General features: G+C 59.2%; 46 protein-coding genes and 2 pseudogenes. 27 read left to right on the plus strand and 21 right to left on the minus strand.

The features are described from left to right. Nucleotides 1-191: pseudogene (locus ACVW0R_RS09085) on the minus strand (RNA-guided endonuclease TnpB family protein); the annotation flags it as partial. Nucleotides 192-286: 95 nt separating this feature from the next. Here ACVW0R_RS09085 and ACVW0R_RS09090 point away from each other — a divergent pair. Both ACVW0R_RS09090 and ACVW0R_RS09095 read left to right on the plus strand, forming a co-directional pair. After that, nucleotides 287-484: a hypothetical protein gene (locus ACVW0R_RS09090; RefSeq protein ID WP_143597040.1), complete on the plus strand. Its 198-nt coding sequence runs from the start codon at nt 287-289 to the stop codon at nt 482-484. A gap of 294 nt (nt 485-778) precedes the next feature. After that, nucleotides 779-1,042 carry a sulfiredoxin gene (locus ACVW0R_RS09095; RefSeq protein WP_011429811.1) on the plus strand — a complete coding sequence of 88 codons (264 nt, stop codon included), beginning with the start codon at nt 779-781 and terminating at the stop codon, nt 1,040-1,042. Nucleotides 1,043-1,063: 21 nt separating this feature from the next. Here the strand turns inward: ACVW0R_RS09095 and ACVW0R_RS09100 are convergent, their stop codons facing one another. From ACVW0R_RS09100 to ACVW0R_RS09115, 4 genes are all read right to left on the minus strand, one after another. Next, nucleotides 1,064-1,735 carry a response regulator transcription factor gene (locus ACVW0R_RS09100; protein ID WP_011429812.1) on the minus strand — a complete coding sequence of 224 codons (672 nt, stop codon included), beginning with the start codon at nt 1,733-1,735 and terminating at the stop codon, nt 1,064-1,066. Between the two features lie 183 nt (nt 1,736-1,918). After that, nucleotides 1,919-2,707, minus strand: a complete 789-nt coding sequence (locus ACVW0R_RS09105; protein WP_011429813.1) for an ABC transporter permease — start codon at nt 2,705-2,707, stop codon at nt 1,919-1,921. Further along, entirely contained in the window at nt 2,704-3,462 is a 759-nt protein-coding gene (gene cobA / locus ACVW0R_RS09110; RefSeq protein WP_099812301.1) for a uroporphyrinogen-III C-methyltransferase, read from the minus strand. The genes ACVW0R_RS09105 and cobA overlap by 4 nt, the downstream gene beginning before the upstream one ends. 67 nt (nt 3,463-3,529) lie before the next feature. Further along, nucleotides 3,530-4,285: a sirohydrochlorin chelatase gene (locus tag ACVW0R_RS09115; RefSeq protein WP_041438185.1), complete on the minus strand. Its 756-nt coding sequence runs from the start codon at nt 4,283-4,285 to the stop codon at nt 3,530-3,532. A gap of 142 nt (nt 4,286-4,427) precedes the next feature. Here ACVW0R_RS09115 and ACVW0R_RS09120 point away from each other — a divergent pair, with 142 nt between their 5' ends. The 4 genes from ACVW0R_RS09120 (at nt 4,428) to ACVW0R_RS09135 (ending at nt 8,425) form a co-directional block, all read left to right on the plus strand. Next, a complete protein-coding gene (locus ACVW0R_RS09120) occupies nt 4,428-5,381 on the plus strand; it encodes an asparaginase (protein WP_457391110.1) in 954 nt (317 codons plus the stop codon). Between the two features lie 574 nt (nt 5,382-5,955). Continuing rightward, complete coding sequence (locus ACVW0R_RS09125; RefSeq protein ID WP_238376915.1) at nt 5,956-6,225, plus strand: hypothetical protein; 270 nt, start codon at nt 5,956-5,958, stop codon at nt 6,223-6,225. Next, nucleotides 6,222-7,172, plus strand: coding sequence for a hypothetical protein (locus tag ACVW0R_RS09130; protein WP_457391112.1), 951 nt, complete (start codon nt 6,222-6,224; stop codon nt 7,170-7,172). Before ACVW0R_RS09125 ends, ACVW0R_RS09130 begins: the two co-directional genes overlap by 4 nt. Continuing rightward, nucleotides 7,145-8,425 carry a BREX system ATP-binding domain-containing protein gene (locus ACVW0R_RS09135; RefSeq protein WP_457391114.1) on the plus strand — a complete coding sequence of 427 codons (1,281 nt, stop codon included), beginning with the start codon at nt 7,145-7,147 and terminating at the stop codon, nt 8,423-8,425. The genes ACVW0R_RS09130 and ACVW0R_RS09135 overlap by 28 nt, the downstream gene beginning before the upstream one ends. Nucleotides 8,426-8,458: 33 nt before the next feature. Here the strand turns inward: ACVW0R_RS09135 and ACVW0R_RS09140 are convergent, their stop codons facing one another. Together ACVW0R_RS09140 and ACVW0R_RS09145 are read right to left on the minus strand one after the other, a co-directional pair. Further along, on the minus strand, nt 8,459-9,139 hold the full coding sequence (locus ACVW0R_RS09140) for a DUF3318 domain-containing protein (RefSeq protein ID WP_457501948.1): 681 nt from the start codon (nt 9,137-9,139) through the stop codon (nt 8,459-8,461). Between the two features lie 175 nt (nt 9,140-9,314). Next, nucleotides 9,315-9,806 carry a YajQ family cyclic di-GMP-binding protein gene (locus ACVW0R_RS09145; protein WP_099884135.1) on the minus strand — a complete coding sequence of 164 codons (492 nt, stop codon included), beginning with the start codon at nt 9,804-9,806 and terminating at the stop codon, nt 9,315-9,317. A gap of 118 nt (nt 9,807-9,924) precedes the next feature. On the opposite strand from ACVW0R_RS09145, the gene ACVW0R_RS09150 reads away from it, so the two are divergent. Then, nucleotides 9,925-10,767, plus strand: coding sequence for an SDR family oxidoreductase (locus ACVW0R_RS09150; protein ID WP_011429821.1), 843 nt, complete (start codon nt 9,925-9,927; stop codon nt 10,765-10,767). Between the two features lie 112 nt (nt 10,768-10,879). After that, on the plus strand, nt 10,880-11,242 hold the full coding sequence (locus tag ACVW0R_RS09155) for an FHA domain-containing protein (RefSeq protein WP_011429822.1): 363 nt from the start codon (nt 10,880-10,882) through the stop codon (nt 11,240-11,242). On the opposite strand, the gene ACVW0R_RS09160 is transcribed toward ACVW0R_RS09155, so the two are convergent. Continuing rightward, the gene (locus ACVW0R_RS09160; protein ID WP_457501949.1) at nt 11,239-12,504 is read right to left on the minus strand and encodes a lipopolysaccharide biosynthesis protein; all 1,266 of its coding nucleotides are present in this window, start codon (nt 12,502-12,504) and stop codon (nt 11,239-11,241) included. The genes ACVW0R_RS09155 and ACVW0R_RS09160 overlap by 4 nt on opposite strands. A 121-nt stretch (nt 12,505-12,625) precedes the next feature. Between ACVW0R_RS09160 and mrdA the strand changes: the two genes are divergently transcribed. The 5 genes from mrdA (at nt 12,626) to ACVW0R_RS09185 (ending at nt 18,209) form a co-directional block, all read left to right on the plus strand. Beyond that, a complete protein-coding gene (gene mrdA, locus ACVW0R_RS09165) occupies nt 12,626-14,506 on the plus strand; it encodes a penicillin-binding protein 2 (protein ID WP_414401344.1) in 1,881 nt (626 codons plus the stop codon). A 332-nt stretch (nt 14,507-14,838) separates the two neighbouring features. Next, the gene (locus ACVW0R_RS09170) at nt 14,839-15,156 is read left to right on the plus strand and encodes an HU family DNA-binding protein (protein ID WP_011429825.1); all 318 of its coding nucleotides are present in this window, start codon (nt 14,839-14,841) and stop codon (nt 15,154-15,156) included. A gap of 70 nt (nt 15,157-15,226) precedes the next feature. Next, nucleotides 15,227-16,372 (plus strand): pyridoxal phosphate-dependent aminotransferase, encoded by a 1,146-nt coding sequence (locus tag ACVW0R_RS09175; protein ID WP_011429826.1) that lies wholly within the window; start codon nt 15,227-15,229, stop codon nt 16,370-16,372. Between the two features lie 26 nt (nt 16,373-16,398). Then, a complete protein-coding gene (locus ACVW0R_RS09180) occupies nt 16,399-17,064 on the plus strand; it encodes an RNA polymerase sigma factor (protein WP_011429827.1) in 666 nt (221 codons plus the stop codon). Nucleotides 17,065-17,444: 380 nt separating this feature from the next. Beyond that, entirely contained in the window at nt 17,445-18,209 is a 765-nt protein-coding gene (locus tag ACVW0R_RS09185; protein WP_240527877.1) for an ECF transporter S component family protein, read from the plus strand. Between the two features lie 200 nt (nt 18,210-18,409). Here ACVW0R_RS09185 and ACVW0R_RS09190 read toward each other — a convergent pair whose 3' ends face one another. After that, on the minus strand, nt 18,410-19,486 hold the full coding sequence (locus ACVW0R_RS09190) for an ABC transporter substrate-binding protein (RefSeq protein WP_414402383.1): 1,077 nt from the start codon (nt 19,484-19,486) through the stop codon (nt 18,410-18,412). 18 nt (nt 19,487-19,504) lie between these two features. On the opposite strand from ACVW0R_RS09190, the gene nadC reads away from it, so the two are divergent. The 3 genes from nadC to ACVW0R_RS09205 all read left to right on the plus strand — a co-directional run bounded on the left by nadC (nt 19,505) and on the right by ACVW0R_RS09205 (nt 22,994). After that, nucleotides 19,505-20,347 (plus strand): carboxylating nicotinate-nucleotide diphosphorylase, encoded by an 843-nt coding sequence (nadC, locus tag ACVW0R_RS09195; RefSeq protein ID WP_011429830.1) that lies wholly within the window; start codon nt 19,505-19,507, stop codon nt 20,345-20,347. Nucleotides 20,348-20,503: 156 nt separating this feature from the next. Beyond that, complete coding sequence (nadA, locus tag ACVW0R_RS09200) at nt 20,504-21,436, plus strand: quinolinate synthase NadA (protein WP_457501950.1); 933 nt, start codon at nt 20,504-20,506, stop codon at nt 21,434-21,436. Nucleotides 21,437-21,473: 37 nt separating this feature from the next. Further along, nucleotides 21,474-22,994 (plus strand): L-aspartate oxidase, encoded by a 1,521-nt coding sequence (locus ACVW0R_RS09205; RefSeq protein ID WP_099884131.1) that lies wholly within the window; start codon nt 21,474-21,476, stop codon nt 22,992-22,994. Here ACVW0R_RS09205 and gndA read toward each other — a convergent pair. From gndA to tnpA, 3 genes and pseudogenes are all read right to left on the minus strand, one after another. After that, nucleotides 22,991-24,400 carry an NADP-dependent phosphogluconate dehydrogenase gene (gene gndA, locus ACVW0R_RS09210; protein ID WP_457501951.1) on the minus strand — a complete coding sequence of 470 codons (1,410 nt, stop codon included), beginning with the start codon at nt 24,398-24,400 and terminating at the stop codon, nt 22,991-22,993. The genes ACVW0R_RS09205 and gndA overlap by 4 nt on opposite strands. Nucleotides 24,401-24,492: 92 nt before the next feature. Further along, a complete protein-coding gene (locus ACVW0R_RS09215; protein WP_011429834.1) occupies nt 24,493-24,990 on the minus strand; it encodes a pentapeptide repeat-containing protein in 498 nt (165 codons plus the stop codon). Between the two features lie 94 nt (nt 24,991-25,084). After that, nucleotides 25,085-25,479: pseudogene (gene tnpA, locus ACVW0R_RS09220) on the minus strand (IS200/IS605 family transposase). A gap of 35 nt (nt 25,480-25,514) precedes the next feature. On the opposite strand from tnpA, the gene ACVW0R_RS09225 reads away from it, so the two are divergent. The 5 genes from ACVW0R_RS09225 (at nt 25,515) to ACVW0R_RS09245 (ending at nt 32,897) form a co-directional block, all read left to right on the plus strand. After that, on the plus strand, nt 25,515-26,618 hold the full coding sequence (locus tag ACVW0R_RS09225; protein WP_457501952.1) for an RNA-guided endonuclease InsQ/TnpB family protein: 1,104 nt from the start codon (nt 25,515-25,517) through the stop codon (nt 26,616-26,618). Between the two features lie 76 nt (nt 26,619-26,694). Then, nucleotides 26,695-27,888 (plus strand): nickel pincer cofactor biosynthesis protein LarC, encoded by a 1,194-nt coding sequence (gene larC / locus ACVW0R_RS09230; protein ID WP_457501953.1) that lies wholly within the window; start codon nt 26,695-26,697, stop codon nt 27,886-27,888. Nucleotides 27,889-28,099: 211 nt separating this feature from the next. Then, nucleotides 28,100-30,094 (plus strand): ABC transporter ATP-binding protein/permease, encoded by a 1,995-nt coding sequence (locus ACVW0R_RS09235; protein ID WP_457501954.1) that lies wholly within the window; start codon nt 28,100-28,102, stop codon nt 30,092-30,094. Nucleotides 30,095-30,211: 117 nt separating this feature from the next. After that, a complete protein-coding gene (locus tag ACVW0R_RS09240) occupies nt 30,212-31,990 on the plus strand; it encodes an NADPH-dependent assimilatory sulfite reductase hemoprotein subunit (RefSeq protein WP_457501955.1) in 1,779 nt (592 codons plus the stop codon). 115 nt (nt 31,991-32,105) lie between these two features. Continuing rightward, a complete protein-coding gene (locus ACVW0R_RS09245) occupies nt 32,106-32,897 on the plus strand; it encodes a tetratricopeptide repeat protein (protein ID WP_457501956.1) in 792 nt (263 codons plus the stop codon). Between the two features lie 67 nt (nt 32,898-32,964). Here ACVW0R_RS09245 and ACVW0R_RS09250 read toward each other — a convergent pair whose 3' ends face one another. After that, nucleotides 32,965-33,309, minus strand: coding sequence for an STAS domain-containing protein (locus ACVW0R_RS09250; RefSeq protein WP_457501957.1), 345 nt, complete (start codon nt 33,307-33,309; stop codon nt 32,965-32,967). A 107-nt stretch (nt 33,310-33,416) separates the two neighbouring features. Between ACVW0R_RS09250 and ACVW0R_RS09255 the strand changes: the two genes are divergently transcribed. Beyond that, a complete protein-coding gene (locus tag ACVW0R_RS09255) occupies nt 33,417-34,604 on the plus strand; it encodes a glycosyltransferase family 2 protein (protein ID WP_457501958.1) in 1,188 nt (395 codons plus the stop codon). Between the two features lie 9 nt (nt 34,605-34,613). Here ACVW0R_RS09255 and ACVW0R_RS09260 read toward each other — a convergent pair whose 3' ends face one another. Further along, a complete protein-coding gene (locus tag ACVW0R_RS09260; protein ID WP_011429841.1) occupies nt 34,614-35,564 on the minus strand; it encodes a DNA adenine methylase in 951 nt (316 codons plus the stop codon). Between the two features lie 73 nt (nt 35,565-35,637). Continuing rightward, entirely contained in the window at nt 35,638-35,841 is a 204-nt protein-coding gene (locus ACVW0R_RS09265) for a PD-(D/E)XK nuclease superfamily protein (RefSeq protein WP_346426103.1), read from the minus strand. Nucleotides 35,842-37,122: 1,281 nt separating this feature from the next. Here ACVW0R_RS09265 and ACVW0R_RS09270 point away from each other — a divergent pair. The 3 genes from ACVW0R_RS09270 (at nt 37,123) to ACVW0R_RS09280 (ending at nt 40,373) form a co-directional block, all read left to right on the plus strand. After that, nucleotides 37,123-37,818 carry a type 1 glutamine amidotransferase gene (locus ACVW0R_RS09270; protein ID WP_099813223.1) on the plus strand — a complete coding sequence of 232 codons (696 nt, stop codon included), beginning with the start codon at nt 37,123-37,125 and terminating at the stop codon, nt 37,816-37,818. A gap of 76 nt (nt 37,819-37,894) precedes the next feature. Beyond that, nucleotides 37,895-39,304, plus strand: coding sequence for a UDP-N-acetylmuramoyl-L-alanine--D-glutamate ligase (murD, locus tag ACVW0R_RS09275; protein ID WP_457501959.1), 1,410 nt, complete (start codon nt 37,895-37,897; stop codon nt 39,302-39,304). Continuing rightward, nucleotides 39,249-40,373 carry an FtsW/RodA/SpoVE family cell cycle protein gene (locus ACVW0R_RS09280; protein WP_049749724.1) on the plus strand — a complete coding sequence of 375 codons (1,125 nt, stop codon included), beginning with the start codon at nt 39,249-39,251 and terminating at the stop codon, nt 40,371-40,373. Before murD ends, ACVW0R_RS09280 begins: the two co-directional genes overlap by 56 nt. 14 nt (nt 40,374-40,387) lie before the next feature. On the opposite strand, the gene ACVW0R_RS09285 is transcribed toward ACVW0R_RS09280, so the two are convergent. Both ACVW0R_RS09285 and ACVW0R_RS09290 read right to left on the minus strand, forming a co-directional pair. Further along, nucleotides 40,388-40,591, minus strand: a complete 204-nt coding sequence (locus ACVW0R_RS09285) for a hypothetical protein (protein WP_414402391.1) — start codon at nt 40,589-40,591, stop codon at nt 40,388-40,390. Between the two features lie 287 nt (nt 40,592-40,878). After that, the gene (locus ACVW0R_RS09290) at nt 40,879-41,961 is read right to left on the minus strand and encodes a dynamin family protein (RefSeq protein WP_457501960.1); all 1,083 of its coding nucleotides are present in this window, start codon (nt 41,959-41,961) and stop codon (nt 40,879-40,881) included. 336 nt (nt 41,962-42,297) lie between these two features. On the opposite strand from ACVW0R_RS09290, the gene ACVW0R_RS09295 reads away from it, so the two are divergent. After that, nucleotides 42,298-42,897, plus strand: coding sequence for a Ycf51 family protein (locus tag ACVW0R_RS09295; protein WP_457501965.1), 600 nt, complete (start codon nt 42,298-42,300; stop codon nt 42,895-42,897). Here ACVW0R_RS09295 and ACVW0R_RS09300 read toward each other — a convergent pair. Both ACVW0R_RS09300 and ACVW0R_RS09305 read right to left on the minus strand, forming a co-directional pair. Further along, complete coding sequence (locus ACVW0R_RS09300) at nt 42,837-43,706, minus strand: alpha/beta fold hydrolase (protein WP_457501961.1); 870 nt, start codon at nt 43,704-43,706, stop codon at nt 42,837-42,839. The two genes, ACVW0R_RS09295 and ACVW0R_RS09300, sit on opposite strands and share 61 nt — an antisense overlap. A 3-nt stretch (nt 43,707-43,709) precedes the next feature. Then, nucleotides 43,710-44,375 carry a Crp/Fnr family transcriptional regulator gene (locus tag ACVW0R_RS09305; protein ID WP_457501962.1) on the minus strand — a complete coding sequence of 222 codons (666 nt, stop codon included), beginning with the start codon at nt 44,373-44,375 and terminating at the stop codon, nt 43,710-43,712. Between the two features lie 323 nt (nt 44,376-44,698). Between ACVW0R_RS09305 and surE the strand changes: the two genes are divergently transcribed. After that, complete coding sequence (gene surE / locus ACVW0R_RS09310) at nt 44,699-45,478, plus strand: 5'/3'-nucleotidase SurE (RefSeq protein ID WP_457501963.1); 780 nt, start codon at nt 44,699-44,701, stop codon at nt 45,476-45,478. A 56-nt stretch (nt 45,479-45,534) separates the two neighbouring features. Here the strand turns inward: surE and ACVW0R_RS09315 are convergent, their stop codons facing one another. Continuing rightward, nucleotides 45,535-45,996, minus strand: coding sequence for an EVE domain-containing protein (locus ACVW0R_RS09315; protein WP_414347111.1), 462 nt, complete (start codon nt 45,994-45,996; stop codon nt 45,535-45,537). Nucleotides 45,997-46,002: 6 nt separating this feature from the next. After that, entirely contained in the window at nt 46,003-46,653 is a 651-nt protein-coding gene (hisH, locus tag ACVW0R_RS09320; protein WP_457501964.1) for an imidazole glycerol phosphate synthase subunit HisH, read from the minus strand. Nucleotides 46,654-46,900: the final 247 nt, after the last annotated feature.

The raw sequence follows: 46,900 nt of genomic DNA on the forward strand, positions 1-46,900 counted from the left end.
AGTTGCTGGACAGCCCAAACCGTGCATGGATTTCGCGGTCGCTCAGAGACTGAAGCTGAAGAGCGTTGGTTATCTTCTCTGGCGTGTTTTGGTTGACAGGCCTGGGCAAAGGCATCCAAAGTTGCATCCAGCTTTGTGGCTTGCGAGGCAGATACCTTGAGCTTGCAGAAGACAGTCAGGACTTGGGTCATGCAGGTTATATTAGGCGCTATCCCTCCCCACCGTATAGACGATGGGGAATCCCGCGCGTTTTCTTGAAATAGAACTGACCGCGCGGCCACTGTCGGTGGCGGAAGCAATGCGGGAAATCCGGGATCCTGTATCGGCCATGGCCCAGAAGCTGCCGATGCTTTTGGCCGTAGAGGTGCCCAGGGGAGATTCTACTGTCTCAGAGTCGGGGGATTTCTCCTGGGAAGCGATCAACACCGCCGCTTCCCCACCCTGCCGGGCTACCGCTGGAGTGGAAGGTTCCAGCGTGGGCTGAGAGGCTTCTGCTGGGCAGGTGAAAGATGACTGCGGCGGCCTCTTGCCAGGGGAGGTTTGTGGGGCCTTGCCTGTCCTGACGGCAGGGGGTACGGGAGGAGCCTTGCCGGCGATCTTTCCCCATAAAGCCTGGAGGAGTTGCCACATGGCTAAGTTGGCTCCTGAGCGAAAGGGCAGCGAGGGATGGTGCTATCCTGCCATGCTCTGACCTGAGAATCCACCCCCTCTGCAAGCCTTGCTAGAGCAAAGTCATAACGAGTATGATTAAGGAGCTTACCTAGGGAGAGAATTCACCATGGCGCAAATTCGCGAGATTCCCTTGGCCCAAATTCGTCGCCCCTTGCCGCGGCAGACGGATCCGGAGAAGGTGCGGGCACTGATGGCTTCCATCGAAGCAATCGGGCTGCAGGAGCCGATCGAGGTTTTGGAAGTGGAGGGAGAGTACTACGGGTTCTCGGGCTGCCACCGCTACGAGGCATTTGTCCGCTTGGGTAGGGAGCGGATTCCTTGCCGGGTGCGCAAGGCAACGCCTGCCGTCTTAAGACTCCACCTAGCCTAGAAGGGATCCCTCTCTCCCAACCTATTTTTTGTCGCTCGACTCTTCCCGGGGGATGTAGCCCCGTTCGTAGGCAAAGCGCACCAGTTGGGAGCGATTTTCCAGAGAGAGCTTGCTGAGAATGTTGGTCAAGTGGGTCTGCACGGTACGCGGACTGATGAACAGCTTCTCGCCAATTTGCTTGTTGGTGAGGCCGCGGATCACTTCCCGGAACACCCGCTCTTCGGCAGGGGTGAGGGGGAGATCTGCCAAGGTGGGACGGGGGGCAGCTTCAGCTTTGGCCTGGGTCTGCTGCTGGATTAGGCGCAGAATCTCCAACTGGGTGCGGCGGGCTCGTTCGATTTGCGCCTCGATCTTGGCCACCAGCTCCAGCGGCTCGAAGGGCTTGATGATGTAGTCGTCGGCTCCCCACTCGTAGCCCTGAACGCGGTCATCCAGCTCGCTGCGAGAGGAGAGGAAGATGAAAGGAACGAGTTCGCCGCCCCGCTGTTGGCGCAGTTGGCGGCAAAACTCGAAGCCATCCATTTCCGGCATCACCACATCCGATACCACCACATCCGGCTGCTCTTGGGCAAACAGGCGCAACCCTTCTACACCCGAAGCGCCTGTACAAACCCGATAGCCGTGCTGGGTGAGGTGGCGGCTCAGCACCTTTAAGGAGAGGGGATCGTCATCTACGACCAATACGCGCTTCATGATGACCGGGGAGAGGCTGTTGAGGAATGGTTGAGGCGTAACAGAGGGATGACTTGAGGGCAGTGTTCAACCCTTGCCGCAAGATTGAAGTTTAGACAGGGATACTGGCAGTCAACTATAGATAGATCCTTGCCCCATGATAGTTTCGGAAGCGGTCTGGCTGCCGGCTCAGGCGGACTGGGCCTAAGCTCCCATCCCGGAGTAGTGTTGCAAACCCTTGCGCCACAGCCAGCGGTTGACCAGCCAAAACAGAACCAGCCAGGCCAGGCCCATGGCAAAACCGCGCGGGATATCTTGCGGGATCCCCACCCAGAGGCTGGCGGGAAAATGCACCAAGTAGGGAAAGGGCGTCCAGGCCAAGGCCTGACGCACCGCCGGCGGAAACACCTCCAGAGGGGCGATCACCCCTGAGAGAAATAGGTACACCAAAAAGTGGAATTGCTCCAAGGCCGATATTCGCTCCACCCAAAAGGCCAGCAGCGCCAGGGTGTACTGCATGAGAAAGCGCAGGGCAAACGCCAACAAAATGGCCAGGGATCCCAGCGCCACTTGTTGCCAAGACGGGATCCAAAAAGCGCGGGGGTAGAGCAGGAAAAAGAGGGCAATCAAAGCCACGGTAAAGGGGAGGCGGGCCAGGCGTTCCATCAGGTGGCTGGCCACATGGTGCCAAGCGGGATCCAGAGGCTGCAACAGAAGGGGCGAGAGTCTTCCCTCCACCACCTCCCGCTCAAAGTCCCAGATTACCCAGATGATGCTGAACTGGCGCACCAGGAACACGGCCAGGAAATAGCGGATGAACTCTAGGGAAGACAGCGAGAAATCTCCTGAACGGGCCGCCTCGCTCCAGAGCCCCATCATGATCAAGGGCAGGGATCCGGCCAAGGCCCACAGGAGCAGCTCCGCCCGGTACTCCAGCATGTAGGCGTAGTAGGCGGCAAAGAGCGCGCTCAGCTTGCGAAAAAAGGCGTTCATTGAGGTTCTGAAGGGGCAAGGGGGTACAAGGTGGGCAACAGGCTGGCCAAATTGACCACCGCCCCCACCACGACAATGGCGGGCGGCGCCGCAGGCGAGGGCTGACCGGCCAGAGACTCCAAACGGAGCAGATGAATCTCTTGCTCCGGGGTGGTGCCCCAGCGGATCAAGGCGACTGGGGTAGCGGGATCTTTTCCTCCCGCTAACAATTCGGCAGCGATGTAGCCGAGGTTGTGCATGCCCATGTAGATCACCAAGGTTTCTACGGCCTCGGCTAGGGCACGCCAATTGACCTGGGGGCGGTATTTGCCTGCCGCCTCGTGGCCAGTAACAAAAGCAACCGAGGAGCTGAGGTCGCGATGGGTGAGGGGGATCCCGGCATAGGCGCTGGCGGCCATGCCCGCTGTAATTCCCGGCACCACCTCCACCGGGATCCCGGCCTGCACCAGGGCCAGCATCTCCTCTCCCCCCCGCCCAAACATGAAGGGATCCCCGCCCTTGAGGCGCACCACCACGGCTGCCGTCTGGGCTTTCTCGATCAGCAAGGCGGTGATCTGTTCCTGAGGAAGGGTGTGGGCGCCGCAGTGTTTGCCGGCGTAGATCCGCTCTGCTGTGGGCGGGATCAAATCCAAAATGGGGGATCCCACCAGGGCATCGTAGATGACCACGTCCGCATGGGCGAGCAGGGCCTTGCCCTTCACCGTCAGCAGTCCCGGATCCCCAGGTCCTGCCCCCACCAGATACACTTTGCCCATCTCGAGTCCCAATGGTTTTCCGGAGATATCTATTCTGCTGGAACAGGACAGTTTTGACCAACCAACTCTACTTCCAGGTCAGACAGGCCGTCTGCAGGGTCTCCTGAATGGCCTGCACCAGTTGGGGATCCCGCCAGAGGGGCGGCTCCACCGTGATCTGCAACAAGGGCCATTCTCGCTGCAGCCGCTGAGCCTGTTCCTGTAAAGCGCGCAGCAGACCGCCCGGAAAGAGAAAAAACGGCAGCACCCGCAGGCGATACTGGCCGAGGCGCAGGCAATGGATTACGGCCGCTTCCAGTGTGGGGGGCTGGGCGGCAAAAGCCACATGCAAGCGGATTCCGGGCAAGCGCTGTTCCAGAGCTTGGATCCCGGCCTGGAGCTGGGCGGCAAATCCCGGCAGGCGGCTGCCATGGCCAAACAGGATCCAGCCGTGGGTCAGTTCCCCCAACCGCTGCGCCGCTGCCACCCGCGCTGCCACCAGATCAAGCAGGGCTGGATGCTGGCCAATCGGCGGTGTCAACAGCAGCTTCAGGTGCGGCCAGCGAGCTTGAACCTGCTCCAGGGCAGCCGGCAAGTCCTCCTCCACATGGGATCCCCCGCCCATAAACAGCGACAGCAGCACCACCGGCCCCTCCAGGCGGGCTGTCAGGTGTCTGTGAATCTGCTCCGCCAGGCTCAGAGGCTGACCTTCCAACTGGGCCAGCTCCACCGGTTGAGGAGCCAGCCGCTGCCGCACCCGGGCCAGCAAATCCGCCGCCGCTTGCTGGTATTCGGGATCCCGGCTGCCGTGACAAACCAAAAACACCAGCGGGGCTGAGGACATGGCAGCAGTCAGGGATCCAGACGCAACTGTTCTATTTTGCTACTTGGAAAGGTTCCGGCAACGTCTCGCGCCGCATCTGCGCGTATGATTTGATAAAGTACACACCTCCTTTTCAGACTCGTCGGCCCTTTCCCAGGATTTCATGTCATTTGAGAATCGTTCTACCACCCCCGAACTGTTGATCCATGTCTTGCGGGAGGGGTTGACCGAATCCATCCATCATTGCCAAGCGGTCGTGGCCGATAGCCGCGGGCGATCCCTGGCCATGGCCGGCAAGAGCACCACCCCTGTTTTTGCCCGTTCTGCGCTCAAACCCTTCCAAGCGCTGGCCATGCTCTCCACCGGCATCCGCGAGCGCTATCGCCTCAGCGAGAAAGACATCGCCATTATGTGCGCCTCCCATCAGGGCACCACGGCCCATGCGCGGCAGGTGTTCAGCATGCTCTGGCGGGCCGATCTGTCTCCCGATTTGCTGGTCTGCCCCACCCCACCCGGCAAGCCCAGCCCCCTCTGCCACAACTGCTCCGGCAAACATGCCGGCATGCTCCTGGCCAGCCGCGCTCAGAACTGGACTCTGCAGGACTACGCCCAGCGGCAACACCCCGTCCAGGCCCTGGTGCGGGCCAAGTTGGCCGACTTGTTGCAAATGCCCTCAGAAGAGTTTTTGTTTGCTCGTGACGACTGTGGCGTGCCCACCTACCAGCTACAACTCAACCACCTGGCTTCCCTATATGCCCAACTGACCGCCGGCGAGCGGCCGGACTTGGAGGCCATCGCCCGCGCCATGACCCACCACCCCGAAATGGTGGCTGGTGAGGGATGTTTCGACACCGAATTGATGCGGGCCACCCAGGGAGAGTTGGTCAGCAAGTCCGGCGCCGAAGGGATCCAGTGCATCGGGCGCGTCGGAGAGGGGATGGGCCTGGCCATCAAGGTACAAGACGGGGCCGCGCGGGCCAAATATGCCCTGGCCCTGCACCTGCTGCAGCGTATGGGCTGGATTCAGCCTGCTGCTGCCGAAATGTTAGGGGAGCGCTTCCTCTCCATTGGCCCTTACACCCGCCTTGAGGTGGAAGGGGAACTGCGTATGCCTTGAAGAGCCGGAGGTGGGAAGGCCTTGCACCCAAACTCTTGGTGATGCTAGTTTTCTAGAAGAAAAGGCCCAAAAACTAATGATTGAAGCCCTCTTCAAGACTCTTGACGACGAGCTAGGCAAGCTATTTGCCCTGACTAAGAAAGCAAAGGAGACCGCAGGGAAAGCCCAAGTCGCTTGTAAAGGAGGGCAAGTTCCAGCCCTGAGCCGCCAGCTACAAGGCTGTAGCTCTGTCCTCAGCGAGGCTCTTTCCCAGGTGGAGACGGTAAGACAAGCCCTTGAACAAACCCAGCAGGTTTTGGAGAGAACTTCTCTTGAAGAACTTGCTAGCGAGGTAGGAGAACGAGTCGGCCAGCCTTGGCTGCCTACGGAAAGCCCCCATGTCTTTGTAGCTTTCCCCGCCTTAGTGCGCTTTTCCAGGGAGGGAGTGCGCATAGATCGCAAGCTTCTACGCTCTCAACGGCCCAGTGCCATTGCAGAGAAGATTCTCCGAGCAAGAATGACCAAAGGGAAAGAAACTAATCCAGAGGTAGTTCTTGAACGCATCTGGAAAGCGGCAAAAATTGCAGCGGGTTACTTGAGAAAGTCAAGCGCAGAGCTGCCTCGTTCTCTTCAAGTACCTGCTCGCGATGTCTTCGAGGTGCTCCACCTCAACAACCCAGACTACACCGAAGTGGAGTTTACGCGGCATCTTTACCTCTTGGATCGAAATGGCACCAACCATGTGGAGGGCTACCGCTTGATCTTCTCCGCGTCTACAGGCACGCGCTCGGGTCGCTACTACCGCATTCGAGACGAAGCTGGGGTGGAGCACGCCTACTATCTTTTGGAGTTTGAGAAGCTATGAGCGAAGAGGGCCAGGGTCGGCTAGAGCCTGATTTGTGGCTGCGCTGTCTGGAAGAAGACTACTTGCGTTCTTTTATCCCTGAAGGTGGTGCCACTGTCAAGCTGGCCGTTGTTCCGAAAGATTCCTACTCTTGGGTGCGGAAAGCGCTGCTGGAAAAGCTTAACCAGTATTCCTTTCATATTTTTGATTTGACAGAGGAGTGCTTAAAGCTGCATTCAGTCGAACAGCTTTGGTTTGCCCTTGCTCAGAGAGTAGATTGGGAGACTTTTGCCAAAGATCTGCGCTTCAACATTCTCCAAAAAATTGGATACCCTCCCAGGCTAGATCTGCAGGACTGCACTTTAGAGCAGTTGGCCGAATTCTATCAGATTGAAGCCCGTGAGATCAAACTAGAGTTTCATCGGGAAATTAAGAGAGGTAGTTTTCTGGATTACTCACTAGCCCTTGACTTTCGCAAAGCCATAGTCCGACTTGTCTACGAACCCCTTCAAAGCCCAGGCACTCTGGAAGGTCTATGCTCTGCAATTCAAGAGTGGCTTAAAGGTACGCTGAGCTCTATCAGCCGGGTGCGTGAAGCGGCTATTTTTCGAAAGATTGACAGGACAAATGCTCGAGAGATTCTACTTTCTTTCTTAAGACTATTTACACGACGATCCGGCTTAGTAGCAGTCCTTGTCAGCTTGCTTCACTACTACGAGCGGACCCCCAGTGGACGCCCTAACTTTACCAGTCGACAAATCCTTGAGCTCTACGAGACTTTGCGTGAGTTTATCGATGCGGAGAGTGAACTAGAAAAAACTGTGTTAATTTTCTTAGCTCCTCCAGAGTTTATTGAATCTGAGCGTCTGTCTTATCATAGATATCGAGCTTTGCAAACTCGAATTGAGAATGAGGTTTCTTCTCTTCAAAAGCCTAATCCATGCACAGCTATGGTGCAGCTTCTATGAATGTAGCGATTGCAGCTAGGCGGGCCATTGAAGCCCTACGAAATGGCGTTCCTAACCGGTTCGCAGTTGCAGAACTTGGCTCTTGGCAGTGTCAGATTGAGGAGCGTTTTCAAGAGCTGTGCAAGGGTGCTAGTTCAGGCCCTGCAGGAATGCTGATAAAGGGGGATTTTGGGACAGGCAAGTCCCATCTTCTACTAACCCTGCAGGAGCGAGCAAGGAAGAATAATTTTGCCACCTCCCTAGTTGTCGTCTCCAAAGAGTTGCCCCTCGGTAACCCCAATCGCCTGATTCCCCGCCTCCTTGCCCAGGTCGAGCTCCCTGACATGGTTGAGCGTGGGATCCAAGGCATGGCAGCCCGGCTACAGTACTCCTCGCCTTCTTTACAGTACTCCTCGCCTTCTTTCCAGAAGTTCCAGCTTTGGGTTAACCAGTGGCAGTTTGGGTCAGGCTGGTGGCCGGCCACCTTGGCTCTGTACCAAAGGTTAGGAGGCGATGACGAGAAGCTAGACGCCATTGTCCGCTTTTGGGCTGGTGAGCCCACTCTGAAGTCCTCAGAGGTAAGGCGAAGCCTACGGGATCACGGCTTGGCAGGTGCTTATCCCATTGGCAAGCTACCCCCTGCAGAAAGCCTACACTGGCAGCGCCTGGCCTTCTGTGCCCAGCTATGTCGGGCCATAGGGTTTGGGGGCTTGGTGGTTTTGGTGGATGAGATTGAGCTTATTGCCCAGTACAGTCTTCTTCAGCGGGTCAAGTCGTACCGCGTTCTTGGGCACTTGTTTGGTACAACAACCCTGCCTGAAGAAATAAAGAAAGCTCCGCTGGTTTTCGTAGGAGCAGTAACCCGCGATTTCGAGAGGGTCATTCTACAAGAAAAAGGAGATTGGGAGAAAGCACCTAAGATAGCTCTCCAGAAGCATATGTCTGAGGAAGTCGTAAAGGCCGGCATGGAGGCTATTAGCCAAGCTACCCCTCTCAGTTCCTGCTTAGAAGCCCGCGAGGCCATTCAATCCATGTGGCATAGGGTAGCGGATCTCTACCAGAAAGCTTATCCCGATTGGGTACGCCCATCGCTGCCACAGCTTCCTGAGCTCTACAGCACAACCACTGTGCGGTCAATTATTCGCCGCTGGATTACGGAGTGGGATGTGCGTCGGTATTACAGCCCCGATACAGAAATTGTGATTGTAGAAGATGAGGCGATCAAGTCTACCCCAACTGAGGAGCTTCCAGAGTTGGAAGAGGACGAAGAATAAGCCCAGTCAATCCCTAACTAGCTTTGAGAGGCCTCAGCGCTGGAAAGGGTTTTGGAAAGGATTCGGGCTGGAGCTCTGGCCTTTGTTGCGGTACTTGGGGTTGATGGTTAGAGTGCCGGATCCCAGGCCTCGCTGCGCCAAAAACTCCAGGTTGCGGTGGCGCATGGTGGTGTCGTAGTCAGTTTTAACGCGATCTTCGAGGATGGCCACCTGCTGCAGCGCACTTAGCAAAATGGCAGCCGCCTGTTCGGAGGTGTAGCCATTTTGGGAGGCGTAGCGCACGGCAAACTCGTCGGCTGCCACCTGGGCCTTCTGGCCTTTCTCTGCTTTGCGCAAAAGAAACACCGCCGACGCCGCCAAGCCGGCTGCCAAGCCCACGCCCAGGTTATCCCCCATCTGCAACTCCACCAAAATGCCCATGCTGCCGGCCCCGATCAGCGCGGGATACAGCAACAGGGCCGACCAGTTATCCCCCAAGGCCAGCTCGGTGGCCATCACCGCTTCCCGCAAAAAGTAGATCTTTTGTTGGTCAGGGCTCAGCTTCTGCCAGCGGCTGAGGTCAATGGCGAAGCGGGTGTACTTCTGCCAGGGGAAGCGCCAGAGCGGCTGCACAACCCGAGATTGGTCAGGGGTGCCGATCTCGATCTGCACCTCGGGGCGGATCTCCACCGGGAGAAACTGGATCAGGCGATCGAACTCAGAGATAGTGTACATACTGGCACGGCAGAGTCGCGGCTGGAGATGGAGATCATCCCCATAGTAAGGGATCCTAGCTTTTTCTGCAGACTGGTTCCAAGAGAGGCTGTGGCGATGGGATGGCGAGAGCCGGGATCGCTCTGCACCAATCCTTATCATCAACCAGGGATCCCCCCGACTTTGTATCGGCTCTCTATCGGTAATTGACAAATTGGAGCGCCACCGGGTAATCCTGCTGCTTGAGCATTTGAATGACCGCCTGCAGCTCATCTTTGTCTTTGCCGGAAACCCGCACCAGATCCCCTTGAATGGAGGGCTGCACTTTTTTGAAGTTGTCGCGGATTTGTTTGGCAATCTGCTTGGCCAGCGCCGCATCGATGCCCTTTTTCAGCCGAACCACCTGGCGCACCCGGTTGCCGCCGGCACTCTCCGGAGGTTGAAAGTCGAAGATCTTTAGGGAGAGGCCCCGCTTGGCCGCCTTGGTGAGGAGGAGATCGCGAATGGAGTTGAGAGCCATCTCGCTGGCGGTGGTGATGGTCAGGGATCCCTCCTCCAGCTCGATTTCTGTCTGAGTATCCTTGAGGTCATAGCGCTGTTTGATCTCCCGCCGGGCTTGATCCACGGCATTCACCAGTTCCTGCCGGTCGAAGTCGCTGACGATATCGAATGAGTAGGTAGAGGCCATAAACTGTATCTTCGCTACCGCTCCGTATCTTAAGCCCTCAGGCCAAGCAGGGATCCCCAACCCCCAAAGAAGCTACAACAGGTAAAGGGATCCCAGTCCAGATTTGCGGAGAAGCAGGATGGCCGATGTTGTTTTAATTACAGGCGCTTCCGAAGGCATCGGCAGGGCCACGGCCTTTACCTTTGCCCGTGGCGGCTACCGCTTGGCGCTGGCTGCCCGTACCGCCGAAACCCTGAGACAAACCGCCATCGAGCTGGAGCAAAGCCTAAACGCCGAGGTCTTGGCCGTTCCCACCGATGTCACGCAGCCAGAACAGGTGCAAAACCTGGTGGAGAGAACCCTAGAACGCTATGGCCGCATCGATTGCCTGATCAACAACGCCGGCATCTGCCTGAAGGGCCCTTTTTTGCAAACCACCCTGGAACACTGGCAGGCGCTGATGGCGGTCAATTTTTGGGGCTACCTGTACACCATCCGGGCCGTGCTCCCCGATATGCTGAAGCGCAAAAAAGGTCAGATCATCAACGTGGGATCGGTCGGCGGCAAGATGCCCCTGCCCCAAATGAGCGCCTATTGTGCCAGCAAGTACGCGGTCAGTGGGCTGACGGAGGCGCTGCGGCTGGAACTGCAACCCCACGGGATCCAGGTGATCGGCGTCCATCCGGGCATTGTCAGCAGCAATTTTCTCAAGCGAGCCATTTTTTTGGATGAGGGGGGGCCGGAGTCCTCTCCCGATGGCCAATCGCAAGCCTCAGGTGGGAAAGCCCGCGAGCAAATGCAACAGGCGCTGGAGAGTTTTTGGGCCAGCCGGCCAGAAGAAGTGGCCGCAGCCATTTGGGACGCCGCTCGCCAGTCCAAGTCGGAGGTGGTGGTGGGCATGGCCCAATGGGCAGTAGGAGCCTATGCCCTTTTCCCAGAGCTGGTGGGCCCGCTGCTGCAAAGGGCCGCTGGCCGACCTTGAGATTTGGCAGGTCATCTTAGGCGATTCTGCAGCTCTGCCAATTCTGGAGTCGAGCTTCTATTCTATAGTATGGTGCTAAGGTTAGATTCGGGCAGTTGCAGCGGAAGGGATTATGGTTGATTCTGCGCCTTCTCCTCCGAGTGCTCAGCAGCACATCTTGGTCGTGGAGGATCGAGATGGCCGCCGCAGCCAGGTGCTGACCTCTGCGAAATACTTCATTGGTCGCGACCTGGCCAACGACATCTGCCTTAACTCCCAGTACGCCTCCCGCTACCACGCCATGCTGCTGCGCGTTCCTGCTGAGAAGGAGGGAGAGTACTACTACCGCATTCTCGATGGCGATCTGGAGGGTAGGCCCAGCACCAACGGCCTGCTGATCAACGGCCAGAAAATTTCTACCCACCAACTTAAGTCGGGGGATGTCATCAGCTTTGGTCCGGACGCCAAGGCCACCTACATCGTCAAGACCTCCTAGTTCGAGCTGGGTTGGCCTCCCTCTGGAAAGCGCAATTGCTGTCGAATTAGCAGCAGCAAGGCCAGCACCAGCGCCACTTCTGAGAGCAAGGTGGCCGAAGCCGCCCCTCGCCAACCCCACCTCGGGATCCAAACCGCATTCAAAAGCCCGTTGAGCCCCAGAGCCAGCAGTTGCAGGCGGCTGCGGGGCTTTTGCAACCCTGACCCGGTGAGCAGGTGAGACAGCAGCAGGTGGATCCCCTCCAGCAAGATCACCGGGCTAAGCCAGCGCAGGATGAGGGCCGTCTCTTGGTAAGCCGACCCCAGCACCCAAGGGATCCCGTAAGAGCCCAATGCCACCCCCAAGGCGGCCAAACTGCCGTAGCCCGCCACCCAAGGGGAAAGGTGCCAGGCGTAGCGGCAGCCCTGCGGCAGGCTTTTCTGTCCTTGGCGGCACAGCTCGGCAAAGTGGCTGGTGAGCAGAGCGATCATCGGCGTTTGCGAAAAGTTGATCACCCGGTAGGCAGCGCTGTAGAGCCCCCCCGCTGCTGCCGAGGCCAGGCGGGGCAAAAGCAGCTTGTCCAGGTCGGTGAAGGTTTTGGCCGCCGCCAGCCCCACGGCAAAGTCCCAGCCCGCCACCAGCCGTTCCCCCAGATCTCTCCAGGCCAGGGGGGGAGAAGGCTTGCTCCACCGTCCCATCCCCCGCGCCATCAGCAGCAGCACCGCCAGCACCATCAGCCCGTAGAGAATGGCCCATTGGGTTAGGGATCCCCAGCCCAAGGCCACCGCCAGCAGCACAGCCCCCAATCGCCCCAGCGCCATGCCGGTGTCGATGAGGGCCACGCCGGCAACTTGCTCTTGCCCAATCAGGATCCCTCGGTACACCTCAGGAATGGCGATAAACAGCAGGTCGCTGGCCAGCAGGATCCCTACCAGCAGGGGAGAAGTCTCCGCCAGCCAGAGGCTCAGGAGGGGCGCCAACAGCAGCGCCATCCCGCCGCAGCCCAGTCCGGCCAGCCACAGGCTGGGACTGATCTCCGGGGCAGCCGCGGCAGATCTCCGGTTGCTTAGGCGCTGGATCAGCAATTCCGATTGGCCCCAGTAGCCAAAGGGGGCAGCTAGGTTGCTGCAGGCCAAAATCGCGGAGAACACTCCAAAAGCTTCCGGCCCCAACAGCCGCGCCAGCAGGATGAAATAGGCCCCGGACAACCCCAGGCGCAGGCCATTGCCCACCATCAGCCAGGCAGCCTGGCGCAGCCGTTGTCGTTGCCCTGCCCTATTCACGCGGCCCTCCTGGACGAAGCTTGCCGCAGCCGGGGATACTGGAGGGAGGCCGAGACGGCCCGCCCAGACGTGTGACGTTGTGCGCTGGGTGGATGAGTTGCAACTTTTGCAGCAATTCTTCATGGCCAAACTTTACCCTGTTGGCGGCCCCGCCTCATCGGCGGGACGGGATCCGAAGACCCTGTTTTCTCTCCACTCCAGGCCCCCCGACCCGCGCCGCGTCCTTCCCCCGCCGCCCAGGAGCCCTCGCTGGCTGGGATCCCCGCCAGCCAAAGCGGTGGGCCAGGGCTACCGAGCTGTTGTCTTGCTCCTGCTGGCCAGCGTGTTGCTGTTTGGAGGGCTGGGATCCCGCCTGGCCTACCTGCAACTGGTGCGCACCCAGTATTACCGCCAGTTGGCCGATACCAACCGCATTCGTCTCTTGCCCCAGCCGCCGGAACGGGGGCGCATTGTGGATCGCAACGGCGTGTTGTTGGCGGGCAGCCAGCTCTCCCACTCGGTCTTCCTGTGGCCGCTGGTGCAATCGCGGCAGGGCTGGCAGGAGACGATCCCCAAGCTGGCCCGGTCCTTGAACATGGCTCCCGAAGAGATTGCCCAAAAACTGGAGCAGGCGGGCTATCGCTCCCCGTTTCCGGTGCGCATCCTGCGCAACGCCAGCCCCCAGGTGGTCACTCAACTGGAAGAGATGAGCCGCGAGCTGCCGGGGGTGATGGTGGAGGCAGAGACGGTGCGGTTTTATCCCCATGGCGACCTGGCCGCCCACCTGCTGGGCTATACCGGCGAGATCTCGCAGGAACAACTGCGGGCCGATCCCAGCTATCGCCTGGGGGATATCGTCGGCCTGATGGGCGTGGAGGAATTGTTCGAGAGCCATCTGCGCGGCCAATGGGGCGGGCGCCAGGTGGAGGTAGACGCCATGGGAGAAGTGCTGCGGGTGCTGGGAGAGCAAGCGCCTCGACCGGGCAACACCCTGCAGCTGACTTTGGATGTACGCCTGCAGCAGGCAGCGGAGCAGGCCCTGGGCCAGCAGAAAGGAGCAGTGGTCGCCATGGATCCCCGCGACGGCTCGATCCTGGCCATGGCCAGCTATCCCACCTTTGATCCCAACCTCTTTTCCAGCCGCATCACCCAAGCCCAGTGGGAGAGCCTGCAACAGCGGGACTTCCCCTTCCTCAACCGCGCCCTGCGGCCCTATCCCCCCGCCAGCACCTACAAAATCATCACCACCGCCGCCGGGATCGAGTCGGGAGCCTTTCCCCCGGATACGGTGCTGCAGACCGGCCCCTACATCCAGGTGGGCGGGTGGAGGTTCTGGGACTGGAACCGGGCCGGTTTCGGGCGGCTGAACTACCGCCAGGCGATGGCCTACAGCAGCGACACCTTCTTCTACCAAATTGCCCTGGGCACCAAGGCCGCCCCCCTGCAAGAATGGTCGCGCCGCTTCGGGCTGGGGCAATTGACCGGGATCGGCCTCAAAGGGGAAGCTGCTGGGCTGGTGCCCGACGCCGAGTGGAAACAGCGCCACTGGCGCGAGCCCTGGTACGTGGGCGATACGGTCAACATGTCCATCGGCCAGGGATTTATCACCGCCACGCCGCTGCAGATGGCGGTGGTAACAGCAGCGGTGGCCAACGGCGGCTGGCGGGTTCGCCCCTTGCTCTCGCAGCAGGTGATCCCGGAAAGCCCCGTGCCCCTGCGGCAGAAGGTGGGTCTTTCCCCCGCCACGCTGGAGATCCTGCAGCAGGGGTTGCGGGATGTGGTGGTCTACGGCACCGGCGGCAACGCCAACCTGGGGCCGGGCTTTCCCCCCACCGCCGGCAAAACCGGCACCGCCGAGGATCCGCCGCGGCGCTCCCACGCCTGGTTTGTCGGCTATGCCCCCTACGACCGGCCCGAATTGGTAGTCGTGGTCTTTCTGGAAAACAGTGGCGGCGGGGGTGGATCCCGGGCCGCCCCGATCTTCCGCGAGGTGATGCGGGCCTACTTCCAACGTGACTCGTGAGGCCCTGGGCGCGACTTGCCCCGGCATTCGAGGGGAGTGGATATTAGGATTATCGGTTGATCTCTCTTTGTTCCCAAAAAATTCCACTCAGCCCCCCTAAAATCCCTTCTCCAACCGGCTTCTGCCCTAACTTGGCTGTAGAATATGTCAGTGATTTGGAGCCAAACTGCCACAATCCTGCCATTCGCGCCAGCGGCGCCTTGGCGCAGTGCAGGGCAAGCCCCGCTCCTAAAAACTGAGAACACTCTGGGCCGTGGTTGCTTCGCAGCACCTCGCAAGTACGCGGCCAGAGTCTGTTTTAACCCTATTGCCTAACTCACGAGGAGATCAGGATGAACAAGGCAGAGCTTGTGGATGCCGTCGCTCATCGCGCCAACGTAACCAAAAAAGAAGCTGAAGCTGTCCTGACGGCGGCGCTGGAGATCATTGTCGAAGAGGTCGCATCCCGCGATGAAAACGGTGAACCCAAAGGAAAGGTGACCCTGGTGGGCTTCGGCTCCTTTGAGGCCCGCAAGCGCAAACAACGGGAAGGTCGCAACCCGAAGACCAACGAGAAGATGGTGATCCCAGCCAGCATTGTCCCGACTTTCACTGCAGGCAAAACTTTCCGCGATGCGGTGGCAGGTGGCCACAAGTCTTCGGGAGTTTGACGGGATCCCAGCCGTTCGCGCTCCTCAGGCGGAGTTCTCTCAGCGAACCTGGGCTTTGGGATGGACAGGCGTGCAACGGCCTCAGCATGGTGGCAATCGCGCTTGGGGGGCAGCCATTGCCGGCTGCCCTGCCGAGGCTATTTTGGATTTTTCGGCCAGCCTCAACCCCCTGGGTCCGCCGCAGTCGGTTTTGCAAGCTCTGGCTCGGGCCCTGTCGGCGTCGGATCCAGTTGCGATTAGCCGCTATCCGGATCCCGACTACCGCGAGCTGCGGGCCTGTTTGGCGCAGCGCTGGGCGGTCGATCCGGAGTGGATCTTCGTGGGCAACGGGGCGGCGGAATTGCTCACCTGGGCGGCCCGCGATGCCCAGGGACGGGAGGTTTGGCTGCCCCGGCCGGCTTTTGGGGACTATGAGCGGGCCCTGCGGGCGGCGGGTGTAACCCTCAGGGGTTTGGATCTTTTGCCCTCTCAGGGATCCCCCCCCTTGGCCTTGCTGCAGAAAGAGATCCGGGCGGACAAGACAGGCCGGGTGCTCTGGCTAAACAATCCTCACAACCCGACGGGCCGGCTTTTCCTCCGGCAAGACATCTTGCCCCTTCTGCCCCAGTTCGAGCAGGTGGTGGTGGATGAGGCTTTTATGGACTTTTTGCCAGGAGACGCCCCGCAGGAGCTGCCCCCTCTGGACGCCAGCTCAGAGGTGGGAGAGCTGCCCCGCAGCCAGACTTTGATCCCTCACCTGGAGGCCCACCCCAACACCATCGTCATCCGTTCGCTGACCAAGTTCTTTACCTTGCCCGGCTTGCGCATCGGCTTTGCTGTGGGGCATCCGGATCACTGGCGGCGCTGGCGGCAGTGGCGGGATCCCTGGAGCGTCAACGGATTGGCGGCGGTGGCGGCGGCGGCGGCTCTGGCAGATGAAGACTTTCGCCGGCGCACCCTGGCCTGGCTGCCTACGGCGCGGGAGCATTTGCTGAGAGGTCTACAGGGGCTACCCGGCTGGGATCCCTGGCCCGGCCAAGCCAACTTTGTGCTGGTGCGCTGCCCTGGCTCCGCTACGCAGATTCAAGAAAAGCTGTTGCGGCAGCACCGCATCCTGGTGCGGGATTGCCTGAGCTTTCCAGAGCTGGGGGATCGCTATCTGCGCATTGGCCTAAGAACCCTGCCGGAGCAGGAGCAGTTGCTATCGGCCTGTCGAGAGATCTTGGAAAATAGCTAGAGAGCTTCTTTCTGGCGAGAGGGATTATGGTTGAGGTGGTGACTCCCCTTTGGCGGGAGTGCGAGGCCTCTATCGTGAAGGGGGTGGCCCACCACAGCGATCTGGAACTGCTGCGAGCCTTTCAACGGCAGCCGCAGGCGGCGCGCTACTTCATCGCCCTGTTTTGCCGCTACTGCGCCTGGGTGGATGGGATCCTGGCCGAGCATCTGCCCCCGGAGCAGCGGGCTGCTTGGCGAGAGGAGGTTTGGCTGCGCCTGTATGCGCGCCTTCAGCATCTCGATGTCCGCACGCTCCAGAGCGAGGGGGGCGGGGATCCGGTGCTGGCACCCTGGCTGGCGGCGCAAATCCGCGAGCTGATCTGGCCTTTTGCGGGGCGGTCTGACGGCGCTGCTGAGGGTGAGGCTGCCCCTCCTCAAACTGCGAGCGCTGGTGCAGCGAAGCCCCCTCTTTCGCCGGCATTGGCCTGTTACCTGAGCGCGGCTCTGGACAACTTGCCGGGAGATATGCGCTTTATTCTGCTGCTACGGGATCGGTTTGGTTGGTCGCCGGAGCGCATCGCTGCCCAGCTCAAAGCTGACAGGTACTACCTCGCCCCAGAGGAGGTGGATGCCATTGTTGCCTCCGCTCGCCAGCTCCTGCTTCAGCATCTGCCGGCAGATGTGCGCGCCCTCTATCTTGCGGCCAATCCCTAGAAGAAGGCCTTCGGCTTGTGGCATGGTAGTGATGGCTTGCCTTTGTCCCTGGGGGTGGCTCTGTGGTTAAGCGGTTCTCGGGTTCAGCACCGGATCGGTTCTGCTGGCTTCCTAGCTCTTAGTCTAGCGAGGGTGAGTTGCCTATGAGTTTTTCTCCACTTCCCTCAGATGCTACTCGACCCCTACCGAGGGCCCCGCAAGCCCAGCCGACTCCTCAACTGACGCTTCAGGAAGCGCTGAGCTGCTTGCATCTGGATGAGCTCAAGGAATTGGAGCGATTTCGCCTCTGGCAACGTTTGCAGCGCAGGCCATCTGTCCCCTTGCCGTGGGCAGATCCCCTTGGAAGCGATATCCCCGTGGAGCGCTCTTCACCTGTGCTGATGCAAGAAGTCGTGGAAGACTTGGAGGAGGAAGAAACGCCACGGCCGGCGGGGGTGCTCTCCCCTCTTTGGGTCTTGCTGGTGTGGGCCCTCTCCTGCGCGGGGATCGGCTTTGGGGTGCGCTGGCTGATCTGGCCGGAAGAGCTGTCGCTTCCCCAAACCGCTGTCCTGGCCCACAAGACGGAAAAAGGGATCCCTGCCCAGGTGGATTTGGCCCGGTTGCCCTTGCTTCCCCTGGAGCCGCTGCCAGGACAGGTAGGGGAAGAGTTCTATTCAGGTGGGCTGGATCCCAGTCAGTTGGCGCTAGGGTTGGCCAACACTCCCAATCTGGAGGAGCTGCGGGTCGATCCCCTTCAGGATGTCGCCAACTTGTTGGACAGCCTACAAACCAACTTGGCCGCGGCTGCACAGAAACCTGCTCCTTCCCGCCCGAAAACAGTGGAGAAAGTGGCAGCCAGCCTGGAGCGCCCCTCTCAGCCCAAAGTGGCCACTGTTTCAGAATCTTTGCTCACGGTGCCCCTGCACAGCAACGATCTCGATTCCTTGGGGCCTAACCGCGGCGAAGGAACTTTTTTGGTGCTGACCACCTACTCCGGAGAGGAAAGCTTGGCGCGAGCTCGGCAAGTTGCCAATGACGCTTTTGTAAGAGATGTGAACGGCCAGAAGTTCGTGCAGTTGGCAGCATTTGAACAACTGGAATATGCCCGCTACCACGCTGAAACTTTGAAGAACAAGGGCTTCAACGTCACCATTGCCGAGCAGTAGCTTTGGCCAGCGGTCGGCAGGATACCCGAAGGTTAGCTACAGCCATTCATTGACAAGTAGCAGTGGAGCAGTGAGATGCCTAGTCCCCCTCTCCCAAAGGGAGAGGGTCTGGGGGTGAGGGCCTTTGGCAGAGCGGAACGGTCGGCAGCCCCCTCCAAACCGATGCAATCCCCTCCCCCTTCCCTTTTTCGCAACCTGACCTAGCTTTTGTAATAGGCAGTGCCTTTATTGACAAAGTCCAACGTGTAGGCGGCTTGGTAGTTAATGGTTGGCTCAAAGACACCCGCCACTGTCATGCTCTCGAAGAAGCTTTGCCAACGCTCGTGGGTCATGGCGCCAATGCCCTTTTCCAGGGCATCGCCAGACAAAATGATGCCGTACTCCTTCAGCTTCTCAAAGCTGTAGGCCAACTGCTCATCAGTCATCTCCGGGTTATCCTGCTTGATGAGGCGGTAGGCGGGGCGGGGATCCTCCAAAAAGCTGTACCAGCCCTTGATAGAAGCATCCACAAACCGCTGCACCAAGTCAGGCTTGCTTTCCACCAGTTGGCGCCGCGTCTCGATGGTGGTGGCATAGGGGTTGTAGCCGTAGTCGGCCAGGAGGAAGACCACTGGCTTAAAGCCTCCTTGTTTTTCAATGGCAAAAGGCTCAGAGGTGAGGTACCCCTGCTGGGCAGAGCTGGGATCGGCCAAGAAGGGGCCAGGGTTGAAGTTGTAGGGGCGGGTTTGGTCGTCAGTAAAGCCGTACTTGGCTTTCAGGAAGGGCCAGTAGGTGGTAAAGGCCCCCTTGGACACGAAAATGGGTCGGCCCTTGAGCTCCTCCAGGCGCTTGGTGCCGGGATGGGCCAGGAGAACCTGCGGGTCTTTTTGGAAAATAGCCGCCACGCAGATAAGCGGGATCCCTTCCCGCACAGCGTTGATGACCCCTGCGCTTCCCCCCATGGCAAAGTCGGCGGCTCGGCCAGCCAAAATCTGGGTGATGTTGACGCCAGGGCCACCCATTTTGATGGTGACGTCTAGCCCATACTCGCGGTAAATGCCTGTGGCCACCGCCTGATAAAAGCCGCCATGCTCGGCCTGGGCATACCAGTTGGTAGCATAGGAAACTCGCTCGAGCTTGGATCTCTGGGCCACTATCAGAGTGGGGGAAGCCCGTCGTTGAGCCTGAGCCCCTGCTGCGGCCAGCCAACTGCCTCCAAGAGCGGCAGCTCCTGCTTTGAGCAGCTGACGACGGCTGAAGGTGCCGCCCTTGGGTCTAGAGGATCCAACCGAGGCCATAGGTAACTAAAGCGAAAGATGACGCAAGCATTATACATCCCGGAGGAGACCCTGTGTGCCTGGCTACAAGAAGATCTCGGCCACGGCGATCTCACCAGCGAGCTGACCCTGCCCCCCAGCGTTGAGGGGGAGGCGGTGATCCTGGCCAAGGAGCCAGGGATCCTAGCTGGCCTGGAAATTGCCAGGCGGGTTTTCCGGCTGGTGGATCCCCAGCTAGCGTTCGCCTCCCAGGTAGAGGAGGGAGCCTCTGTTGTCGCTGGCCAGGAGGTAGTCCAGATCAAGGGATCCCTGCGGGGCATTCTGGCGGCAGAACGGCTGGCGCTGAACCTTCTCCAAAGGCTTTCCGGCATTGCCACCCTCACCCGCACCTACGTAGAGGCGCTGCGGGGAACCTCAACCCAGCTTCTGGACACCCGCAAAACTACCCCCGGCTTGCGCGCCCTGGAGAAATACGCCGTGCGGGTAGGGGGCGGCAAAAACCACCGCTTTGGCCTCTTCGACGGCATCTTGATTAAGGAAAACCACATTCGCGGTGCCGGCGGCATCTTGGCAGCCGTCCAGCGGGCCAAAGCAGGTGCCCCCCACCACCTCAAGGTCGAGGTTGAGGTGCGCAACCTCCAGGAGCTGGAGGAGGCTTTGGCGGCAGGCGCCGATCTCATCCTTCTCGATAACTTCCCCTTGGAGCAGATCCGGGCTGCCGTTCAACGGGTAGGGGGGAAAGTTCCCCTAGAAGCCAGCGGCAACATGAACCTAGAGCGCGCCCGGAAAGCGGCGGAGGCAGGCGTTGACTACATCAGTGTGGGGGCCCTGACTCACTCGGCCAAGGCCCTGGATCTCTCCTTGCTCGTGGTGCGGCCCTGAGGTTTGCCCCAGGGAGCGCTGTTTCTAATGCTAGGCTAGGTAACGATCCCGCCTAAAGCAGGAAGGCCAGTTGCTGCCTGCTGGCAACTTCTCCTTAGCCCCGCACCAGTCCAGCTCTGCACCCGTGGCCGGCCCAGCCAAAACAGAAGGTTCACCATGACCCAAGAAACCCTTGTCCAGGAAATTGCTCGACTCAAGCAGGAAAGGCAGGCCGTTATCCTAGCCCACTCCTACCAACTCCCCGAGGTGCAGGAAGTGGCGGACTTTGTGGGAGACTCGCTGAGCCTGGCCCGTGAGGCGCAGAAGACGAACGCCCAGGTCATCGTCTTTGCGGGCGTCCACTTCATGGCCGAAACGGCAGCCATCCTCAACCCGGAAAAGACGGTGCTGCTGCCGGATCTGGAGGCTGGCTGCTCCCTAGCTGACAGCATCCGCCCGGAGGATGTGCAGCGCTGGAAAGAGGCCAACCCAGAAGGCCTGGTGGTTGCCTACGTCAACACCGCTGCCGAGATCAAGGCCCTAGCCGATGTCTGCGTAACCAGCGCCAACGCGGTTCAAGTGGTGGCTAGCCTGCCGCCGGATCGCCCTATCTTTTTTGTGCCGGATATGTTCCTGGGGGCCTATGTAGCCCAGACAACGGGGAGGGAGTTGGATCTGTTCCCCGGCGAGTGCCACGTCCATGTGGGCATTCGCGAGGAGCACCTCAAGGCAATGGCAGAGAAGCACCCGGAGGCGGAGTTCCTCATCCACCCCGAGTGCAGTTGCGGCTCCAGTTGTCTATTTCTCAAGCCGGACGCCAAGCTCCTTTCTACCGAGGGGATGGTGCGTTATGCCAGAACTTCGGCCAGCCGCGAGTTTGTGGTCGCCACCGAAGTGGGCATTCTCCACCGGCTGCAAAAAGAGGCCCCCGATAAGACCTTTATCCCCGTCAAGGCGGACGCCGTCTGCGAGTATATGAAAAAAATTACCCTGGAGAAGATCTACCGCTCCCTAGTGGAGATGCGCTACGTGATCCAGGTGCCGGAGGCGGTGGCCGAAAAAGCCCGCAAGTCCATCCTGGCCATGCTGTCAGTGCCTGCTGGAGCCTAGAGGGAGCACCCTTGGCGAGGGTCTGTTTTGTCCAGTGTTGTCTACGTCTTTCCTAGCGGAAACAGACCTCTTGATCCTGGGAGCAGGGGTGGCAGGGATCTATGCAGCCCTGTGGGCGGAAGCAGAGGGAGCCAGAACCCTGGTGGTAAGCAAGGATCCCTTGCCTTCTGGATCCACTCCTTGGGCGCAGGGGGGGATAGCTTTTCCACTGGATGCAGCAGATGTGGAAGCCCACCTCCAGGACACCCTGCAAGCAGGCCGTGGCTTGGTAGAAGCAGAGGTGGCTCGCTCCATCTTGCAGGAAGCGCCCTTTCACCTGGAGAAGCTCTTGTCCTGGGGGCTCCCCTTCCATCCGGAGCCGGTGCGGGAAGGGGGACACTCGCGGGCGCGGATACGCCACCTGGGAGGGGATCGGAGCGGGCTGTGGCTCCTCAAGGGCTTGCTGGCCCGCCTGAGCAAGCCGCCTTTGCAGGGGTACACGGCCCTCAGTCTTTTGATGACCGAGGGGAGAGTGGCAGGGGTCTTGCTCCTGGGTCCTGAGGGACTGGTGCAGGTGAGGGCGGGGGCGGTTCTCCTGGCTACAGGCGGGTTTGGCAGCCTCTTCCCCCTCTCTACGGCGCCGCCGGGAGCTAGCGGCGATGGCATGGCCTTGGCCTGGCGGGCAGGGGCCATCCTAAGGGATCTGGAGTTTGTGCAGTTTCACCCCACCGTCCTGCCCAATGGAGCCCTGGTCAGTGAAGCTGCCCGAGGGGCAGGGGCCGTGCTCCTCAATGCCTGGGGGGAGCGCTTTATGCCTCGTTATGCGGAGCTGGAAGAGCTGGCGCCGCGGGATGTGGTGGCCCAGGCGGTGTTCTGGGAGCGGCAGCGGACGGGGGGAGTTTACCTTGACCTCCGGGCTGTGCCCCATCTGGAAGAGCGCTTTCCCACCGTGGTTGCTTCTGCCCGCGCTTTGAGGCTGGATCCCGGCAAGGATCCCCTACCGGTTGCTCCTGCTGCTCACTACGTCATGGGGGGGGTGCGAACGGATGCTTTTGGCCGCACTGGCCTGCCGGGCCTCTATGCTGCCGGGGAGGTGGCCTCCACAGGGTTGCACGGGGCAAACCGTTTGGCTTCCAACAGCCTTTTGGAAGGGCTGGTCATGGGCAAGCGAGCTGCTCTGGCTGCCCTGCGGGACCTCCAGGAGCCCCCCCTTCAGGTGCAGGCTCTACCTGTGCTGACAGCGCCGCCCTCTCTACTTCCCCAGCTCAGGCAGCAAGCAGAAGAAGCCCTGGGGGTGGTGCGGGAGGGAGAGCGGCTGCGGGCTTTTCTGGCTTTTGCGGAAGCCCTGCCCCTGGAGGAGAAGCCGTGGGCCAGTCGGGAAGAGGTCGAGGCCGGGAGTTTGCTGTTGCTGGCTCGCTGGGTAGCCCAGGGGGCTTTGCTGCGGGAGGAAAGCCGGGGATGCCATTTCCGCAGGGATTTCCCCCAAGAAAGGGAGCCTTTCCACACCGAAGTGTGGGGCTCTACGTTTAAGCAAGCGCCGCTGGATCTGGCGGCTGCCCCAGGGCGGGGCCCTGCCTAGGCGTTCCAGGCGTGGTGGAAAACCCCCGGCCTGTCGATGCGCTCAAAGGTGTGGGCGCCGAAGAAATCCCGCTGGGCCTGGGTGAGGTTCTGGGGCAGCTCGGCGGTGCGGTAGCTGTCGTAGTAGGCCAGGGAGGCGCTGATGGCCGGGATCGGGATCCCCAAGGCTGCTGCAGTGGCCACCACTCGCCGCCAGGATCCCTGCCGTTCCTGGATGGCCCGCTTAAACTCCTCATCCAAAAGGAGGTTGACCAGCTCCGGATCCCGCTGGTAGGCTGCCTGGATTTTGCCCAGGAGGCGGGCGCGGATGATACAGCCCCCCTTCCAAATGCGAGGGATCTCGCTGAAGGTGTACACATAGCCGTGGGCAACGGTGGCTTGCCTGAGCAGGGCCATCCCCTGGGCATAGGAGCAGATCTTGGAACAGTAGAGGGCGGCGCGCAGATCCTGAAGGAAGCTGTCGGGATCCCCTTCCAAGGTTGTTCCTGGCCCTGGCAACTGCTGGGAGGCGGCCACCCGTTCCTCTTTCATCGACGAGAGGATGCGAGCCTGCACTGCCGCCTCAATGGTGGGCACCGGCACCCCAAGATCCAGGGCGTCCTTGACCGTCCACAGGCCCGTGCCCTTCTGCCCCGCCTTGTCCAAAATGAGATCCACCAGCGGCTTGCCCGTCTCCGGATCCAGCGTCCCCAAGATCTTGGCGGTAATCTCAATCAAAAACGACTCCAGCTCCGTCTCGTTCCAGGCCTGGAAGATCTCCTGCATCTGGGGGGCTGACAGCTTCAGCCCCCTGCGCATGAGGTCGTAGGCCTCGGCAATCAGTTGCATGTCGCCGTATTCGATGCCGTTGTGCACCATCTTCACGTAGTGCCCACCCCCTTTAGGCCCCAGGTAGGTGACACAGGGCCCGTCTGGCCCTTGGGCGGCAATTTTGGTGAGGATGGGCTCCAGTAAGTGGTAGGCTTCCAAGCTGCCGCCGGGCATGAGGCTGGGGCCGTTGAGGGCACCTTCTTCCCCGCCGCTCACCCCCATGCCGACAAAGTGGATCCCGCTGGCTTCTAGGACCTCGGCGCGCCGGTCGGTGTCGCTGTAGAGGGAGTTGCCGCCATCGATGAGGATGTCGCCTGGCTCCAGCAGGGGCTTAAGCTCGTCGATGATGGCATCCACCGGCGGGCCTGCCTTAACCATGATCAAGATTTTGCGGGGCCGCTCCATCAGTTGCACCAATTCCGGCAAGCTGTAGGCGGGGGTAATCTGCTTGCCTTGGGCCCTCCCTTGGATAAACTGCTCGGTTTTGGCGCGAGTTCGGTTGTAGACGACAACCGGAAAGCCATTGCGCTCGACGTTGAGGGCCAGGTTTTCCCCCATTACCGCTAGGCCAATGACCGCGAAGCTGGGCTTGCTCATGGTGGGGCAGGGTAACACCTCCCCCAATCTAAGGGGCGATCCGGCCAAGAGGGTTCAGGGATCCTGTTTTCTTCACCTTTTTTTGCCGGCTTTCAAGGACAGCCCAGACTCGCGCGGGTGGAAACCCCGGTTATGGGATGGGATCCCTCTGCTCGCTGGCACAGTTGCCGCAGGGCTGCCCGATCCACGTAGGCGTCGCTAAAGTCGGCGCCGGCAATCTGCGCCCCATCCCAAACGGCCCGCGCGGCGATTGCCCCCCTGAGGTTGGCCCCCCTGAGATCGGCGCCCGCTAGGTTGGCCAGATCCAGCAGGCTGTTGCTGAGATCTGCCCCCGCCAGGTTGGCTCCTGCCAGGTTGGCCTTGGTGAAGGCCACGCCGGCCAGGTTGGCCCCCTGCAAGTCGGCGCCCTGCAGGTTGGCGCTGACAAAGCTACTGCCCCGCCAGTCCTGACCCGACAGATCCTGCCCCTGCAGATCGGCGTTGCTGAAGTTGAGACGGGTCTGGCCACCCGCCGGGGATCCCCACAGGCCCCACAGCAGCAGCGTTGCCCCCAGCAGGATCCCTAGAAGGATGCAAAGTGTTGACGGCATCTGGGATCCCCCCTTTAGTACCTCAGGACGCTTCAAAGGGCTCAACTCCTTCCGCAAGTTCTTATCAGAAAATCTAGGTCTAAAACCCTGCCCTCTAGGGCAGCTTTTCTTGGTTTTGGATGTAGGCCACTAAGAGTTGCAGAGGAGCACCCCCAACACTAGAAGCCAAGTAGCTGGGACTCCACAAGGCATTCTTGCCGCAAGGTTTAGGTAGTTTAGCTTGCCCGTACTTGCGACTCGAAACTCCCTTAAGCACATTCACCATTTGAGAGATAGACCACTTGGGCGGGTAGGCAATTAGAAGGCGGACGTGGTCTGCCTCGCCGTTAAACTCCAAGACCTCAAAGTCCATCTTTCGGGCAACACTCTTAAACGCCTCTGCAATCAAGTTCAAACTCTCTTGAGTGAATATCTTTCGCCTGGATTTGTGACAAACACCAAATGGGCCTGCAGGCTAGAAACACTGTTGCGGTCTCTCCTTAATTTCATGTGCTATCTTGGAAATGCCAACTTGACTCTAGCCCATGAAAGCTCGATACAGGTATAGGTTCTACCCCACAGACCAACAGCGGCAGAAGCTTGCCAAGTTGTTTGGCTGTGTCAGGTACGTCTGGAATGAAGCCTTAGCCCACTGCCAAGCCGTTGGGAAGTATCCAGGGTACAACGCTTTGGCCAAGCGCCTAACCGAGCTCAAGCAATCGATTCCGTGGTTGGGCGAAGTTTCAAGTGTTGCTTTACAGCAATCTCTCAGACATTTGGACAAAGCTTACCAGCGTTTCTTTGCCCAGGAAGGAGGTGCGCCGCAGCTCAAAAAGAAAGCAGCCAAGCAGTCAGCAACGCTAACTAGGGGAGCTTTTTCTATCAACGGTAAGCGGGTTTACTTGGCCAAGGTGGGAGCCATTAAGCCTATTTGGAGCCGACCTTTGCCGAGTACCCCTAGTTCCGTCACTGTAATTAAAGACACTGCCGAGCGTTACTTTGTCAGCTTTGTGGTGGAGACGGAACCTGTTAGCATCCCTGCTCGCTCACCCAGTATTGGAGTGGATTTGGGGATTAAGACCTTCGCCGCCACAAGCGATGGGGCCAAGTTCCCCAGTCCCAACTATAGGCCTCTGTACAACCGTATTGCCCAGCTGCAAAAGCAGCTTGCCAGGCGGGTGAAGGGAGCCCGGCGGTGGGAGCGAACCCGGCTGAGGATTGCCAAGCTGCACAACCGCATTGCCGACATGCGGCTCGACTTCCTGCACAAGTTGTCAACCCAGCTCACGGTCGAAAACCAAGTCGTGTGCTTGGAAGACCTCAACGTTAGCGGGATGTTGAAAAACCGTCGGTTGTCCAAGGCGATTAGTCAGCAGGGGTGGCATACCTTTCGGGCTCTCTGTGAGGGCAAAGGTGAGAAGTACCAGAGGGAAGTGCGCCTAATCGACCGGTGGGAGGCTACAAGCCAGTACTGTTCGGCTTGTGGCTGGCACTGGGGCAAGTTGGATTTGGCTACCCGTGTGGTGGTCTGTGACGGTTGCGGGGCAGTGCATGACAGGGATGTGAATGCCGCCAACAACCTAAAGCAAGTCGGGATGGGGCATCGCCCGACTCTAAAACGGACGTGGAGACTGCGTAAGACTGGCTAGCCAGCAGCAGTCTGTGAAGCGTCAAGAATCTCTCGCCTTTAGGCGAGGGGAGTATGTCAAGTCAACATGCTTTGGTATGAAAGTAGCTTACTTTGACTGCGCAGCAGGCATTGCCGGCGACATGTGCCTGGGGGCGCTGCTGGATTGCGGGCTGCCCCTAGAGTATCTCAACCAGCAGCTCCAGGCCTTGGGCCTCGAAGGAGAATACAGCCTACAAGTATGCCGGGTGCAGCGGTGCGGCCAGCCGGCTCTGCAAGGGGTGGTGGAGGTGTTGGACGAGTCCCCGCCCGCCCGCCCCTGGAGGGAGATCCAGGCTTTGATTGCCGGATCCCGGCTGGCCCCCGCAGTCAAGGCCCGCAGCCTCAAGGTCTTTGAGAAGCTGGCCCAGGCGGAGGCAAAGGTTCACCAGGTGCCCCTGGAAACAGTGCATTTCCACGAGGTGGGGGCCGTCGATGCCCTGGTGGATATCGTCGGCACCTGTGTTGGCCTGGAGTGGCTACAGGTGGAGCGGGTGATCTCCTCTCCCCACCCCATTGGCGGCGGCTGGGTGGACACTGAGCACGGCAAGCTGGCCGTGCCGGTGCCGGCGGTGATTGAGCTGTGGGAAATGGGACGGGTGCCAGTGTTCAGCAATGGCGTAGAAGCCGAGCTGGTCACCCCCACCGGCGCGGCCTTGGCGGTGGCGCTGGCAGAAGCGTTTGGGCCCTGTCCGCCGCTGCGGTTGGAAAAAGTGGGGCGTGGGGCCGGCAGCCGCGAGCTGCCCATTCCCAACATCTTTCGTCTCTGGATTGGCCAGTCCCAGGGGGAAGAGCCGACCGAGATCGTCTCGGTGTTGCAAACTCAGATTGACGACCTCAACCCTCAAGTGATTGCCTATACCTGCGAGCAGTTGCTGGCCCTAGGTGCCTGGGACGTGTTTACCCAGCCCATCACCATGAAGCAAGGGCGGCCGGGAGTGTTACTGACGGTGATCTGCCCGCCGGAGCGGGTGCCGGAGTGCCAAGATCTCATCTTCCGGGAAACCACCACCCTGGGCATCCGCCACTCCCAGCAGCAGCGCACCGTCCTGGAGCGAAGGATCGAGCGGGTGGAAACCCCCTACGGCCTGGTGGACATCAAGGTGGCCTGCCGCCACGGCCACATCGTCAACGCCCAGCCGGAGTTTCGCGACTGTGTGGCCCGCGCCCAAGAGTTCCGCGTGCCGGTCCAGACGGTGTGGCTGGCAGCCCAAGCGGCCTGGCAAAAGCGGCTGCAGGGGGATCCCGCCTAAGAAGGTTGGGCCTTGGACAAGCGCATGCTCGTGCATAAGATCTGGCTGGATATAAGGATTTATGGAGCCAGATCGGAAATGTTCCAGAGTAGGCAACGGGGCTCTTCCTCAGATTCCCGATGGATTGGCTCCTGTTGGACAGAGATGCGGATCCCTGACCTGCTAGCCTGAAAAATATCAATACCCCGCGCTCTTGCCGACAACCGCAACCATGGAATCCCAAGCCGCCCAATTTAACTTCGACCGCCAACTCTGGGATCGCTTTATCAGCGTAGCGCAACCCTACTTCTACCCGCGGGTGCGCTACGGGGGCTGGATCTTCTTCGGCTTGCTAGCAGCATCCATGGTGTTTGTGGTTGCCCTCATGTTTTTTGTCGAGATTGGGGTAACCCTGGTTGGACAGGCTCTTTTTCCAGAGTTCTTCCGCACCCTAGCAGCAGGCTTGGTCGAGCAAACAGAGAGGAATTTAGCCTCGCCGGTGCTATGGGTGGCCGCAGCCAGTTTGGCCCTGAGCAGCCTGGCCTTTGGGCTGGTGTGGCGCCAGATTTGCCGCCGTTGGCTGCAATGGGTGCTGCTGACCTTTTTGCTGTTCCTGTCGCTAACGGTAAACCGGCTGAACGTGATGATCAGCTTTATCTTCCGGTTTATCGACACGGCTCTGCAGCAAAAAGAAGAGAGCACCTTCTGGCAATTTTTGATCATCTATGGCGTGCTGATCATCTCCGCCATCCCCATTTTGGTTATTTACCGATATACACGGCTAAAGCTGGCCCTGTTTTGGCGGGAATGGCTGACCGACTACTTTCTGGATCGCTACTTTGATCGGCGGGCCTACTACGAGCTGGATTCCAACGCCGCTAACACAGAGATCGATAACCCTGACCAGCGCATCTCGGAAGATGTACGCTCCTTTACCGGCACCACTCTTTCTTTTTTGTTGGATATTCTTGACTCCATCCTCACCCTCTACGCCTTTACTGGGATTCTCTACAGCATTTCCCGCCCCCTAGCGGTGGGGCTGGTTATCTATGCTACCATCGGCACCGGGATCGCCATTTTGGCCGGCCGCAAGCTGATTAAAATTAACTTCGATCAACTGCGCTACGAGGCCGACTTCCGCTACAGCCTAGTCCACGTGCGGGACAACGCCGAGTCCATTGCTTTTTACCAAGGGGAAGACCTGGAGCTGAGACAGATCTTGAACCGCTTTGCTGCCGCCTTGCGCAACTTTAATTTGCTGATCATCTGGCAGGCCATTATCGACATTTTTCAGTATGCCTATAACTATTTCACTCGCATTGTGCCCTACGTAATTGTGGCCCCCCTTTACTTTAGCGGCGTGCGCGATTTCGGCACCATTACCCAGGCTACCATCGCCTTTAGCCAGGTGCTGAGCGCCCTTTCGATTGTGGCCAACCAGATCCAGAGCATCTCCAGCTTTGCCGCCGGGATCAACCGCCTGGGATCCTTCTACGAAGCTTTGGAGGATCCGGCCCTGCGCCAGCTGCGTCCTCGAGAAAGCGCCATCCAAACCCGCATTGCCCCCCACCTGGCGCTGCAGCATCTAACCTTGCTCACCCCCAACTCGGAACGAACCTTGGTTCGGGACCTGTCCCTAAGTCTAGAGGCAGGCCAACGGCTATTGATTGTGGGGGTCAGCGGCAGCGGCAAAAGCTCCCTGCTGCGAGCCATTGCTGGCCTGTGGAGCAACGGCCAGGGATCCATCGCCCGTCCCGACACCGGCGAGATGCTCTTCCTGCCCCAGAAGCCCTACATGCTCCTGGGATCCCTGCGGGATCAACTCCTCTATCCAGGCCGTCGCCGGGATCTGACCGACGAGGAGCTCCTGCAGATCTTGGCCCAAGTTAACCTCGCTGATTTGCCGGAGCGGGTGGGCGGCTTCGACGTGGAGAAAGATTGGGCCAGCACTCTCTCTTTGGGCGAACAGCAGCGCCTGGCCTTTGCCCGCATCTTAATTACACGGCCCCGCTACGCCATTTTGGACGAGGCCACCAGCGCCCTGGATGTGGCCAACGAAAAACTGCTCTACCTGCAACTGCAACGCCTCAACACCACCTACGTCAGTGTCGGCCACCGCCCCACCCTCCTGGCCTACCACGACCTTGTCTTGGAGCTGCAGGGCAACTCTGCCTGGAAACTCTGGTCGGCGGCAGACTACAGCGCCCGCTTGGGGCTGGCTGGCTAGAGCTTTGGGGCCGGCTGTAAGCGCTACGGCAGGCTGTGGAGAAGCCAAACTGGACGTTGCTGGCAAGAGGTGATACCCTGTTTCACAGGTATTCCGACCGGATTACTGGGGAATTAGATGACCTCCTCTGCCACCTCCGAAGCCAAGCGCTCCAAAGTAGAGCACATCAAGGCTGAAAGCAACTTTCTGCGGGATCCCTTGCAGCAGGAGTTGGCCCAAGACACCACCCACTTCAGCGAAGCGGCGGTGCAGGTGCTCAAGTTCCACGGTGTCTACCAGCAGGACGACCGGGATCTGCGGCAGCAGCGAAAGCAGGAGGGACTGGAGCGGGCCTACCAGATGATGCTGCGCACCCGCATTCCGGGGGGGCATGTGCCGCCACAGCTCTATTTGACCCTGGATCGGCTGGCCGATGAGTACGGCAACGGCACCTTGCGCGCCACCACCCGACAAACCTTGCAATTACACGGGATCCTGAAGAAAAATCTCAAGGCCACAGTGGCCAGCATTATTCGGCAGATGGGATCCACCCTGGCTGCCTGTGGAGATGTCAACCGCAACATCACGGCGCCGGCTGCCCCCTACAAGAACCGGCCTGCCTACCGCTATGCCCAGGAGTATGCGCGCAAACTGGCAGATCTCCTGGCGCCGAAGACCTCTGCCTACTATGAGATCTGGGTAGATGGGGAGCCAGTTCCCATCCCGCCGGTGGATCCGGAAGTCCGGGAAGCCGAGCAGTTTGTCGGCAATGGGGTAAGGCTGGAAGGGCCGGAGCCTCTGTATGGCCCAGTCTACTTGCCCCGCAAGTTCAAGACGGCCATCGCCGTAGCTGGGGAGAACACCGTCGATGTGTACTCCCAAGACCTGGGTTTGATCGTGCTCACCGACCGCAAGGGCAACCTCAAGGGCTTCAACATCGTGGTGGGCGGCGGCATGGGGCGCACCCACGGCAAGGAGGAGACCCAACCCCTTTTGGCCCAGAAACTCTGCTTTGCCCCGCCGGAGACGGTGTATCGGGTTTGCCAGGCGGTCTTGGCCGTGCAGCGGGATCACGGCAACCGCTACGACCGCAAGCAGGCGCGGCTGAAGTATCTTGTGCGCGACTGGGGGATCCGCAAGTTTCGCCGCGTGGTCGAGCAGTACTTGGGGGAGAAGCTATTGCCCTTCCGGCGCATGCCTAAGTTTGTCCCCAACAGCGACGACTACCTAGGCTGGCACGAGCAGGGGGATGGCCGTTGGTTTTTGGGCATCTCTATTGAAAATGGCCGCATCCAAGATACGCCAGAGCGGCAGCTCAAAACAGCCCTGCGCAAGATTGTGGAGGAATTTTCTCTCCACCTGCGGCTTACCCCCACGCAGGACGTGATCCTCATCGACATCGAGGAGCACCAGCGAGAGGCCATTAACCAGATCCTCAAGTCCCACGGAGTCCCCTCCAAGGAGGAGATCCCAGAGCTGGTGAGGCTGTCCATGGCCTGTCCGGCGCTTCCCACTTGCAGCCTAGCCATCACCGAGTCGGAGCGGGCCCTGCCCAGCTTGATTCGCCAGTTGGATCAGGTGGTGCAGGAGCTGGGGCTACAGGACTCGCCCTTTTTGGTGCGCATGACCGGCTGCCCCAACGGCTGTGCCCGCCCCTACTTGGCAGAGCTGGGACTGGTGGGATCCGCTCCCGATCACTACCAGATTTGGCTGGGGGCCAGCCCGCAAGGGGATCGCCTGGCTCAGCCGTTTCAGGATCGGGTGCACATCAGCCAAATTGTGCCTTTGATGAGGATTCTCCTGCAGCTCTACAAACAGGAGCGCCACCCCCAAGAGCGCTTTGGCGACTACTGCCACCGGGTGGGGATCCCCTACCTACAGGCCCAGGTGCAGCGGCTCCAGCAGGTTCAAAGCTAAGGGGACTGCCCCTCCCTTCCTCACTGAGGGCAAAGTGGGTCACTGGTTCAGGAGGCTGCTAGGCTTCCAGGGGAGCGAATGATAGAGTACAAAGAGGTTTTGTGCGAGCCCCTTCATGCCTCAGTCCAAACCTGACGAACCTTTCGTCCGCAAGGTCTTCAAAGCGCTGGTGCTGGTGGTCGGCGCAGCGATGTTCCTAAGCTTCTCCTTTGGCCCCATCCTCCAGGCGCTGGGGCCTTCGGACTCGCAAGACACCGCCAACTTGGTTACTGAGCAACTGCGGGCCCAGGCGGACGGCTACCGGGCTGTGCTGGAACGGGAGCCGGATAACCCCATCGCCCTGCGGGGGTTGATCGACACGCAACTGCAGCTCAACGAGCCGCAAGGGGCCATCGAGCCGCTGAAGAAGCTGGTGGAACTGGAGCCGGAAAATCGGCAACTGCGAGCTTTTTTGGCCCAGATTCAGCAAGATACAGGGGATCTGGAAGGGGCATTAGAGCAGCTCCAGATCCTTCACGAGAAGGATCCCAAAGATAGCCAAGTCCTGCAGGAGCTGGCCGACGTTCAACTAGCGCTGGGCCGCCCTTCTCAAGCCATTGAACTACTGGAGAACTATCTGAAGGAAGTCCCGGAAGATAACGATGTCCGTCTGCGCTTGGCCTTTATCTACGTCCGCAATAACCAGACGGAAAAGGCTGTCGCCCTCTACGACGAGATGATTGCGGCGGATCCCAGCGACTTTGCGCCCGTGTTGGGCAAAGCAATAGCCCTTAGCTCCGCCACCGATGAAAACCTACGGGCAAAAGCCCCGGAGCTATTTGAGCAAGCAGCCCGCCTGGCCCCGCCCAAGGTGCGGGAGGAAATCCGGCAACAGGCCAAGCTCTATGCCCAAAGAAACCAGCCTTAGGCTGTAGAGAGTCAGGGGACTGCTGCCTGAGGATGTAGGTAGCAGAACTTGCAACTAGCCGTCCCCCTCAGGCGTCGGAGAGATCCTTGAGGGCCGCTTCCACCGAGGGATAAGTCTTGAAAAGAGAGTCCAGACGGGTAACCTTGAGAACTGTCTTGGCTTTCTCTCCTAAACCGCAGAGCTTGAGATGACAGTCGGCGGCGGCGCAGGCGCGTCTTGCCCACACCAAAGCCGAAACTCCCCTGCTGTCGATCTGCGTAACCTGGCTCAGATCCAGCAAGAGGTGCTTGGGTTTCTTGGCGAGAATCTGACTCAGCTCTTTCTGCACCAAAGCAGGCTCTAGCTGCGCTGCAGGAAGCTTGACGAGGGCGACAAGGGATCCCTTGGGGCTGAGCCAGGTGGAAACATTCACAAAAGGCTGAGAAAGTCAAGGGCGGGAGCCACATTGATTCTGAACCAAAGCCGCCGGGTTGGGTTCCGCCGGGCAACTTTTATTTGAGATGTGGGAAGGTAGCTCTAATGGATACGCACGGGATCCCGGATTGGTTGGGGGATGCGGCTGCCCTGGGTTTGTTGGCCCTGCAGATGCCGATGGCGGCGGTGTTGCTGGCGCGGCTGCTGCCCTCTTTGTGGCGCCCTTCCCCTCTGCCCCCTGGCCAAGCGGGGATCCCCTTCCCGACGGGCCTGGTCAGCGTCTTGCTGCCCACCCTCAACGAGGCCGAGCGCCTGGATCCCTGTCTGGAAGGGCTGCACCGCCAGGGAGCGGTTGTGCGCGAGGTGCTGGTGGTGGATAGCCGCTCCCAGGATGGCACCCGCGAAAAAGTGCTGCAAATGGCCGCGCGGGATCCCCGCTTTCGCCTCGTTACCGACGATCCCCTGCCCAGCGGCTGGGTCGGTCGCCCTTGGGCGTTGCACTATGGATTTCTCCAGTCGGATCCCGCCTCTGAGTGGATCTTGGGCATTGATGCCGACACCCGCCCCCAGCCGGGCCTGGTGGAGCGGCTGCTGGAAACTGCCCAGGCCAAAAAGCTGGATCTCATCACCCTGGCGCCGCAGTTTATCCTGCAGCACTGGGGGGAAGGCTGGCTGCAGCCAGCTCTTTTGACAACCCTGATCTACCGCTATGGGGCGGCAGGGGAGACTCCCCACTTGCCGGAGCGGACGATGGCCAATGGGCAGTGTATGTTGGTGCGCCGCTCGGTGCTGAAAGCCATGAACGGCTATACCCTGGCGCGGGCCTCCTTTTGCGACGATGTCACCCTGGTGCGGCAGATCGCGGCAGCCGGCTTTAAAGTAGCTTTTTGCGACGGTCGGCACCTGCTCAAGGTGCGCATGTACACCTCTTTGGCCGAAACTTGGCGGGAGTGGGGCCGATCCCTGGATTTGAAAGACGCCACCCCCAGGGCCCAACTGTGGGGGGATATGGCCCTGCTGGTGCTTACCCAAGGGATCCCACTCTTGGCAGTGGGGGGGCTGGGGATCAAGGCCGGGCTGGGGTTCCCCTTTTCCCTAACAGAGCAAGTGTTGTTGGGGCTCAACCTGGGCTTGCTGGCCCTGCGACTGGGGGTGCTGATGGGCATTCGCGGCTCTTATCAGGATCCCCCCTGGACGTTTTGGGCTTCGCCGCTGGCGGATCCCTTGGCTGTCCTGCGGGTGATCTTGTCAGCCCTCAGCCGCCCCCGCTCTTGGCGCGGGCGCACCTACTAGTCGACTGCCTCAGGATCTCACCTGCCCCGCGAAGCGCAGCGGAGTGACAGCAGGCGCAAGCGAGTGTTGGGTGGCCCTCAAATAAGGCAACCCCTGATCGAGTAAGCCTAGCTGCACCGCTCTTTCAACAGGGTAGTTTGTGATCACTAGCTCCGTGATTTTGCCTCGTTTTGTCCCCTTGCAGTTGATAGCCCGGTTTGCTTGAACTTCATCAATAGCAAAGAAGGGCATAGCGTACAAAGAGCGAATGATTGCGGTGTCAGAATTAGAAAGCATGATGTACACCTTATTCTTGCTTAAGTCAATGCAAATGTCTCGTAATCGCTCTTGATCCTCTAGGCCGAAGCCACTGGCATGATAGGAGGTAAAGTTTGATGTTTGCGAGACAGGAACGTAAGGCGGGTCGAAATACACCCAGTCGCCTGGCTTGGCCCTCTCAACAACCGTATCAAATGGCACGCACAAAATTTCAACATTTTGTAGAGCAAGGGATGCAGCTAAAAGATTGTCTTTGTCTAGATACTTTGGAGCTTTATATCGCCCAAAAGGAACATTGAACTTTCCTTGCCGATTGACGCGATACAAACCATTATAGCCTGTCTTGTTCAGGTAAATCATGCGCGCTGCTCGTCCTACAAGACCCATTGACCAAGGATCTTTCTCTCGAATCTGGTAATAAAAACTTTCATTGTGTGGAAATTCGGAGAGTAGTTGAATAACTTCCCAAACATGATCGCGAATAGCCAGGTAAGTATCTATCAGCTCAGCGTTGATATCGGAAAGGATCGCCTGTTTGATTTTGCATTCTCTATACAGGCGAAAGAAAAGCGCGCCACTCCCAACAAAAGGCTCGTGGTAAGTTCTGAAATAGACCGGCATCCGCTCTAATAGGGCGTCTGTCAGTTGTGTCTTGCCACCGGCCCATTTTAGAAAAGGTCGCGGAAGAAGCAAATCGCTCATGTTACAATCCAAAATACAAACGTAACCAATCTTCTAAATCGCTGAACCAAACCACTTTCTCAGTAGACATCAGTTATCCTTGCATGTTCTTTGAAAACCCTTCGCCGTCAATTACCTCGATCCCTGGAATAGGCCAGTGCTCCATATCTTGAATGGTTGCAGGGATCTTCTCTTCCGCTGTGCCTGACGTCGCCTGAAACTTACACTCCACTCCCAGTCGCTTGCCGCTTTTTTCATCGCTAATGACCACATCAATATACCGCTGTTGCCCCCACAGCCTTCGTGCTGGTCTTCAATCCAAGAGATTGTGCCAGAGCAACAACTCGCTGCTTTAATTCGTCACCACTTTTAGGCGCTGTTCTTTTTCCTGACATAGAGAAAACTCCTCACAGACAATCAGCTTCGTTTGTTTTCACCACCCCTGCGCTCTCCCATCGCCACCCAACTCCCGAAGCTTTGCGGCTAGGCGCTGCTGTTCCTGACGGACTTGGGCGAGGGCTGCTACTGCCGCTCCTGCCCTACTTGTTCAATTCCCCCAGAAGCAAATTCCCGTCGGCAGTCCACCACTGCAAGTAGGTGGCTGTGGTTTCTACTTTTTGTCGGTGCCACACCCTCAAGAACCAGCCGATCTCCGGAGTCCAGTAGCAGTGGTTTTCATCTGCTGTTGCAGAAGCACATAGCAACCTTAATACAGATTAGTGATCGGGGGCAAGATGGATTTAATGCAGGGGCTCGTGGATTTCGTAGACAGCAACCCCGATCTCCGAGAGCTGGGGCAAGCCTTAGCTGTCAAAACAACACTCCAAGGCCATACTCACCCCTAGGTCTGTGACGTGTTGCAAGTGTCATCAAGCTTTATCAGCAACCGGAACTTATACTCCCAAACCAAGGAGCTGCTGGACTTGCTCTAGCTTATCGAGGCTCAAAGCCCTATCTCTCTCCCGAATAAAAAGCTGCTGCTATTGCGATGAGCTGAAGGAAAGTTTAGAAGAGGCAGTCCCAGAAGAATGAGGAAGCAGTTGCTCAAAAAAAGAGATACGGCATAAGGCAAAAGAGTAGAAGCTCCTGATGGACAAGGGGGAGCTAACAGTGTTTATGGTAGATGAGCGTCACCCGCTATGAGGTTACCTTTGTGGATAGAGGTGGGGGGTAAAGGAGAACAGATTGCGGCCGATATTAAGAATATCAGGGGGAGGCGAAGTTACTTTGGGGCATTAGATTATGACAAGAGAGAGTTTCTGTTGCAAGTATATAATAAGGCAGATTCTCAAAGCATGAGAGCGTTTATAGAGTACTTAAGAGTTGAGAAAAAAGAACAAAGGATAGCGATTTTTGGGATGGGGCGGACTATCGTTGCTGTAAATAGGTTAGGGCGTATTTAGAAGAAGTGAGCCAGAGGTTAAGAGAAGAGGAGTGGCCAGTCAGGTGCATTCTTTTTGTTCCTTATACAACGGAACAGAATTTTGATTTTCCTATCATGAATATCTTAGGAATGCTACGATCAGCAGGGAAGTTACAGGAGCTATGCTATGCTGGGGTGTTAGTCATCGAAATCAGCATGCGTGTCCATTACTTACAACATGTGCCCTTTGAAGGTCTGGGCTATATAGAGTCCTGGCTCAAAGCCAAGGAATACCCTGTAACGGGCACAAGGTTTTTTGAATCGACGAGATTGCCGAGCCTAGATGAATTTGACATGCTCATCGTCATGGGTGGCCCCATGAGTGCCAATGACGAAAGTGCATTTCCTTGGCTAGGTCAGGAGAAGGAGTTTATCCGCAATGCCATCGAGGCCGGCAAGTCCATTTTGGGCATCTGTCTGGGGGCGCAACTGATTGCCAGCGCAATGGGTAGCCGAGTGTTTCCAAATCGTGTTAAGGAAATAGGCTGGTGGCCGGTACGAGGGGTACAGCCCCCTGATGAGCTAACCTTTCGCTTCCCGCCCTCGATTGAGGTTTTTCACTGGCACGGGGAAACCTTCGAGCTGCCCCCTGGTGCAATTCACCTTGCCAAGAGCGAAGGCTGTGAGAACCAGGCCTTTCAGCTTGGACGCTCAGTGATCGGCCTCCAGTTTCACTTGGAAACCACGCCAGAATTGGTGCAAGGGCTTGTCTCCCACTGCCGCAACGAACTGTTGCCATCTACCTATGTGCAGTCGGAAGCAGAGATCCTCTCAGCCTCCCCTGAGAAGTACCAAGCCATAAACCGTCTAATGGGCGAGGTTCTCTCCTTTCTCTGTCGCTCCGATCCCTAGGCCCCGCGCTGCGCTCTAGAGAGCGGCCAAAGCCGTAAGATGCAGATCTGCAAGCCAAAGTTCCAAGAGGATAGACGTGGGCCATCAGGTTTTGGGACTGGGGATCGCGGGTTGGTCGGCTGCACGGCTGCTGCGGGCCCAGGGAAAAGAGGTGTGGGTCTGGGACGAGCAGGATTCGGAGCTCTTGCGGCAACGGCAGGCGGAGCTGGAACGGGAAGGGATCCCTGTCCACTTGGGCCAGCCTTTTCAACTGCTGCCGGGAGTGAAGCAGGTGGTGGTCAGCCCGGGCATTGCCTGGGATCACCCGCTGCTGCAAGAGGCGCGGCGGCAAGGGATCGAGGTGGTGGGAGAGGCGGAGCTGGCCTGGCCGTTTCTTGAGCACCTGCCTTGGGTGGGGATCACGGGCACCAACGGCAAAAGCACCACCACGGCCCTGGTGGCGGAGATGTTCAAGGCGGCAGGGCTCGAAGGGATCCCCTGCGGCAACATCGGCTTACCTCTGTCGCAAGTGGCTCTAGAAACCTGGCAAGGGCGGCGGCAGCCGGCTTGGATCGTGGCAGAGCTGAGCAGCTACCAACTAGAAGCCAGCCGCCACCTGATGCAGAGCTCCCCCGGCAGCCCGCCCCGCATTGGGGTGTGGACAACTTTCACCCCCGATCACCTAGAGCGGCACGGCACCCTGGAGCGCTACGCCGGCTTTAAGGCGCGGCTGCTGCAGCGGGCCCAGTGGCGGGTGGTCAACGGCGAGGATCCCTACCTCTTTCGCCGCCGGCAGGACTGGGAAAACACCTACTGGGTTTCGCTGCAAGATCCGCAAGCGGATGTTTTCCTGCGGGGGAGCACTCTTTACATCCAGGGAGAAGCGGTAGCCGAGCTGGAGGATTTTGCCGAGCGCTGCCCAGGCTCGCACAACTTGCAGAACCTGCTCCTAGCGGCAGCGGCTGCTCATCTGGCCGGGATCCCCAACACTGCCATTCAAGGAGCCATCCGCTCTTTTGCCGGCATGCCCCATCGCCTGGAGCGGGTAGCCCAAATCCAGGTGGGATCCACCCCCATCCGCTTTGTCAACGACAGCAAAGCCACCAACTACGAGGCCGGCTGGGTGGCCCTCAACGCCCTCTCCCCGCCCATCATCCTCATTGCCGGTGGAAGGGCCAAACAGGGGGACCCCTCAGCCTGGCTGCGGCTTATTCAGGCTAAGGTGGCCCGCGTGTTGCTCATTGGGGAGGCTGCCCCTGCCCTGGCCCAGGCCCTCCAGGAGATCCGCTATACTGACCTCGAGATCCTGCCAACGCTAGATGTGGCGGTGGAAAGGGCTTTTGTAGCTGCTTGCTCCCTAGCGCAAGCCCTGGACAATCCGGCCCAGCCCATCACCGTCTTGCTCTCGCCTGCTTGTGCCAGCTTTGACCAGTACTCCAGCTTTGAGCACCGTGGCCACCACTTCCGCGCCTGCTGCCAAGCCCTTGTGGGATCCCTGGAATGCTGAAGCCCGCTGGCTGCGCTGGCTGACGCTGGTCTGGTTGGGGATGGGACTAGCGATGCTGTTTTCCGCCTCCTACCCGGTGGCGCAGCAGACTACCGGCGATGGCCTCTATTTCTTTAAGCGCCAGGTGCTCTGGTCAGGGCTGGGGCTGGTCTGCTTCACCATCCTAGTGCGCATCCCCTTGCAGCGCTGGTTCCCCTGGGCGGGGATCCTCTGCCTGCTGGGCATTGGCTTGGTCTGGGCCACCCACGTGCCAGGGCTGGGGGTTTCCCGCCTGGATGCCAGCCGCTGGCTGGATCTAAAGGTGATCCCGATTATTCAGCCTGCGGAATTGCTCAAGCCCCTGTTGGTGCTGCAGGGATCCTGGGTGTTTGGCCGTTGGTTTTACCATCCCCTCTGGTTTCGCGGCGTCTGGGTCGGGCTCTTTGCTTTGGCGCTGCTGGGGATCCTCATCCAGCCCAACTTGGGTACCACCGCCATCTGCGGCCTTACCCTCTGGGTCATGGCCTGGACGGCTGGGCTCCCCCTTTTTACCCTCTTGGCTACCGCGGGACTGGGGATCTTGGCGGCTGGGGTGAGCATTCTCAGTAAAGACTACCAGCGGCGGCGCATCTTAGCCTTTTTGGATCCCTGGGGGAATGCTCAGGGGGACGGCTACCAGTTGGTGCAGAGCCTTTTGGCTATTGGCTCAGGTGGCTGGTGGGGCAAAGGCTATGGTCTTTCCCTACAAAAGCTGTTCTACCTGCCCATCCAGTACACGGACTTCATCTTTGCTGTGTATGCAGAAGAGTTTGGCCTGGTGGGATCCCTTTTCTTCCTGGGGCTATTGAGCGCCTACACCTGGGTCAGCTTGCGGGTTATGCGGCGCTGTCTCGACCTGCCTGCCCGGCTGGTGGTCTGCGGCTGTCTGATGTTTTTGGTAGGGCAGGCACTGCTGAATATCGGCGTGGTCAGCGGCCTACTGCCGACTACAGGGGTGCCCTTGCCCCTGTTTAGCTACGGCGGCAGCTCGATCCTGGCGGGGCTGATCATGGCGGGGCTGTTGGTCCGGGCCGCCCGCGAGGTGGGCTAAGGCCTGTAAGCTTCTCACTCGGCAGCCAGTAGATAAAGACTTGGGGGTTCAGAGGGGATCAATCGGTAGGGATCCGCCTGGTTAAGCTCTCGACAGAGGTGAGCAAAAGACTGGAGACCTTCAAGGCGCTCGGTGAGCTCGCTGAGGGTATCTAGGTATTCGGCTAAAGCAGCTTGGGAAAGGTGCCAAGACTTGTCCAGCTCCTGGAAATAGGTCATCTGAAACTCGACGGAAAGATTCTTTTCTCTGAGAAAGACCTGCTCTGGCGTAAGCCCTCGATCAAATGGGGAAAGACGAGCAATGCGCTGGATGCGTTCGCTAGAGATGCGGCCAGCGAAGCCAGAAGCCTTGTACGTATAGGCCGTCCGGAGCTGAGGCCGATCTGCTGGCAAGAGAGCTGCACACCACCTTTCGCTCAGTTCCCGGAAACGAGGGACCTCGAAGTTTAGGACATCAACAGCATCTTGAAGGTACCCATGTTTAAGCAGAAGCTGGGATTCCGCCGCTAGGGAGACCGCCCAACCCTTGAGAGCAATATCGCTGAGCAATAGGCAGTGGACCTGGCGCTCAACAGGGATCTGATGGGCTTGGTCAGAGAAAAAAATTCGGATATTTCCTGTCCTTCCTCGATGCTGTTCTCGAGGTTAAGTAGCCACGACCTCAGCTCCTTATCACCTCTCGTAGAGGCTTTAATGAAGTTATAGCAGTCTTTAAAAAGAGAGCTGACCATCCACCGCCTGGTACTGGGATCTACATCCGACGCTTCAGAAGAGTTAGCTCCCCAGGCACATTGAGCATAAAAGAGTGCAATAGCAGAAAGAGGAATGATGCAAGGCGGCTCTGGAAGAGCCAGAATCTCCTGAATTTCCTCCCTCAGCTCCTCGATCCTTTGCTCTAGAGGGTTGTCGGTTTGATTCCGCATGTCAACCTTGTTGAGCAAGAAGACCATCAAACTGGTTTGACCTCTGAGAAACTCTACGACATCCTTTAGCTCTCTCAAGAGAGTTTCCCGTCCTTGCCAATCTGTCTGAGAGTAATCCAGTGCAACAAAGCTAAAGCACTTGCTGACATGCTCTTGGATAATCCTAAGGCTTATTCTATCTTGAATTGAGTTTAGGCCAGGCAAGTCATAAATCTCGACCTGTAAGCCCTCAGGCAGGCCTAACAGAAAAGGGTTTCTGACCGGCAGCAGCGGACACTCAACGTCTACCTGAGGGATGCCCACCTCCGCTTCATCCCTCTTCCTTCTCTTCTTTCGTCGCTCTTGGTGGTAGGCCTCCATCGTCAGCTTGAGCCGGCTGTAGATTTCTTCGTCCCTCAGGTCTTCCCACGTGCCGCATTCCCAGGTGGCTCCTTCGGTATTGTGGATAACTAGCCTGCTCCGCTCGCCGTGCCTAATCCGCAGGATCCCGGCACTCATCTCCTGGGCCTCAATAGGCGCGATTTTCCGGCCAATGAGGGCGTTCACAATAGTGGATTTACCCGAAGAGGTGGTACCAATGGTGGCGATCCGGAAGGAGGGCTTCTGTAGGCGGGCAACGGCCTCTTCGTAGACAACCCGAAAGGCCTGCAGCTTCTCCAGCAGCACAGAGCTGCTAGTGACGCCGTGGTATTCGCTGAGGATCCCGGCAGTGAGGTTGCCAAGGGTGAACAGTGACTCTCTTGCGATCCGCAGGGCTACCGAGGGATCGTAGAATCAAGCCTGTGATGCGCTCCTTCAGATAGAGTTGAAGATGACATGCCGACAGCTCTCAAGCCGCTTCGCCGGCATTATAGTCCTTTCGCTAGTACTGTGGTTCGTTTTCTTCGCACTTTTTCAGCGTCCTTCTTGCCAGCAATGCTGATTTAGTAGCATAAAGAAATGGCTCTAAAATGCACATAGCCGCCGGCAGTTCTGGGGTCAACAAGAGGTAGTTTGCGAATGATGGATGGGTCTTTGCAATCTTTCTTCGCCTCTGCCACCCAGGTGGGGCTGGGGGTGGCGGGTCTGCTGGCTTTGGTTACTCTGCTGGCCTGGATCCGCAACTGGCCTTGGAAGTTTTCGCTGGTGGGCTACACGGCCTTTACGCTGGTTTTGACGGCGGGCTGTTTTGCCCTCAGTTTGGGGCCGATCTTTCGCTCCCGCATCCCCGGCGCTGCTCCCTACACCACGGTTTACGACCAAGGGGCGGAGCGGGCGGTCATTGCCGTTAGCCCAGATATCACCCCGGAGCAACTAATCCTTACGCTGAAGCAGGCAGCTAGCGATCTGGCCTCCTCTGGTCGTTTCTCTACCGGCTCGCCGGTATTTACCCTGCAAGCCCGCACTGTCATCCACCCCGAGCCGGGAGTCTCCGAGCCCTTACTTTTGGGCACGCTGCAAAAGCCTTTGGGGAAACGCCTGCGCACCCCGGAAGAACAACAGCAGCAGCAAATCCACCTGGAGGAAGAGGCCTTTGCTCAGCTGCGTAGGTTAGCCCAAGTTCAGGAGGCCGCCCCGCCCTCTGGGGGGACTTTGCAAGAGCCTCCCCTGGCCCAGTCCTGAGCCCTCAGCCAGCGGCGCAGATCTTGCTCTACTTGCTCAGGGATCTCCCAGGGAAAGAGGTGGGCCACGTTGGGATAGACAATGCAGGTGCACTGAGGGAGAAGGCGGGCCGTGGCTAGGCTGCTGGCAACAGTGATGTGGCAATCCTGCTCCGCAGCCAGAATCAAAACCGGCAGGTGCAGGCGGTGCAGCTCCCCCTCGCGGTTGTAGCCCTGTCGAAGGGCAGCGCGTAGGGCTTGGCGAGCCTGAGGAGAGGTATGCAGGTAAGCCGGCAAAGCTGCCTGGGCCAGGTAGCGATAGGTTCTCGGGGTATGTCTCTGGATTAGGTAGCGGTAGAGAGAGCGGCGGCCAAAGGTGTTGATGTTCCAACTCCAGCCGGGCCAAAGCCAGTTGAGCAGCGAAGCAATGCCGGTGTTGAGCTGATCCCAAAAATCGGTAGGGGGATGGTTGCTGCGGGGACAGGCAGCGCTGGCCACTAGGATCAAACCTTTGACCCGCTGGGGTAGGCGCAAAGCCAACTCTAGGGCTAGGATCCCGCCCAAAGACCAGCCCAGTAGCAGACACTCCCGCCAGCCCAGGCGATCCAGCAGCTCCTGCAAGTCCTCCAGGTGGGCCGACATCTCAAAGGGATCCCGTACTTGCGAACGCCCGTAGCCGCGCAGATCTGGGGCTACGCAAGGGTGCATCCCAGCCACCGCCTCGGCAAAAACTTCCATGCAGTCAGCATTGCCGGGATGGCCGTGGAGCAGCAAGATGGGCAGGGAAGGGATCCCTTCTCCCCAGGCCCGGTAGTAGAGCTGCAGGCCCATAGCTTAAGCGCTGGCCACCTTTTTCGGCGTCGGCTGCAGCTTTACCCCATTGGGAATGCAGATCAGGTTCTGATCCAGGATCTGCACAAACCCCTTCGAGCGCAGGGATCCCAGCAGGCGAGTAACCGTCACGCGGGTGGCACCAATGGCATCCCCGATCTGGGCGTGGGTGAGGGGCCAGGGGAGGTACATCCCCTGCTCACAGGGCTGCCCATACTCGTCGATTAACAAGGTCAAAAAGCCCTTCAGGCGGTCGATGGCCCGACGCTGGCCCAAGTTGCCCAGCCAGAGCAACTTGCGTTGCAGTTGCTGGCGGAAGCTTTCTTGAATTTTCTGGTGCAGATAGGGCCACTGCTCCAAATCCTGCCAGTAAAACCACATCACCGTCGTGCGATCGACATGGGTGCAGGCTTTTAGCTCAAAGCGCTCCGGGTTGCTCAGCTCAAAGGGCACCCCGGGCGTGATAAACCCGACAAAAACCTCCCGCCGCTCCGGCGTTTGGCTGACCAGGCGCACCACACCCTCCTGGGGAATGTACACCAGTCCCGGACGGGTGGGGATGCGCACATCTTTGGGAAAAGTGCGAGAGCGGTAGTGCTCCTCAGCCCACTGGCAGAGTTCTCGCCACTCCTGAGCTTCTGTTGCCGATGCCATGGAAACTAGGGACATGGGATAGACTTCCTGTCGATTGAGCAACTTTGGGGGCTATATGGGCTCTTCCCTCGACCAAAGACGCTGTTGGCAGCCCCCACAAGAGGAAGAAGACTAGCTTTACCTTAGCTTCATAATGACCCTCAAGATTTACTGAACGACACCGTACCTCTACGGATATTGTCTGTAAGACTATGCTCAATGACAACATGCTAGACTGCGCTTCTCAGGCTTTGTCTTGGCTTCCGGCCGGCTGTAGGCTTGGCAGCAGAGGGCATCATGGAGGCAGCCGAGCTTGGTCGAAGGGAAGGATGGCCAGGGGTGGGTGAGGGGTGGCACTGATGAACATTCTCGTCAGCAACGATGACGGCATCCAAGCGGCCGGGGTGCGGTGTTTGGCGGCAGCGCTGGCTCAGATAGGCGGGCACCAGGTAACGGTGGTCTGTCCGGATCGGGAGCGCTCGGCCACGGGCCATGCCCTAACCTTGCACAAGCCTCTAAGGCTGGAGCCGGTGCGGGAGGGGTTTCCGCCAGAGGTGCAAGCTTGGGCCTGTTCAGGCACACCTTCGGACTGCGTCAAGCTGGGTTTGGATGGCTTGCTGCAACATCGTCCCGACTGGGTGATTTCTGGCATCAACCAGGGGGCCAACTTGGGCACCGATGTGCTCTACTCGGGCACTGTCTCAGCGGCCATGGAAGGGCTGTTGGAAGGGATCCCCAGCCTAGCCGTGAGCCTGGCCAGCTTTACCCACCAGGATTTTCAGCCGGCGGCCCAGGTGGTGCTGACCCTGCTGGAGAAGCTGAGACTGAAGCCCCTAGAGAAGCCAATGCTGTTGAACGTCAACGTGCCGCCGCTGGGGCTAGCTGAAATACGCGGCATGGTCTTGGCCCGCCTGGCCTGGCGCAAGTACACGGATCTCTACGAGAAACGGGTAGATCCCCGCGGCAAGGCCTACTACTGGCTGGCAGGAGAGGTGGTGGAAGAGGAGGTGGATCCCTGTTCCGATGTGCGGGCGGTTGCCGAGGGGTATGTGTCGATTACGCCCCTGCAGCCGGATTTAACGGCCTACGCCGCTTTCGAGAGCTTGCAGCGCTGGGGCCTCTCAGCCTTTGGCTTTTGAAAGCAAAAATGGCCTAGGGCAAGCAGGCTTGGCCGGGATCGCAGCCAGGGGAAACCCTAGAGGGGAACGGCTGCCAAGGCCAGCAGCCGTTCTGCCACAGCCTGGGGAACAGGCATCACCGACAGTCGCGTGCCTCGCCGCACCACTTCTAACTCCGCAGGGGTAAAAGTGGCCCTTAACTGGGCCAAAGGGATCAAGCGCCCAAAGGCGGCAACAAATTGCACCCGCACTGTCTGCCAGCGGGGCGCTGCAGGGGTTGACTTGGGATCGTAGTAGGGGCTGGTGGGATCAAACTGGCTGGGATCCACCACCTGAGTCTCCACGATCTCCATCAGGCCGGCTATGCCGGGGGGGTCGGCGTTGGAGTGGTAGAAAAAGGCGCGATCCCCAACCTGCATGGCCTTCAAGTAGTTGCGGGCTTGGTAGTTGCGCACGCCGTCCCAAAGGGTTTGGCCGTCCCGCTGCAGATCCCAGATGCTGTAGACGCTGGGCTCCGATTTCATCAGCCAGTAGTTCATGAAACGCTAGGCGCCGGCAGCAGGCAAGCGACGGGCAACAAACTGGACAAAGTTTTGCAATATCTTCAAGCCTACAGGGCCGGACTTTTCGGGGTGAAATTGGGTGGCAAACAAGGTGCCGCGGGCAATGGCGGCCACACAGGTTTGGCTGCCGTGCTGGGTGGTGGCGACCACCCAGCTTGGATCCTTGGGCACCGCGTGGTAGGAGTGGACAAAGTAAACCCAGCTTTGCTCGGGGATCCCTGCCCAAAGGGGAGAGTCGGGCTGGGTAAGGTGCAACTGGTTCCAGCCCATGTGGGGGATGCGCAGGCCCGGCTCCGGTCGAAAGCGCTGCACCCGCCCCGGCACGATGCCCAGCCCCGGCTCTGTCCCCTCTTCGCTGTCTTCGAACAAAACTTGCAAACCAATACAAATGCCCAAGAAAGGCTGCTGCCGCTCGATGGCTTGTCGGATTGCCTCCCCAAAGCCGCGCGCCCGCAACTGCTGCATGGCTGGGTCAAAGGCCCCATCGCCGGGCAGGACAAGGCCATCAAAAGCCGCTAGCCCAGCCGGCTCTGTGACTAGCTGCACCTCGGCCCCGGCCCGCTCCAGCCCTTTGCAAGCTGAATGCAGGTTGCCGGCATCATAGTCGATCACCGCCAGGCGCACGGCTTTCATGGCTTTTCCTGAAACCTTCAAGAGCCTATCAGTATAGTGGTTTTAGCTAATCCGCCGTTCGCGCTAGCGGGACGTAGTCCTGGAAGCCCCGCTCTGTACCCCCCTATATCCCAGCCCCCCAGTCCCCCAGTCCCCCCTTATACGGGGGGATGTAGGGGGGCGGGCCGGCCAGAGTCAGGATGAGAGGCGGGAGCGTTCAACAGGTACAATGCATTCATCATGAGAACCGCTTACCAGTACCGCTTGC

The sequence above is a fragment of the Thermostichus sp. MS-CIW-15 genome (assembly GCF_054060575.1).

Excerpts from the sequence above, each read along its gene's own strand:
- ACVW0R_RS09095 (WP_011429811.1), top strand. The coding sequence starts at position 779 with ATGGCGCAAATTCGCGAGATTCCCTTGGCCCAAATTCGTCGCCCCTTG.
- ACVW0R_RS09100 (WP_011429812.1), bottom strand. The coding sequence starts at position 1,735 with ATGAAGCGCGTATTGGTCGTAGATGACGATCCCCTCTCCTTAAAGGTG.
- ACVW0R_RS09105 (WP_011429813.1), bottom strand. The coding sequence starts at position 2,707 with ATGAACGCCTTTTTTCGCAAGCTGAGCGCGCTCTTTGCCGCCTACTAC.
- cobA (WP_099812301.1), bottom strand. The coding sequence starts at position 3,462 with ATGGGCAAAGTGTATCTGGTGGGGGCAGGACCTGGGGATCCGGGACTG.
- ACVW0R_RS09115 (WP_041438185.1), bottom strand. The coding sequence starts at position 4,285 with ATGTCCTCAGCCCCGCTGGTGTTTTTGGTTTGTCACGGCAGCCGGGAT.
- ACVW0R_RS09120 (WP_457391110.1), top strand. The coding sequence starts at position 4,428 with ATGTCATTTGAGAATCGTTCTACCACCCCCGAACTGTTGATCCATGTC.
- ACVW0R_RS09130 (WP_457391112.1), top strand. The coding sequence starts at position 6,222 with ATGAGCGAAGAGGGCCAGGGTCGGCTAGAGCCTGATTTGTGGCTGCGC.
- ACVW0R_RS09135 (WP_457391114.1), top strand. The coding sequence starts at position 7,145 with ATGCACAGCTATGGTGCAGCTTCTATGAATGTAGCGATTGCAGCTAGG.
- ACVW0R_RS09140 (WP_457501948.1), bottom strand. The coding sequence starts at position 9,139 with ATGTACACTATCTCTGAGTTCGATCGCCTGATCCAGTTTCTCCCGGTG.
- ACVW0R_RS09145 (WP_099884135.1), bottom strand. The coding sequence starts at position 9,806 with ATGGCCTCTACCTACTCATTCGATATCGTCAGCGACTTCGACCGGCAG.
- ACVW0R_RS09150 (WP_011429821.1), top strand. The coding sequence starts at position 9,925 with ATGGCCGATGTTGTTTTAATTACAGGCGCTTCCGAAGGCATCGGCAGG.
- ACVW0R_RS09155 (WP_011429822.1), top strand. The coding sequence starts at position 10,880 with ATGGTTGATTCTGCGCCTTCTCCTCCGAGTGCTCAGCAGCACATCTTG.
- mrdA (WP_414401344.1), top strand. The coding sequence starts at position 12,626 with ATGGCCAAACTTTACCCTGTTGGCGGCCCCGCCTCATCGGCGGGACGG.
- ACVW0R_RS09170 (WP_011429825.1), top strand. The coding sequence starts at position 14,839 with ATGAACAAGGCAGAGCTTGTGGATGCCGTCGCTCATCGCGCCAACGTA.
- ACVW0R_RS09180 (WP_011429827.1), top strand. The coding sequence starts at position 16,399 with ATGGTTGAGGTGGTGACTCCCCTTTGGCGGGAGTGCGAGGCCTCTATC.
- ACVW0R_RS09185 (WP_240527877.1), top strand. The coding sequence starts at position 17,445 with ATGCAAGAAGTCGTGGAAGACTTGGAGGAGGAAGAAACGCCACGGCCG.
- ACVW0R_RS09190 (WP_414402383.1), bottom strand. The coding sequence starts at position 19,486 with ATGGCCTCGGTTGGATCCTCTAGACCCAAGGGCGGCACCTTCAGCCGT.
- nadC (WP_011429830.1), top strand. The coding sequence starts at position 19,505 with ATGACGCAAGCATTATACATCCCGGAGGAGACCCTGTGTGCCTGGCTA.
- nadA (WP_457501950.1), top strand. The coding sequence starts at position 20,504 with ATGACCCAAGAAACCCTTGTCCAGGAAATTGCTCGACTCAAGCAGGAA.
- gndA (WP_457501951.1), bottom strand. The coding sequence starts at position 24,400 with ATGAGCAAGCCCAGCTTCGCGGTCATTGGCCTAGCGGTAATGGGGGAA.
- ACVW0R_RS09215 (WP_011429834.1), bottom strand. The coding sequence starts at position 24,990 with ATGCCGTCAACACTTTGCATCCTTCTAGGGATCCTGCTGGGGGCAACG.
- ACVW0R_RS09225 (WP_457501952.1), top strand. The coding sequence starts at position 25,515 with ATGAAAGCTCGATACAGGTATAGGTTCTACCCCACAGACCAACAGCGG.
- larC (WP_457501953.1), top strand. The coding sequence starts at position 26,695 with ATGAAAGTAGCTTACTTTGACTGCGCAGCAGGCATTGCCGGCGACATG.
- ACVW0R_RS09235 (WP_457501954.1), top strand. The coding sequence starts at position 28,100 with ATGGAATCCCAAGCCGCCCAATTTAACTTCGACCGCCAACTCTGGGAT.
- ACVW0R_RS09240 (WP_457501955.1), top strand. The coding sequence starts at position 30,212 with ATGACCTCCTCTGCCACCTCCGAAGCCAAGCGCTCCAAAGTAGAGCAC.
- ACVW0R_RS09245 (WP_457501956.1), top strand. The coding sequence starts at position 32,106 with ATGCCTCAGTCCAAACCTGACGAACCTTTCGTCCGCAAGGTCTTCAAA.
- ACVW0R_RS09255 (WP_457501958.1), top strand. The coding sequence starts at position 33,417 with ATGGATACGCACGGGATCCCGGATTGGTTGGGGGATGCGGCTGCCCTG.
- ACVW0R_RS09260 (WP_011429841.1), bottom strand. The coding sequence starts at position 35,564 with ATGAGCGATTTGCTTCTTCCGCGACCTTTTCTAAAATGGGCCGGTGGC.
- ACVW0R_RS09270 (WP_099813223.1), top strand. The coding sequence starts at position 37,123 with ATGCGTGTCCATTACTTACAACATGTGCCCTTTGAAGGTCTGGGCTAT.
- ACVW0R_RS09285 (WP_414402391.1), bottom strand. The coding sequence starts at position 40,591 with ATGACCTATTTCCAGGAGCTGGACAAGTCTTGGCACCTTTCCCAAGCT.
- ACVW0R_RS09295 (WP_457501965.1), top strand. The coding sequence starts at position 42,298 with ATGGATGGGTCTTTGCAATCTTTCTTCGCCTCTGCCACCCAGGTGGGG.
- ACVW0R_RS09300 (WP_457501961.1), bottom strand. The coding sequence starts at position 43,706 with ATGGGCCTGCAGCTCTACTACCGGGCCTGGGGAGAAGGGATCCCTTCC.
- ACVW0R_RS09305 (WP_457501962.1), bottom strand. The coding sequence starts at position 44,375 with ATGTCCCTAGTTTCCATGGCATCGGCAACAGAAGCTCAGGAGTGGCGA.
- surE (WP_457501963.1), top strand. The coding sequence starts at position 44,699 with ATGAACATTCTCGTCAGCAACGATGACGGCATCCAAGCGGCCGGGGTG.
- ACVW0R_RS09315 (WP_414347111.1), bottom strand. The coding sequence starts at position 45,996 with ATGAACTACTGGCTGATGAAATCGGAGCCCAGCGTCTACAGCATCTGG.
- hisH (WP_457501964.1), bottom strand. The coding sequence starts at position 46,653 with ATGAAAGCCGTGCGCCTGGCGGTGATCGACTATGATGCCGGCAACCTG.